The 42,270-nt window shown below is 35.2% G+C and carries 43 protein-coding genes; 35 read left to right on the plus strand and 8 right to left on the minus strand.

Annotation, left to right across the window (positions count from 1 at the left end; genetic code table 11):
• Window positions 1–135: 135 nt before the first annotated feature.
• A complete protein-coding gene (locus tag BCR26_RS10415; RefSeq protein ID WP_069698927.1) occupies window positions 136–510 on the minus strand; it encodes a MerR family transcriptional regulator in 375 nt (124 codons plus the stop codon).
• 105 nt (window positions 511–615) lie between these two features.
• On the opposite strand from BCR26_RS10415, the gene BCR26_RS10420 reads away from it, so the two are divergent.
• The 5 genes from BCR26_RS10420 (at window position 616) to holA (ending at window position 6,301) form a co-directional block, all read left to right on the plus strand.
• The gene (locus tag BCR26_RS10420) at window positions 616–1,383 is read left to right on the plus strand and encodes an SDR family NAD(P)-dependent oxidoreductase (RefSeq protein WP_069698928.1); all 768 of its coding nucleotides are present in this window, start codon (window positions 616–618) and stop codon (window positions 1,381–1,383) included.
• 222 nt (window positions 1,384–1,605) lie between these two features.
• Window positions 1,606–2,268: a helix-hairpin-helix domain-containing protein gene (locus BCR26_RS10425; RefSeq protein WP_069698929.1), complete on the plus strand. Its 663-nt coding sequence runs from the start codon at window positions 1,606–1,608 to the stop codon at window positions 2,266–2,268.
• A 137-nt stretch (window positions 2,269–2,405) separates the two neighbouring features.
• The gene (locus BCR26_RS10430; protein WP_069698930.1) at window positions 2,406–2,915 is read left to right on the plus strand and encodes a ComE operon protein 2; all 510 of its coding nucleotides are present in this window, start codon (window positions 2,406–2,408) and stop codon (window positions 2,913–2,915) included.
• A complete protein-coding gene (locus BCR26_RS10435; protein WP_069698931.1) occupies window positions 2,893–5,220 on the plus strand; it encodes a DNA internalization-related competence protein ComEC/Rec2 in 2,328 nt (775 codons plus the stop codon). Before BCR26_RS10430 ends, BCR26_RS10435 begins: the two co-directional genes overlap by 23 nt.
• Window positions 5,221–5,269: 49 nt before the next feature.
• On the plus strand, window positions 5,270–6,301 hold the full coding sequence (gene holA, locus BCR26_RS10440; RefSeq protein WP_069698932.1) for a DNA polymerase III subunit delta: 1,032 nt from the start codon (window positions 5,270–5,272) through the stop codon (window positions 6,299–6,301).
• Between the two features lie 249 nt (window positions 6,302–6,550).
• Here the strand turns inward: holA and rpsT are convergent, their stop codons facing one another.
• On the minus strand, window positions 6,551–6,805 hold the full coding sequence (gene rpsT / locus BCR26_RS10445; protein ID WP_069698933.1) for a 30S ribosomal protein S20: 255 nt from the start codon (window positions 6,803–6,805) through the stop codon (window positions 6,551–6,553).
• 365 nt (window positions 6,806–7,170) lie between these two features.
• Between rpsT and BCR26_RS10450 the strand changes: the two genes are divergently transcribed.
• The 3 genes from BCR26_RS10450 (at window position 7,171) to BCR26_RS10460 (ending at window position 9,512) form a co-directional block, all read left to right on the plus strand.
• The gene (locus BCR26_RS10450; RefSeq protein ID WP_139124932.1) at window positions 7,171–8,148 is read left to right on the plus strand and encodes an inorganic phosphate transporter; all 978 of its coding nucleotides are present in this window, start codon (window positions 7,171–7,173) and stop codon (window positions 8,146–8,148) included.
• Between the two features lie 12 nt (window positions 8,149–8,160).
• Window positions 8,161–8,784 carry a DUF47 domain-containing protein gene (locus BCR26_RS10455; RefSeq protein WP_069698935.1) on the plus strand — a complete coding sequence of 208 codons (624 nt, stop codon included), beginning with the start codon at window positions 8,161–8,163 and terminating at the stop codon, window positions 8,782–8,784.
• Between the two features lie 83 nt (window positions 8,785–8,867).
• Window positions 8,868–9,512 carry an HD domain-containing protein gene (locus BCR26_RS10460; protein ID WP_069698936.1) on the plus strand — a complete coding sequence of 215 codons (645 nt, stop codon included), beginning with the start codon at window positions 8,868–8,870 and terminating at the stop codon, window positions 9,510–9,512.
• Window positions 9,513–9,565: 53 nt separating this feature from the next.
• Here BCR26_RS10460 and BCR26_RS10465 read toward each other — a convergent pair whose 3' ends face one another.
• A complete protein-coding gene (locus BCR26_RS10465) occupies window positions 9,566–10,396 on the minus strand; it encodes an undecaprenyl-diphosphate phosphatase (RefSeq protein ID WP_069698937.1) in 831 nt (276 codons plus the stop codon).
• A 185-nt stretch (window positions 10,397–10,581) separates the two neighbouring features.
• Here BCR26_RS10465 and BCR26_RS10470 point away from each other — a divergent pair, with 185 nt between their 5' ends.
• From BCR26_RS10470 to BCR26_RS10490, 5 genes are all read left to right on the plus strand, one after another.
• Window positions 10,582–11,082, plus strand: coding sequence for a PTS sugar transporter subunit IIA (locus tag BCR26_RS10470; RefSeq protein WP_069698938.1), 501 nt, complete (start codon window positions 10,582–10,584; stop codon window positions 11,080–11,082).
• A gap of 154 nt (window positions 11,083–11,236) precedes the next feature.
• On the plus strand, window positions 11,237–12,301 hold the full coding sequence (locus tag BCR26_RS10475) for a DUF871 domain-containing protein (RefSeq protein WP_069698939.1): 1,065 nt from the start codon (window positions 11,237–11,239) through the stop codon (window positions 12,299–12,301).
• A 1-nt stretch (window position 12,302) separates the two neighbouring features.
• Window positions 12,303–13,190, plus strand: coding sequence for an N-acetylmuramic acid 6-phosphate etherase (murQ, locus tag BCR26_RS10480; RefSeq protein ID WP_069698940.1), 888 nt, complete (start codon window positions 12,303–12,305; stop codon window positions 13,188–13,190).
• Window positions 13,191–13,215: 25 nt separating this feature from the next.
• Window positions 13,216–14,688 carry a PTS transporter subunit EIIC gene (locus tag BCR26_RS10485; RefSeq protein WP_069698941.1) on the plus strand — a complete coding sequence of 491 codons (1,473 nt, stop codon included), beginning with the start codon at window positions 13,216–13,218 and terminating at the stop codon, window positions 14,686–14,688.
• 149 nt (window positions 14,689–14,837) lie between these two features.
• Window positions 14,838–15,698: a MurR/RpiR family transcriptional regulator gene (locus BCR26_RS10490; RefSeq protein ID WP_069698942.1), complete on the plus strand. Its 861-nt coding sequence runs from the start codon at window positions 14,838–14,840 to the stop codon at window positions 15,696–15,698.
• Window positions 15,699–15,887: 189 nt separating this feature from the next.
• Here the strand turns inward: BCR26_RS10490 and BCR26_RS10495 are convergent, their stop codons facing one another.
• Both BCR26_RS10495 and BCR26_RS10500 read right to left on the minus strand, forming a co-directional pair.
• Window positions 15,888–16,580 (minus strand): histidine phosphatase family protein, encoded by a 693-nt coding sequence (locus BCR26_RS10495; RefSeq protein WP_069698943.1) that lies wholly within the window; start codon window positions 16,578–16,580, stop codon window positions 15,888–15,890.
• Between the two features lie 50 nt (window positions 16,581–16,630).
• Window positions 16,631–17,257: an MBL fold metallo-hydrolase gene (locus tag BCR26_RS10500; RefSeq protein ID WP_069698944.1), complete on the minus strand. Its 627-nt coding sequence runs from the start codon at window positions 17,255–17,257 to the stop codon at window positions 16,631–16,633.
• 302 nt (window positions 17,258–17,559) lie between these two features.
• Here BCR26_RS10500 and guaD point away from each other — a divergent pair, with 302 nt between their 5' ends.
• From guaD to BCR26_RS10525, 5 genes are all read left to right on the plus strand, one after another.
• Window positions 17,560–18,942: a guanine deaminase gene (guaD, locus tag BCR26_RS10505; protein WP_069698945.1), complete on the plus strand. Its 1,383-nt coding sequence runs from the start codon at window positions 17,560–17,562 to the stop codon at window positions 18,940–18,942.
• A gap of 1 nt (window position 18,943) precedes the next feature.
• On the plus strand, window positions 18,944–20,308 hold the full coding sequence (locus BCR26_RS10510) for a uracil-xanthine permease family protein (protein WP_069698946.1): 1,365 nt from the start codon (window positions 18,944–18,946) through the stop codon (window positions 20,306–20,308).
• 165 nt (window positions 20,309–20,473) lie between these two features.
• Window positions 20,474–21,451 (plus strand): GMP reductase, encoded by a 978-nt coding sequence (gene guaC, locus BCR26_RS10515; protein ID WP_069698947.1) that lies wholly within the window; start codon window positions 20,474–20,476, stop codon window positions 21,449–21,451.
• A 148-nt stretch (window positions 21,452–21,599) separates the two neighbouring features.
• Entirely contained in the window at window positions 21,600–21,932 is a 333-nt protein-coding gene (locus tag BCR26_RS10520) for a PadR family transcriptional regulator (protein ID WP_069698948.1), read from the plus strand.
• Entirely contained in the window at window positions 21,929–22,921 is a 993-nt protein-coding gene (locus BCR26_RS10525; protein ID WP_069698949.1) for a permease prefix domain 1-containing protein, read from the plus strand. The genes BCR26_RS10520 and BCR26_RS10525 overlap by 4 nt, the downstream gene beginning before the upstream one ends.
• An 85-nt stretch (window positions 22,922–23,006) precedes the next feature.
• Here BCR26_RS10525 and BCR26_RS10530 read toward each other — a convergent pair whose 3' ends face one another.
• Window positions 23,007–23,549: an ECF transporter S component gene (locus BCR26_RS10530; RefSeq protein ID WP_069698950.1), complete on the minus strand. Its 543-nt coding sequence runs from the start codon at window positions 23,547–23,549 to the stop codon at window positions 23,007–23,009.
• 12 nt (window positions 23,550–23,561) lie between these two features.
• Complete coding sequence (gene thiD / locus BCR26_RS10535) at window positions 23,562–24,386, minus strand: bifunctional hydroxymethylpyrimidine kinase/phosphomethylpyrimidine kinase (protein ID WP_069698951.1); 825 nt, start codon at window positions 24,384–24,386, stop codon at window positions 23,562–23,564.
• A gap of 162 nt (window positions 24,387–24,548) precedes the next feature.
• Between thiD and BCR26_RS10540 the strand changes: the two genes are divergently transcribed.
• The 7 genes from BCR26_RS10540 to thrB all read left to right on the plus strand — a co-directional run bounded on the left by BCR26_RS10540 (window position 24,549) and on the right by thrB (window position 32,869).
• Window positions 24,549–25,976, plus strand: coding sequence for an aminotransferase-like domain-containing protein (locus tag BCR26_RS10540; protein WP_069698952.1), 1,428 nt, complete (start codon window positions 24,549–24,551; stop codon window positions 25,974–25,976).
• A gap of 47 nt (window positions 25,977–26,023) precedes the next feature.
• Entirely contained in the window at window positions 26,024–26,749 is a 726-nt protein-coding gene (locus tag BCR26_RS10545) for a nitroreductase family protein (protein ID WP_069698953.1), read from the plus strand.
• 553 nt (window positions 26,750–27,302) lie between these two features.
• Window positions 27,303–29,027 (plus strand): phospho-sugar mutase, encoded by a 1,725-nt coding sequence (locus BCR26_RS10550; protein ID WP_069698954.1) that lies wholly within the window; start codon window positions 27,303–27,305, stop codon window positions 29,025–29,027.
• A 216-nt stretch (window positions 29,028–29,243) separates the two neighbouring features.
• Window positions 29,244–29,531: an ArsR/SmtB family transcription factor gene (locus tag BCR26_RS10555; protein WP_069698955.1), complete on the plus strand. Its 288-nt coding sequence runs from the start codon at window positions 29,244–29,246 to the stop codon at window positions 29,529–29,531.
• Window positions 29,532–29,656: 125 nt separating this feature from the next.
• A complete protein-coding gene (locus BCR26_RS10560) occupies window positions 29,657–30,949 on the plus strand; it encodes a homoserine dehydrogenase (protein WP_069698956.1) in 1,293 nt (430 codons plus the stop codon).
• 1 nt (window position 30,950) lies between these two features.
• Window positions 30,951–32,009, plus strand: coding sequence for a threonine synthase (gene thrC, locus BCR26_RS10565; protein ID WP_069698957.1), 1,059 nt, complete (start codon window positions 30,951–30,953; stop codon window positions 32,007–32,009).
• Window positions 32,006–32,869, plus strand: a complete 864-nt coding sequence (gene thrB / locus BCR26_RS10570; RefSeq protein ID WP_069698958.1) for a homoserine kinase — start codon at window positions 32,006–32,008, stop codon at window positions 32,867–32,869. The genes thrC and thrB overlap by 4 nt, the downstream gene beginning before the upstream one ends.
• 70 nt (window positions 32,870–32,939) lie before the next feature.
• On the opposite strand, the gene BCR26_RS10575 is transcribed toward thrB, so the two are convergent.
• Window positions 32,940–33,791 (minus strand): pyruvate, water dikinase regulatory protein, encoded by an 852-nt coding sequence (locus tag BCR26_RS10575; protein ID WP_069698959.1) that lies wholly within the window; start codon window positions 33,789–33,791, stop codon window positions 32,940–32,942.
• Between the two features lie 96 nt (window positions 33,792–33,887).
• Here BCR26_RS10575 and BCR26_RS10580 point away from each other — a divergent pair, with 96 nt between their 5' ends.
• From BCR26_RS10580 to BCR26_RS10625, 10 genes are all read left to right on the plus strand, one after another.
• Window positions 33,888–34,310: a Fur family transcriptional regulator gene (locus BCR26_RS10580; protein WP_069698960.1), complete on the plus strand. Its 423-nt coding sequence runs from the start codon at window positions 33,888–33,890 to the stop codon at window positions 34,308–34,310.
• 163 nt (window positions 34,311–34,473) lie between these two features.
• On the plus strand, window positions 34,474–34,650 hold the full coding sequence (rpsU, locus tag BCR26_RS10585; RefSeq protein ID WP_002356740.1) for a 30S ribosomal protein S21: 177 nt from the start codon (window positions 34,474–34,476) through the stop codon (window positions 34,648–34,650).
• Window positions 34,651–34,675: 25 nt separating this feature from the next.
• Complete coding sequence (locus BCR26_RS10590; protein WP_069698961.1) at window positions 34,676–35,125, plus strand: GatB/YqeY domain-containing protein; 450 nt, start codon at window positions 34,676–34,678, stop codon at window positions 35,123–35,125.
• 230 nt (window positions 35,126–35,355) lie between these two features.
• Window positions 35,356–36,330 (plus strand): PhoH family protein, encoded by a 975-nt coding sequence (locus BCR26_RS10595; RefSeq protein ID WP_069698962.1) that lies wholly within the window; start codon window positions 35,356–35,358, stop codon window positions 36,328–36,330.
• A 35-nt stretch (window positions 36,331–36,365) separates the two neighbouring features.
• A complete protein-coding gene (locus tag BCR26_RS10600; protein WP_379962731.1) occupies window positions 36,366–38,558 on the plus strand; it encodes an HD family phosphohydrolase in 2,193 nt (730 codons plus the stop codon).
• Window positions 38,558–39,034: an rRNA maturation RNase YbeY gene (gene ybeY, locus BCR26_RS10605; RefSeq protein ID WP_069698964.1), complete on the plus strand. Its 477-nt coding sequence runs from the start codon at window positions 38,558–38,560 to the stop codon at window positions 39,032–39,034. Before BCR26_RS10600 ends, ybeY begins: the two co-directional genes overlap by 1 nt.
• Window positions 39,018–39,419 carry a diacylglycerol kinase family protein gene (locus BCR26_RS10610; protein WP_209591841.1) on the plus strand — a complete coding sequence of 134 codons (402 nt, stop codon included), beginning with the start codon at window positions 39,018–39,020 and terminating at the stop codon, window positions 39,417–39,419. Before ybeY ends, BCR26_RS10610 begins: the two co-directional genes overlap by 17 nt.
• Before the next feature lie 12 nt (window positions 39,420–39,431).
• Window positions 39,432–40,334 (plus strand): GTPase Era, encoded by a 903-nt coding sequence (gene era, locus BCR26_RS10615; RefSeq protein ID WP_069698966.1) that lies wholly within the window; start codon window positions 39,432–39,434, stop codon window positions 40,332–40,334.
• Window positions 40,335–40,431: 97 nt separating this feature from the next.
• Entirely contained in the window at window positions 40,432–41,226 is a 795-nt protein-coding gene (gene recO / locus BCR26_RS10620; RefSeq protein ID WP_069698967.1) for a DNA repair protein RecO, read from the plus strand.
• A complete protein-coding gene (locus BCR26_RS10625) occupies window positions 41,219–41,944 on the plus strand; it encodes an AAA family ATPase (RefSeq protein ID WP_069698968.1) in 726 nt (241 codons plus the stop codon). Before recO ends, BCR26_RS10625 begins: the two co-directional genes overlap by 8 nt.
• Window positions 41,945–42,270: the final 326 nt, after the last annotated feature.

Consider the following 42,270-nt stretch of genomic DNA (forward strand, 5'->3'; position numbering starts at 1 on the left):
AAAGCTCTTTCAAAAGAAAAAACAGAGACGATTTTGATAATAATAGTCAAAATCGTCTCTGTTTTCTATAAATAGTAGTTTATTGTCCCACTCTCTTAGTTTATCAGGACTTACATACCAAATTTTAATATAAATTTATTCAGTTGATTTCTGAGCTTGCTCCATTTTTTGATATAAGGTAATTTTATCATCCAGTAGGGAAAGGTTTTCTTTGGCTTTTTCATATTTTTCTACAAGCGTTTTGCGATGTTTCAGAAGTAATTCTTTTCTTTCTGCAATGGTTTCATCACCTATTTCTCTTAAGTAAGCATAGCGTTTTATCTCTTTTAAAGAAATACCGGTGCGTTTCAATTTATTAATAAAGTGTATCCATTCATAATCTTTTTCTGAGTATAAACGATAGTTGAGTTTATCTCTAATAGGTTTCAATAGCCCTTCTTTTTCATAATATCTTAATGTGTGCTCACTAATCTGCGTATTTTTGGAAAATTCACTAATTGTCTCTGCCACGATGCTATCTTTCTCCTTTATTTTTATTTCACTTCCCTTAGAGTCTCCTCTAAGGGATATACTCCTATTGTATCACTAAACAATTTTGATAGGAGGAATGTATTCATGAAATACACAGTAATTACAGGTGCTAGTTCAGGCATTGGCTTAGAAACGGCAAGAGCTTTTGCAAAGAAAGGGAAAAATTTAATTCTAGTTGCAAGGCGCAAACAAAAGTTGCAGTTATTAAAAGCAGAGCTACTAAAAGAATATCCTACAGTACAGATTGTTTTAATCATCAAAGATTTGTCGGATAGAGAAGAGGTTTTAGCTTTTTACGAAGAGACAAAAGCCTATCAAGTGGAAACGTGGATTAATAATGCTGGTCTTGGTTATTATGGCTCTGTTGCAGACCAAAGTATGGAAAAAATTTACCAATTGATTCAATTAAATATTGAAGCTTTAACCGTTTTATCTACTTGTTATGTTGCTGATTACGAAATGATTGAAGGGGCTCAGCTAATCAATGTTTCTTCAGCAGGTGGCTATAAAAATGTCCAAAATGCTGTCACTTATTGTGCGAGTAAGTTTTATGTCAGTGCCTTTACCGAGGGTCTTGCTTTGGAGTTGAAAGCTAAACAGGCAAGTTTGCAGGCAAAAATTTTAGCCCCAGCTGCAACTGAAACGGAATTTGCTCAAGTGGCAAATAACTCAGCGTCTTATGATTATCAAAAAAGCTTTAAACAATTTCACACCAGTCAAGAAATGGCAGAATTTCTTTTGGAACTATATTATAGTAATCAGGTCGTTGGTTTGGTTGACAGAGACAGTTTTGAGTTTACGCTATCAGGACCAATGTTTGATTATTATCCGGAGCCTATAAAAAATATGTAATTTTTGAATGATACGATTCTGGGGATCTAACGAAAGAAAATTTGCTTCTTTCAATTTTTGAAGGTAAATTTTTGATATCGCCATCATCTACGAGGACTAAATAGCATACTTGAATGAATAATTTTAGAATTGTTTGAAAATAGAGTTTTATTAAAAAAGACTGTCTCTTTTTAACGAAGTGACAGTTTTTTTGCGTATTTTACCATTGAGGGAGGGAAATAGATGTTACTAAATGGCTTAGTAAGAAAATACAAGTACTACATTTTGGGAGGAATTGTAGGGATTCTTATTCTTATGGTCACCATTATTTGGCTATTAAGACCGTCAGAAAAAAATGAAGCAGAGTTTTCTTTTCAAGAAGAATCTACAACTGTTACTAATGAAAGTTCCAAACAAATTGAGAGTACTAAGCAAATAAAAAAAGAGCAGAACTTGGATATATTTGTGGATGTAAAAGGAGCAGTAAAAAATCCTGGCATGTATGAAGTACAAGGAGCAATGCGAGTTTGGGATGTTGTTGGACTAGCTGGGGGAGTCAAAGAAAATGCAGATACAAAACAAGTGAATTTTTCTCAACGAATTTCTGATCAGATGGTAATTTATATTCCAGTCCACGGTGAAGTTCTTCCTGAAATACTTAAAGAAGTGAGTAATGAAAATAATCAAGATAAAGAAAATAATTCAACAATGAATAAAATAGACTTGAATAAAGCGAGCGAAACGGAGTTGCAAGCCTTAACGGGCGTTGGTGGAAAGAAAGCGCAAGAAATCATTCGTTATCGAGAACAAAAAGGTGGTTTTAAATCAGTAGAAGATTTAAAAAATATTTCAGGTATCGGAGAGAAGACCTTTGAAAAATTAAAAGATCAAATTACAGTTTCTTAATATATAAAGAAATTTCTTGTCTAGCTTCTTGACTAGACTTTTTCTATAACTTACTATTTGTATATCCTATAAAATAATTAAGCAAAATATTCTAAAAGTGACAAATTGAAATAAACATAGATTGAGTGGTGTGTTAAATGGTTTTTGAAAGAATTCCTTGGGATCAATATTTTATGGCTCAGAGTGTGTTATTATCTTTGAGAAGTACTTGTACTAGATTAGAAGTGGGGGCAACAATTGTTCGTGATAAGCGGATTATTGCTGGAGGCTATAATGGTTCTGTTAGTGGAGATGTCCATTGCATGGATGATGGTTGCTATGTCGTTGATAATCATTGCGTTCGTACGATTCATGCAGAAATGAATGCTATCTTGCAATGTGCAAAATTTGGTATCCCAACAGAAAATGCAGAGATTTATGTGACCCATTTTCCTTGTTTGCAGTGTACGAAAATGATTTTGCAAGCAGGAATTAAAAAGATTCACTATCTAAAGGATTATCGCAATGATCCTTACGCGTTAGACCTGATTCAACAAGTTGGTGCTAGTGTAGAACAAGTAACGCTTTCCAAAAAATATTTTGCTGAATTACAATTAGGGGAAGAGGAGTTTGCTTCTTTAGAAGATGCAGATCCAACAAATAAATAATTACTGGATTTTCCCAGTTCTTTTGGTTATAGGAACGGTCTTTGCAAGTAAACAGTTTAGCCTATGGACTATTATTTTTGTGGGGTATTTAGTTGTTAGAATATTCTGTACAAGAAACAAGCATGTAATTTGTGTAAGTTTTTTGTGCAGTTTTTTTGTTTTATGCAATTGCATGTATTTAGAATTGAAAGAAACGAAGTGCAACATTTCCGAACCGTTTGAGTCAACAGGAGTTCTGTTTGTATTACCTGATAAAATTAGAGTCGATGGGGATCAGTTACAGTTGGAAGGAATTTTTACAGGAGCAAAAATAAATGGTTTGAAAGTAATCGCATCTTACAAAATAAGTTCAGAAAAAGAAAAGAGCGTATGGGCAAACATAAAAGTCCCTGTTAAACTCTATTTATCCGGCACATTTGAGAAACCAATCGGGCAGACAAATTTAAATGGATTTGATTATCGTAAGTATCTAAAAGAGAAAGGGATTTACCAAACTATAAAAGTAACTAGTCTGAATAAAATACAAGCAAGTCGCCCTAGTATGTTGCAAATTCCCCAATGGTTAAGCATGTTACGCAAATCGTTGATTTTACATTGTGAGAGAGTGTTTTTTAAAGAAACAGCTCAGTATATTAAAGTATTGCTTCTAGGATACAAAACAAATGAATTTTCGGAATTTAGCGCGATTCTTGCTGAATTAGGAATCCTTCATCTTTTTAGTCTTTCAGGAATGCATGTTGTGTTTTTTATTCTCTTATTTCGGTATTTTCTTTTAAGAATAGGAATAAGCGTTGAAAAAGTATTTTGGCTACAAGTATTTTTTTCATTTATTTATGCGGGATTAACAGGTTATTCAATCAGTGTGATTAGAGCGTTGATGCAAGCCAATATAAATGCAGCTAAAGAAAGATTTAATGTGAAAATCTCTACATTAGATTGCTGGAGTATAAGCTTATTAATTTCTATATTTATTCATCCTTACATTCTGTTTTCGGTAGCTGGGCAGTTAAGTTACATGTTATCATTTTTCATTCTCTATATTCATCCAATTAGTAAACAAGTAAAAAGTAGTTTAGGAAGATCATTTGTTTTTTCCTTACTACTAAATATTTGTACGATCCCAATTATAGGTATTTCTTTTTTTGAATGGCAATTTGCCGGTATTTATTTCACATTTTTATTATTACCTTATTTTGAGAAAGTATTGTTGCCCTTGCTGAGTATTAGTTTTTTTGTGTCTTTTTTTAGTCAATTTCGTTATTGGATTCAAGGACTGGAATATTATTTCACCTTGCAAACGACCCTTTTTTATTGGCTAAATAAGTACCTATCATACAAACTGGTCATTGGTAGCTTTTCAAAATTTCTGTTTGTAGGAAGTTTTATTTCAATTTTGTTGTTTGTTTATTATTTAGAGAAAAAATCTAATAAGGCATGGTTTGTTCTTGCGTTGTTGATTTTGATTTTAAATCATAAATATCTTACTTCTAAAGGAATGGTTGCTTTTATTGATGTGGGGCAAGGGGATAGTATTTTTCTGCAGGCACCGTTTCATCAAGAAAATATATTAATTGATACAGGTGGAAAAATGGATTTTGAGAAAGAGAGCTGGGCAAAATCAGCAAGTAAAAGAATAAATGCAGAGTATTCAGTGATTCCATTTTTAAAAAGTCAAGGCGTTCAGTGTTTAGACAAGGTTTTTATTACACATGGACATGCAGATCATTTTGGCGATTTGGTGAAAATTAATGAAAAAATCCCAGTTCGTGCGCTTTATTTTCCCAGCGGAACAGAAAAGAGTCAAGAATTTTCTAAAGCGATAAGGATTTTGCAAAAAACAGGAACAAAGTGCTATGCAATTCTGGCAAACGATAAGTTAGAGAGTTGTTTTGATTTGCAAATTTTGGCACCTAAGAATTCAGGAATTGGAGGAAACGATGATTCTTTAGTTATTCAAACAATAATTGCTAAACGTCGCTTTTTGTTTACAGGCGATTTAGAAAAGCGAGGAGAACAGGAATTGGTGAGAAGATACCCGAATCAAACCATCGATGTTTTGAAAGTCGGACACCACGGAAGTAAAACTTCCACAACCGATTCTTTTGTTCAAAATTTTCAACCGAAGGAAGCAATTATTTCATGTGGAAGAAACAATCGTTTTAAGCATCCAAATGAAGAAACTATACAGGTTTTAGAAAGAAATCAAACGTCTGTTTTTAGAACAGATACGATGGGAATGATTTATTATGAATGGTATGGAATAGGGACGTTACATCAAGCAAAAATTATAAAAGAACAGGACTAGCATTTCTTAGAATGACATGATAGGATGTAAAAGAGAAATGAGGTCGAATATGAATTTACAAGGAATATTAAAAGACATCAGAGAGCAAAAATTTGCTCCAATATATTTACTTTTAGGAACAGAAGATTATCTAATAGAGTTGTTTAAAACGGAAATAATGAGTCAGTTATTGAAGACAGAAGATGACCAGTTAAATTTTTCTTCGTTTGACATGAATGAAGTTCCTTTAGCGGTAGCCCTTGAAGAAGCTGAAACGATTCCTTTTTTTGGAGAGTATCGCTTGGTTTTTATTGAACAACCATACTTTTTGACAGCAGAGCGGAAAAATAATGGCATCGATCATGATATAGATAGCTTGATGAAGTACTTGGGACAACCATCTCCCTCCACAGTGTTGGTGTTTATTGCGGATGTAGAAAAATTGGACGAACGGAAAAAAGTCACAAAAGCGTTGAAAAAAGCAGCGAAATTAGTTGAAGTAAAGCCGATGGGGGAGTCGGAAGTCAAACAGTATGTTGGCCAGACAATTCAAAGCAGTGGCTATGAAATTCGACCTGAAGCATTTGACTTGTTGTTACAATTAACAGATTTAAATTTGTCAAAAGTGATGGGAGAGTTACAAAAGCTATTTCTATATGCTTCAGAAGATAAGATAATTACCTTAAATAGTGTAAAAGAGTTGGTTCCTAAGTCTCTAGAACATAATGTCTTCGATTTGACCAATGATGTATTATCAGGGAATGGTGAAAAAGCAATTCAACTCTATGAAGATTTATTATTGCAGGGAGAAGAGACTATTAAGCTGAATGCCATTTTACTTAATCAAATTCGTTTGTTTTTGCAAACGAAGATTTTAGCAAAATTAGGTTATCAACAGGCAAATATTGCTGAGACATTAAAAATCCATCCTTATCGTGTGAAATTAGCCTTACAGCAGGTCAGGAGATTCGATTTAAGCCGTCTTGAAGAAATTTACGATGAACTAGTCGAAAATGATTTTAAAATCAAAACAGGACAAATAGATAAGGAATTATTGTTTGAGTTATTTATTCTTAAGTTATCGGCTCAAGCTAAAAAATAGAAGATAAACAGAGTATGAGGATGAAACAAAACTAAAAATCAGTTTTGTTTCATCCTCTAAACAGGTCAAAAGTCTGAGGCTTCGGAAATTTCCCGAAAATCACTCAATACATAACGCGTATGGTGCCCTTTTCAGTCCAATTCCTCGCCCCAAAACGACGTCTGTCTCCACCTCATTTTCTTGAAGTGAGAACCTACTTTTTTGGCAAAAAAAAGAAGTTAGCTACAAAAGCCAACTTCTAGGAAAAACTTATTTTGCTACTTTTTTGCTTAAACGAACTTTATCGCGGTTTGCTTTGTTTTTATGGATTAAACCTTTAGTTTCAGCCATATCAACAGCTTTAACAGCATCTTTATATAATGCATCTACATTGTCAGCACCAGCAGCAACAGCGTCTTCAAATTTCTTGATTGCTGTACGCATAGCGTTTGTTTGAGATGAATTTTTTGCATTAGCGTTCGCATTAGTGCGGACACGTTTGATTGCAGATTCAATATTTGGCATTTATTTCACCTCCGATAAAATAGGGTCTTACAATGGAATATCCATATGTAATTCAACAGTAATCATTATACCTAATCCATTGAGTCATTGCAATAAAAGATGACAAGTTTTTTTCCTTAACAGGAATAAAAGTGGAAATGAGTTAAGTTTACTGTAGTTTTTTAGATGTAAGTTTTCAGCAAAGGAGCTTATTTAAAAGCAGATTGTTATCAGGGAAAAAGAAAGTTTTAAGTTAAAAAAAATTTCGGTTTTAAAAATATCGAAAAGAGGATACTTTTCTTTTAAAATATGCTATCATACAAGGGAAAAATGAAAATGGTGGTGTCGATGTGAATATTTCTTTGATTGTAACTGTGACGCTTGTGATGGGGGTTATTTTTGTCAATGGCTGGACTGATGCGCCGAATGCAATTGCAACCGCTGTCTCGACGAGAGTGCTGAAGCCAAATGTAGCAATTTGGATGGCTGTTGTAATGAACTTTTTAGGTGCATTAGTAATGACTTACTTCAATGCGCAAGTAGCAGAAACTATTAGTAATATTGTAAGCTTTGAAGCACAGGGGAATGCGTCACAAGTTGCTTTAGCAGCTTCTTTGTTTTCAATTGTAGTTTGGGCAGTAGCAGCCTGGTATTTTGGAATTCCTACTAGTGAGAGTCATGCTTTGATTGCTGGATTAACAGGATCTGCAATGGCTTTAGGTGGTTTAGGAGCTGTTAATGGTGGTGAATGGACAAAAGTAATTATTGGTCTTGTTGTATCAACCGTTATGGGATTTGGTGGAGGTTATCTTATCACTAAATTGATTGTGTTAATTTTTTCTAATGTTGCTAGAAAGACAGCAAATAAAGTATTTACCTATGGGCAAGCTTTTGGCGCAGCAGCGAATGCTTTTCTTCATGGTGCCCAAGATGGACAAAAATTTATGGGAGTCTTCATGTTAGGGCTTTTTTATAACAATATGGCCGAAAAGACTGGTTCAGGATTTGAAATTCCACTATGGGTGATGGCTCTTTGTTCCATTACGATGGGGATAGGTACTTCTGTTGGAGGAATGAGAATAATAAAATCTGTAGGAATGGATATGGTAAAATTAGAGCGCTACCAAGGATTTGCTGCTGATTTAAGTGCGGCGATTTGCTTGTTTTTGGCGTCAATTTTTGGAATTCCAGTATCAACAACTCATACGAAAACAACGGCAATTATGGGAGTTGGTGCTTCTAAACGTATATCTAGTGTGGACTGGAAAATAGTAAAAGATATGCTGATAGCTTGGATACTAACATTTCCAGGCTGTGGTTTGATTGCTTTTTTTATGGCAAAATTATTCGTAGCAATATTTTAAGGAGAGAGAGACATGGCGCGTAAAAAACAATTTGATTATTTTGGTGAGTTAGAGCATTTAGCAAAAAATGCTTATAAAGCGGCACTTATTTTGGAAGAAATCGTTTTAGACTATTCACTTGAAGGGTTAGAAAAAGAGAAAGAAAAGATCCATCTTTTAGAAAAAGAAGGAGATCAGATTGTCTCAAAAATTTTGAGAGAACTATACGTATCCTTTATTACTCCGATTGATCGAGAAGATATTGTTGAAATTACAGATCGCTTGGATGATGTTTTAGATAGTATTAACAGCACCTCTTATTCACTAAGTTGCTTAGTAGTTGAAGAATTAAGAGAGAATACAATTTTATTTGCAAAGTACGCTGTAGAGGCCGTAGATGGTGTCCTTACTGCAACAAAAGAATTTGCTAAATTTAAAAATTCAAAAACCTTGATTTCGATGATTGAAGAAGTGAATGCGATTGAGGCCAAAGCTGATGAGCTATACAGTGAATCCCTTAGACATCTTTTTGCCAATGAAAAGGATCCTGTAGAGATTGTTAGGTGGAAAGACATTTATACAAAATTTGAGGGAATCTTAAATGCTAGTGAAGCGGCAGCAGATTTAATAGCTGGTTTAGTCATTAAAAATAGTTAAATATGGCAGAGCTCCTGCTATTCAAAGACTTCAAATGAAACAGTTGACTAAGGGGCTTTTTTTGATAAAAAGGTGGGGTTAGCTTGGAGGAAAAGCTAGAAAAAATTAAGGTTTATACTAGAAAAGTGTTGGCTAATGACAAAACAGGACATGGCTTGGATCATATTGAACGAGTCGTAAGGATGGCAGAAAAAATAGCTGAATCAGAAAATTGTAATCAATTTATTGTTATAGCAGCTGCCTATTTACACGATACTGTCGATGATAAAGTAGTTAAGGATGAAACGGAAGCTTTCAAACAATTGGTAGATTTTCTTGAAGAAATAAAGCTGGAACCAGTTGAAATAGAGCACATTATTCATATCATTAAAAATATGTCCTTTAGTAAAAGCTTATCAGGCACACAGGAAGAACTATCCCTTGAAGGCAAAATTGTGCAAGATGCAGATCGACTAGATTCGATGGGAGCAATAGGAATCGCTCGGACATTGTATTATGGTGGAGCGAAAGGCAGAAAATTATATGATCCTAAAATAGCTCCGAGAAAGCTGACATCCAAAGAAGAGTATCGTACAGGAGACGAAACAACAATAAATCATTTCTATGAAAAAATACTAACGTTAAATAACTTATTAAATACAGATTATGCCAAAAGAATTGGTAAGAAACGGCAACAATTTTTAGAGAATTATTTAACAGAGTTCTTGGAAGAAATGGATGCAAAATAGAGAAAAAAAGCGTCAAAGAAGCAAAGCACTTGCCTACTTCTTTGACGTTTTTTTTATGAGAATAACCAGTAGCCGATTAAGAATACTCCGAGAACGATACGATACCAACCAAAGGCTGTAAAGTCATTTCTTCGGATGTAATTTAATAAGAATTTAATAACAATTACTGATACAAGAAAAGCAACAATAGAACCCACTAGCAAAATAAAAATTTCTGAGAAACCAAAGCTGTTTCCTTTTGCTAAGAACTTCACTATTTTTAGAAAGCTAGCGCCAAACATTACAGGAATTCCCAAGAAAAAAGAAAATTCAGTAGCTACAAAACGAGAAGCACCTATTAAAATAGCGCCAAGAATAGTTGCACCAGAACGTGATGTGCCAGGAACCAATGAAAGAACTTGGAAGAATCCAACAACAGCAGCTGCTTTATAAGTAAAGTGGTTCAAATTTGTACATTTAGGCTGTTTTCCACGATTTCTTTTTTCGATAACAATAAATGCAATCCCATAGACAATCAGCATAATAGAGACTGTTAAAAAGTTATGAAATTTAGCTTCAAACCAGTCGTCCAGAAGAAATCCGATAATTGCAGCAGGAACACACGCCACAAGTACTTTTGACCAAAGTATCCAGGTATCTTTTTTCTGTATTTCTGATTTTTGGGGAGAAAAAGGGTTGAGCTTATGGAAAAATAACACAACCACGGCCATAATAGCCCCCAACTGAATCACAACATTAAACATTTCCATAAAATCTTTACTAAGATTCATCTTAATAAATTCATCAACTAAAATTAAATGACCAGTACTACTAATAGGAAGCCACTCTGTGATACCTTCAATAATACCTAGAATAATTGCTTTCCAAAGATTAGATAAAAGCATAGTTTCATTCCTTTCCAATAAACAATAATCAGTAAACCATTTCATTATACCTTATAAGTATACCAAAAAACCAATGGGATTATTAGTTTTGTTTTAAAAAATCAGAATATCAATAGTTAGTCATTGTTTTTTTTGAAATATTTTTTTATACTAATACTATTCATTTAATTGGAGGGAAATAAATAATGTTTGGATTTTTGAAAAAGAAAAAGAATGAGTCAGTTGAGTCTAATAATGAAATATATGCTATCGCAACTGGAAATTTAATTCCAATTGATAAAGTTAGCGACCCTGTTTTTTCTCAGAAGATGATGGGGGATGGCTATGCTGTAATTCCTGAATCAGGGGAGATTTTTTCACCAGTTAAAGGAAAAGTGCTAAGTGTATTTCAAACTAAGCATGCGGTAGGACTAAGAATGGCTAATGGCTTGGAAGTACTATTGCATATGGGGATAGATACAGTAGAATTAAAAGGGTCTCCTTTTGATGTGAAAGTTTCAGAAGGAAATACCGTTGATAGTACAACACTTATTGCAAAAGTAAACTTAGAAGAAATTAAAGCGGCAGGTAAATCAGCAGACATGGTTGTTGTACTGACCAATATGGATGCTGTGAAATCCTTTGAGCTAGAGAAAAATGGTGCCGTAACAGCAGGAGAAGCAGTCGGGACTGCAACAGCAGAATAGCATTAAGGAAAGATCTTTTGGTTTATACCAAAAGGTTTTTTATTTGCAATTAACCGAAAATAAATTTCGGTTTTTCGGTTTTATCTATTTTTAAGTTGAAATATTATTTCAGTTAAGCTATAATGAAAACGTATTAGAGGGGAGCGAGACTGGAATGTATGGGTTATCCGTATTTTTAGGAGAAGAGTTATCAAATGAAACAAAGATGTATATTCAAAAAATGAAAAAAATTGGATTTAACGGTATTTTTAGCTCATTACATATTCCCGAAGAGGACGCCACTCTTTATTTGGACAGATTAAAAGCGCTAGGAAAAATTGCCAGAGAAGAAAAAATGAAATTAATGGTGGATATTTCTGGTGAAGCACTAGAAAGAGCGGGATTATCATTTAGTCGATTGAAGGAAATGACTGATATCGGTGTGACAGGATTGAGAATGGATTATGAAATAAGTAATGAGCAGATTGCAAATGCTTCCCATACAATTGACATTGGTTTAAATGCCAGTACTGTAACAGAAATAGATATTCAAGAATTGAAGAAATATGATGCTGATTTTTCTCGTTTTGAAGTCTGGCACAATTATTATCCCAGGCCAGAAACAGGATTATCTGACCGCTTTCTTAAAGAGAAAAATACTTGGCTTAAAAAAGTGGGATTCCAAGTTTATGCGTTTGTATCAGGCAATGAGGTATTAAGAGGGCCACTTTTTGAAAAGTTGCCCACACTAGAGAGACACCGCTATATAAATCCTTTTACAGCTGCAGTTGAATTAATGAATCATTTTATGGTAGATGCCGTCTATATTGGTGATCCTACAATTAATTTAAGAACGATGAATCAGTTTGAGTTCTTTAATACAGAAAAAAGTTTTCCAATTGAAGTGGAAGATATTGGTAGCAAATACTATAACCATATTTTAGGTGAGCATGTAAATCGTCAAGATGATGCAAGAGATGTGATTAGAAGCGCTAACGCAAGATTCTTGAAAGTTCCTCAAATAGAACCTGAGATATTAGAGGATCGAGAAAAAGGTGATATTACCATAGATAATGAAAAATATGGGAGATATATGGGAGAGATTCAAATAATCAGAAAAAAATTACCAAAAAATGAAAAGATAAATACCGTAGCTAAAGTTACCGCAGAGGATGCTGCGATGATTGATTTAATTAAAGCTGGAACAAAATTTACATTATTAAAGAGAGGAACTTTATAAAATGAATTTAGAAAATTTGACAACTGAACGAAGAAATAAAAATACAATGGGCTTAGATGAAATGAGTGTTTCTGAAGCCTTGATAAAAATGAACCAAGAAGATCAACAAGTTGCAATTGCTGTAGAGAAAGAATTGGAGACTATTCATCCTGTAATTGAAGCAACCATTGCAAGTTTTAACAAAGGCGGCCGATTGATTTATATGGGCGCAGGCACTAGTGGACGTTTAGGAGTACTTGATGCCGCAGAATGTGTGCCAACATTTGGTGTAGAACCTGAAATGGTTCAAGGGTTGATTGCTGGTGGTCAAGAGGCGATGACAATTGCAGTTGAAGGGGCAGAAGATTCAAAAGAATTCGGGAAACAAGATCTAATGGGCATCCATTTAACGGATAAAGATATTGTCATTGGAATTGCAGCAAGTGGGAGAACACCTTATGTAATTGGCGGTTTAGAATATGCCTCTGCAATTGGAGCAGCTACAGCTACGATTTCTTGTAATAAAAAAGCTGAAATTAGTCATTATGCCCAAATGCCTATTGAAGTGGATGCAGGACCAGAGTTTTTAACAGGATCGACTCGTTTAAAATCAGGAACAGCGCAGAAGTTAATTTTAAATATGATTTCAACGATTGGGATGATTGGTATCGGAAAAGTATATAACAATTTGATGGTCGATGTAAAACCTACGAATGAAAAACTAGTTGAACGCTCAAAACGAATTATTATGGAAGCAACGTCTTGTGATTATGAAACAGCAGCGGATTATTTTGAGAAAGCAGATCAAAATGTAAAGTTAGCGATTGTTATGATTTTAACGAATGCAACAAAAGAAGAAGCGGAGCAAAAATTAATTGACGGGAATCATTTTATAAAAAACACACTATAAATATTAATTTGGAGGAGATGAAAAAATGGCAGATGAGAAGATTAAACGGATTGCTAGGGAAATTTATAAAGAGGTTGGCGGAGAAGAAAACGTTGATAAATTAATTCATTGTATGACTCGTGTAAGAATGGATATTCGTGACTATAGTAAAGTAAATTTAGAAGGATTAAAGAAAATAGAGGGTGTAATGGGTGTTGTTGAAGATGACACCTTACAGGTTATTGTTGGCCCTGGAACAGTCAATAAAGTAGCGCAAGAAATGGTAGACATGGTTGGCATAAAGCTAGGAGATCCGTTCCCTAATGCAAATAATACTACAGAAAAAAATGAAACATTATCGGGAAGAGAAAAAGTTGAAGAAAAAGCGGCTCAGATGAAAGCTGCTCAAAAAGAAAAGGCAAATAATGCAACACCGACTAAAAAAGTCTTAAAGTCTATTGCCAATATTTTTGTTCCAATGATTCCTGCCTTTGTTGGTGCGGGTCTAATTGGTGGGATTGCAGCAATTATTCAAAACATGATTCAAGCAGGCGATTTATCTACTTCATTTATACAATATCAAAATGTGTTTAGTGTGATTAAAAACGGGATTTTTGCTTATTTAACAATCTATACAGGAATTAATGCAGCAAAAGAATTTGGAGCTACCCCATCTTTAGGTGGTGTTATTGGTGGTACAGTATTATTAAATGGTTTAGCTTTAGATGCTGAAAAACTACCAATCCCAATTAATAATATCTTTACTGGTGCACCGCTAAATGCAGGGCAAGGTGGAATTATTGGTGTAATTTTTGCGGTTTGGTTATTATCATTGGTTGAGAAGCAATTACGTAAAGTAATCCCTGATGCGATTGATATTATTTTCACTCCAACGCTATCATTGCTAATAATTGGGTTATTAACTATTTTCATTATTATGCCAGTAGCAGGATTAATTTCAGATAGTCTAGTAGGAACGATTAATATCATTTTGGAAAAAGGTGGAATCTTAGCTGGATTTACCTTAGGGATTTCATTCCTACCAATGGTTATGTTTGGTTTGCATCAAGTGTTGACACCAATTCATATAGAAATGATCAATCAAACAGGTATGACCTTGTTATTGCCTATTTTAGCGATGGCTGGCGCAGGACAAGTAGGGGCAGCTTTAGCGTTATGGGTTCGTTGTAAAAAGGATACACAATTAGTTGAAATGATTAAAGGTGCATTACCAGTTGGGATATTAGGAATTGGTGAACCGTTAATTTACGGAGTTACGTTACCACTAGGAAGACCTTTTATCACAGCTTGTGTCGGTGGTGGTATTGGGGGTGCCGTAATTGGAGCATTCGGTAACGTTGGAGCAATTGCTATTGGCCCAAGTGGTGCCGCATTGATTCCGCTAATCGCCAATAATCAATGGTTCGCATATGTATTAGGTCTACTTGCTGCTTATGCAGGCGGCTTTGTAGCAACATTCTTCTTCGGTATTCCTAAAGATCTACAAGCAGCCGAATAAAAAGTATTCAGTCATCGGACATGAAAAAAGAAAGGCAAAGAACTTTGTTCTGGGTCTTTCTTTCTTCTATTTTATAGCTATAATATAAGAGTAGGAAAATTGTACATAGTCTTTAATCAAACAACTAAGTGAGAAAAGTGAGGCAATTTATGAATCAAAATATTATTTTATCCATTAAAGATCATCGACAGTATTTACCAAAATCTGAACAAAAAATTGCTGATTACATTTTAGAAAATACAGCTGAAGTGATTAATTTAAATGCCCAAGAGCTGGCTAAAAAAGCAGGCTCAAGTCCAGCAGCAATTATACGGTTCTGCCATTCGATTGAAGTTAATGGATTTACCGATTTGAAATTACTGTTATCAGCGAACTTAGGCCAAACAAGTGTTGCGATGTATACGGAAGTAGAAGACGGAGAAACAACTGCTGCTATCAAAGAGAAGTTACAATTACGGACAATTCACGTATTGGAGAGAACAGGAGAAAGACTTGTTGATGAATCTGTTGATGCTGCTGTGGCAAGCATTGAAAAAAGTGAACTGATTTTTGTGTATGGTGTAGGAGCCTCTTCGTTAGTTGCTCAGGATGTTCATCAAAAATTTTCTCGATTGGGAAGAATGGTTTTTACTTCATTAGATCACCATTTGATTGCTTCTACAATGGGAACCACCCCTTTAACGAGTGTTTTTATTGCGATTTCAAATTCAGGGGAAAATAGAGAAACCAATGCTCTAGTTAAAATTGCTCAGGATAGAAAAATGACAGTGATTGGCATTACTGAGAATGAAGTTTCTACTTTAGGTAAAGCTAGTGATATCCTTTTACTCAGTTCTAAAGGGGAAGAAGCACCATTACGAAGTGCAGCCACCGTCTCATTAACTGCACAATTATTTATTGTTGATGTACTGCTGTTTGCATATGCCACAAAAAATTACGATGATACGTTGAAAAAAATCAAATACTCTAAAGCGGCAGTTGAAGAATTGAAAAGTAATCAGCTGAAATAAATTAAGACGAGGTTGAGACAGAAGTCGCTTTAAGGCGAGAAATTGGACCGAAAAGCGCCCGTACGCTTTATGGATTGAGTGATTTTCGGGAAATTTCCAAAGACCTAGATTTTTGACCACATTTTAATCGGATTTAGAGGATGAAACAAAACTGATTATTAGTTTTGTCTCATCCTCGTCTTGTTAATATTATCCTTGTTTTTTGCCTTCTTCAATAAAGGTTGTGTTATTCACATACTCTATTTTGAATGTACCATTTTTATAAGTTAGCTTTGTTACACTGCCATTTTCCAAATTGATTTGCATTGGATAAGAGGAGTCAATAAGCGAGAGGAGGAAAGAGATAGTCAGTCCATGAGAGACAATCATAACATTTCCGCCACCATTTTTTTCTATTCGATGGGCAATATCTTCAAATCCATTCCAAACCCGTTCACGAATTTTCTCATATGGTTCAGCCCAATCAGCGGTATCGGCTTTCATAATAGCATCCGCTAAATCACGATATGAGATACGGTTATTCATCATGTCATCATAGTTTTTGAAGGCTAAGATTCTTGGAACAACTCCCCATAGTTCACCATCATACCCACCATCTAAAGACCCAAAGCACCACTCACGAATTCTGCTATCTGTCGCATATGGAATATTAGCTCCATTTCTATGCTCTCTCAAAATGATTTTAGCAGTTTGGATTGCTCGACCGCTATCACTTGAATACGCCTCCTTAAAGGGAACATCCTTTAATCCGATTCCTAATTGTTGAATCACCTTTTCCCCTTCATTTGTTAAAGGTGTGTCAGACCAACCTTGCGTGCGACCAATTGTGTTGAACATTGTTTTGCCATGACGAATAATATAAAGTGACGTTGTTTCAGACATTTTATTTCCTCCTAAGCTTCTTTTTATTTAAATCCTCAAAGACTCGTTTATTAATTGAAAAATGGATTTGTTTTTATTTCATGCTCGATTGTGGTCGCGTCACCATGTCCAGGATAGGCTGGAAACTCTTCTGGTAAAGTAAATAGGTAGGTTCTAATACTATGAAGTAATTGTTGCATGTCGCCAGTATGGAGATCCGAACGTCCGATGCTGCCTCGGAAAAGGGCATCACCAGTGACTACAAAGTCATCAAAGACAAAACTAACGCTACCGATAGAATGGCCTGGAGTAGGTACAACAGAAAATTTCATCCCTCCAATTTCATAATCAGTTAACTGGAATTCCATTTCAGCAGGTCTGACAATAATATCAGGCATGTCATTATGTCTACCTAATCCGGAAAGGTTCAAGATTGGGTTAGATAGCCATTCTTGCTCTAGTGGACTCACGTAAACAGGAATATTGTATTGTTTTCTTAGAACTTCAACAGCACCAATATGGTCGTAGTGAGTATGAGTTAAGAGAATAGCTTTAGGAATTCGTTCTGTCTTTTTTATGCGTGCATCGATTTTTTCAGGTTCTGCACCGGGATCAATAATCAAAAGATTTTTTTCGTTATAGATTAAGTAACAGTTTTCTTCAATAGAACCTGTTTTAATTTGTTCGATTTTAAGCATGGGGTTAACCTCCTAAATTTATATCACTATCTATAAGTATACAACAAGATTGGCTAGAATAAAAAGCGCAATAACTATTTCATAGAAAGTTTAACCAAAGCATCCTTAGCCTAAAAATCGAAATTTATCCGTATTTGAATTGAAAAATAGAATTTATCACTCAATTATTATAAACGAGGCAATAAAGTTCGTGTTTTGTTGGTATATGCTATTTTTATTTAAACTTTTTTGAACAAAAAGTAGAATAAAAGCGAAAGATTGTTTATAATGATTGAAGTATAGTCATGAAAGGAGAATAATAAATGTTTGACTTTGTTGTAAAAGGAACCGCATTTTCTAGTGAAAACCCCAAAGAGGTAAAAAGTCTTAAAGATCATTTATTTTGTATTTCGGATAAAGGAATAATTGCAGCTGTTATTTCACCTGAAGAAAAAGAGTATTCTCAAATTATTAAAGAATACCGTGAGCAAAACAAGTTTTATGAGTACTCTGAAAATCAAATTATTTTACCTGGTTTTATTGACCTGCATGTCCATGCTCCTCAGTGGGCTCAAATTGGAACAGCTATGGATATTCCATTGAACGATTGGTTACACACCTATACCTTCCCTTTAGAATCAAAGTTCTCTGATGAAGAATTTGCTAAAACTGTTTATTCTGATTTAGTTTCGCAATTGATTGCAAATGGAACAACAACGGTACTTTATTTCGGAACTATTCATCGTGCTGCTAGTCGGATATTAGCAGAAATTTGTTGCGATAAAGGGCAAAGAGGTTTAGTAGGAAAAGTTGTAATGGATGATAAAGAGCAAAATCCAGACTATTATCGTGATGAATCTACTGCGGAAGCTCTTGCTGAAACAGAAGCCTTTATTCAAGATATTCAAAAATTGGCTGAAAAAGCGCCGCAAGGGATTTACCCAGTGATTACACCGCGTTTTATACCAAGTTGTACGGATGATGCGTTGAAAGGGTTAGGCGAGCTGGCTCAAAAATATGATGTTCATATTCAATCCCATTGTAGCGAAAGCGACTGGGAGCATAATTTTGTTAAAGATCGATTTGGCAAAAATGATGCAATGGCTTTAAATGATTTTGGCTTACTAACGGAGAAATCTGTTATGGCGCATTGTGGTCTTTTAGCGGATGAAGATATGCAATTGTTTGCTAAAAAAGGAACTGCGGTTGCTCATTGTCCGATTTCTAATGTTTATTTTGGTAATACAGTGACACCTATTGCCAAGTTACTTCACGAATATGAAGTAGAAACTGGTTTAGGAACAGATATCTCTGGCGGCTTTTCACCAAGTTTGTTTGATAATGTGAAACAAGCGGTTATTTCTTCTCGTATGTTAGAAGAAGGAGTCGATCAAAATATTGAAAGTGAAAAAAGAGGGGTAGCGAATTCTCGAATCACATTAAATGAAGCGTTTTATTTAGCGACTGCAGGTGGTGGTGAATCATTAAGCTTACCAATCGGGAAATTAGATGTTGGATATGCTTGGGATGCACAGATTATTGATTTGGTAGGTAAAAATACCTTCATTCCTAGATATTCTAAAGAGGAAACTTTAATGAACTTATTCCAAAAAGTTCTCTATTTAGCTCGTCCTGAATATATTCAAGAAGTTTGGATTCAAGGGAAAAAAGTACATGAAATAAATAAACGAATGACTGAGGTGTAAAATGGCATCAAAATTAACTGTAGGACCTAATGACGATCTTTCAATGGGGCAATCTGCTCTTCTAGGAATTCAACATGTGTTGGCAATGGATGTTTACGTCGTTCCATTTATTATTGCTTCGATTATTGGCTTGACAACAAAGGAAGCTTCCTTACTTATTCAATCAACCTTTATTGCTGCAGGGGTTGCGACCATCATTCAGTCGTATTTTTGCATGAAATTACCCGTAGCTCAGGGCCCATCTTTTATTCCTATTGGAGCAATTGCAGGCATTTATTTTGCTAATAGCCAGGATGGCAATGGTTGGGGCACAGTTTTAGGGGCAGGTTTAGTTGGGGCTATTTTAGTTGTTCTTTTAGGGATGACTGGAATTTTTAATCGATTAATCCAAATGTTTGTACCGCAATTAGTTGGAGGAACCATTATATTCATTATTGGCTTATCGTTGATGCCCGTTGCACTTAATGATAATGTTTTCCAAGCTTCAGGGAATTTAAGTCAAAATATTTTGCTAGCGGCTATTTCAGCAGGCTCACTAGTCTTTTTTGCCATTATTGGTGCTAGGTTTCCTAACAAAGGAAGGATATTTAAGATATCTTCTGTTATTTTAGCCCTTATAATTGGCTGTATTTCAGCAAAATTCATGGGGATTTTGGATTTTTCCCAAGTGTCAAATGCACAATTATTTAGTTTGCCGCAGCTTCCGTTCGTGGATTTCAATTTTTCTTTTGATCTATCTTCTATTCTGACGATGGTCATTATTTACATTGTTTTAATGGCTGAAACGACAGGAACTTGGTTCGCAGTAAGTCATGTGGTGGAACAACCATTAACAGATGAAAATATTAATCGTGGCGTGATTGGAGAAGGGATTGGCTGTCTAGTTTCTGCATTGTTTGGAGCAACGCCGGTTACAGGTTATTCTACAAACGCAGGCATTATCTCTATTACAGGGGTTGCCAGTAAAAAAGTTTTCGTTGCTGCTGGAGCGTGGTTTATCGTTTTCGGTTTTTCTAGCAAACTATCAACTTTAATTTCATCGATCCCAGCACCAGTAATCGGTGGTGTTTTCGTCATTGTTTGCGGCATCATTTCTATTAGCGGGTTGAAGGTTTTAAAAGAGGTAGAAATTGGTGAAAAAGAAATGTATGTCATTGCTATTCCAATGATTATGACGCTTGCGTTGACATTGATCCCAAAAGAGTTTATTCAAGCTTTACCAGAATTTTTACAATATTTCTTAAGTTCCTCAGTTGCTACAGCATCGATTGCAGCTATCTTTTTAAACAAAATGATTCCTTCTGACAAGCAAGAAATCAAGGTAGAATCAGTAACAGTTTCAGATGCCAGTGAAGTGCTAGGGTAAGGACTGTTTTACTTGGGAATTTTTTGTGGATTTTCGTTAATTTACTTTGACTTTCTGGAAAATATAGTGTAAATTATCATAGGTGATTAAAAAATACGAACGATATTGGCATTAATGTTCGGTTTTTGCGTATTTTTAATATAGGTCACTAGGAGGCAAATTAGTATGAAAGTATTTGATTATGAAGATGTTCAATTAGTTCCCAATAAATGTATTGTGAATAGTCGTTCTGAATGTGATACAAGCGTAAAATTAGGAAAACATGTATTCAAAATGCCTGTAGTTCCTGCAAACATGCAAACAATTGTTGATGAAAACATTGCAGAATTTTTAGCTAAAAATGATTATTTTTACATTATGCACCGTTTTGATGAAAGTGCACGAATTCCTTTTATGGAAAAAATGAATGCTAAAGGACTGATTACTTCAATAAGTGTTGGAGTAAAAGAAGGAGAATATGCATTTGTTGAAGAACTAGCTGAACGAAATCTAGTACCTGATTATGTAACGATTGATATTGCACACGGTCATTCAAATGCCGTTATTAATATGATTCAACATCTAAAAAAACTTCTTCCTGACACTTTTGTGATTGCAGGGAATGTAGGAACACCAGAAGCAGTTAGAGAGTTAGAAAACGCTGGAGCCGATGCAACTAAAGTTGGAATTGGCCCAGGAAAAGTTTGTATAACAAAAATTAAAACTGGTTTTGGGACAGGTGGTTGGCAATTAGCAGCGTTGCGTTGGTGTGCGAAAGCAGCTAGAAAACCAATTATTGCAGATGGTGGTATCAGAACTCCAGGAGATGTTGCTAAATCTGTGCGTTTTGGAGCTTCAATGGTAATGATTGGCTCTTTATTTGCAGGGCATGAGGAATCACCTGGTGAAACAAAGGTTGAAAATGGTGTTGTACTGAAAGAATATTTTGGTAGTGCCTCTGAGTTTCAAAAAGGCGAGAAGAAAAACGTTGAAGGAAAGAAAATTTGGGTTCAACATAAAGGTAGCTTAGCGGATACGTTGAGAGAAATGCAGCAAGATTTGCAATCTTCTATTTCGTACGCAGGTGGAAAAGATCTTGAAGCCATTCGTAAAGTTGACTATGTAATCGTAAAAAATTCAATCTTCAATGGGGATACTATTTAAATTATAGAAATAGAGAGAGATGTTTTTTCAAGTAGGGAACTATTTGAAAAAACATTTTTTTATTTTACTTTACCTGTCGTAGTACTTGTGCTATGATAATTACAACGACAGACGTAGTACGATAGATGAAGTACTTGGGGGTGAATCAATGATTGGGAGCGATGCAATCAGAGGCTATAATGATACGTTTATTTTGACAGTATTGTTGGAAGGCGATTCCTATGGCTACGCTATTTCCAAACGAATCCAAGAAATCTCGGAAAGTAATTATTCAATCAAGGAAACAACGCTATATTCGGCTTTTAATCGTTTAGAGAAAAATGGTTACATTGAATCTTTTCCAGGACAAATTACTCATGGAAAAAAGAGAACGTATTATCGATTAACTGAAGCTGGAAAAATTTATTTATCAGAGAAAATAGCTGAATGGTATTTAACGAAGAAGGTTGTTGAATGTTTTATCAAGGAGGAAGCAGAATGAAGACAATTGAGGAATACATCGAAAGTTTATTTTTAGGAGTGCCAATAAATCAAAAAACTATCCAACTGAAGGAGGATCTTTTAGCCAGTTCAGAAGATCGTTATGATGATTTAAAAGCGCAAGGCAAATCTGAAAATGAAGCAATTGGAGCAGTGATTTCTGAATTTGGTAATATTGATGAGTTATTGGAAGAAATGAATCTTAAACAGGGCTATGAAGAAGAAAATGGCTTTGAACTGGATGAAATTGAGGTTGAAGAAGCAACAACCTTTCTAACTGTTCAAAGAAGAGGCGCAATATTGATTGGTTTAGGTGTTATGATAATTATTTTTGGTTTAGGCTTATTTTTTGTTATGGAAGCATTCTACGGAGAAAATTTTGGTACGGGTTTAGGATTATTGGCTTTGTTTTTAGGAGTAGCAATTGGTGTTCCTTGTTTCATTATAGCAGGTACGAGTATGTCTAGTAATAGTAAAAGTTTGGATGATAGATTGATTCCTATTCAAGTAAAAAGTGAAGTGAGAAAATTTAAAGAAAACTTTCAACGCTCTTTTATTTTGTGTATGGTTTTAGGGGTATCGTTCTGTATTTTAGCATTAGCGATTTTTCTATTTATAGCTATTACTTTTGAACAGTACGGAAATAGTGATTATTATAATTTACTAGGCTTAGCAGCGATGATGTCTTTAGCAGGCGTAGGTGTTTTCTTCTTTATTTTTGGTGGAGTTGTTATGGGGAGCTATACAAAGCTGATTGAACAAACTTATTTTATTTCAGATGAAGATGAAATTGGTCCAAGAGCAAAAGCAGAATTAAATAAAAATAGACCTGTATTTTTACAAGTGATTGAACGAGTTTATTGGCCTGTTGTTGTTTGTATTTATCTATTACAATCATTTATTTTAGGGAACTGGGGAACAAGCTGGTTAATTTTTCCGATTGCGGGGATTCTATTTGGAGCCATTGAAAGTATCTTTAACAAGAAATAAAATGAATAGTCGGATAAAGAAGACTGGAAACTTGAGATTGTTAGCGAATCTTAGGTTTCCAGCTTTTCTATTTTTTGTTTGGTACTTATTGTTTATTAAAAGTAACATCCATGGCCTTTTTTAAGGGAAAATAAGCCAAACTAACAATAATAATTGTTCCGATGACATTAATGGCAGTAGCTGGGATTTTAGCAAATGCACCAAAGAAAGCTGCCTGGAAATCCGCACCAGCTGCTAAATTAAACAGCGTATTCTTTGTTTGAGTCATTAGCAATTTAGTAATTCCAGCACAAATTGCAATCACTGTGATTTTCCAAACACTATCCAGATTTCTATGGAAAGCCATTACAGCTATAGTAGCAGCTCCGCCAACAACGAAACTTTCAATCAAGAAGTAAGGGGCTTCGGCAGCAAATCCATTTAATACATCAAAAATTGCAAAGCCAACGCCACCAGCAAGCGCTCCTTTTTTGTATCCTAGAAGCAAAACGGCTAATAAAACAACTGAGTTGCCTAAATGGATGAAATCTCCTGTAGGCATAGGAATTTTAATCATTGTACCCAGAATAGTTAAAGCCGCAAAAAGACCTACAAGGATAACTGATCTAGTGGAATTGTTTTTTGTCATAAATAGAACTCCTTATTTTTCTATAAATCGATCTTCAGCTTGATTGTAAGCACCATGCCAAACATGACCTAAGAAAGGATTAATTTTTTGTCCATTTTTAATTGCCGCAGCAACAAATTCTTTTGCGGTTTTAACGGCTGTAGTTACAGGCATTCCTTTTGCTAAACCAGCAGTTGTTGCAGCAGCAAATGTACAGCCAGCACCATGATTATAGTCAGTAGCGAACAATTCACCCTCAAGTAGTGTGAATTCTTTTCCATCGTAGAATAAGTCAATTGCTTTTTCTATTCCTAGGCGGTGTCCACCTTTGATAACGACATTTTTAGGCCCTAGTTCGATAATTTTTTTGGCGGCCTCTTTCATTTGTGCGACAGAAGTAAGTTCACCTAAACCTGAAAGAATACCTGCTTCTACAAGATTTGGTGTCGTAATAGTTGCTTTAGGCAATAGTAATTGAATCATGGCATCAACATTGTCTGGTTGTAATAGTTCAGTGGTTCCTTTACAAGCCATCACAGGGTCAATGACAATATTTTTCATATCAAATTTATCTATATAATGTTTAGTAATTTCAATTGTTTCAATTGTACCTAACATTCCTGTTTTCATGGCATCTAGTGGTGCACCAGCAAAAATTGTTTTTAATTGTTTCTCAACTAACCCAGATTCAAGTGGGGTCACAAGATGACTCCATCCTTCATCTGGGTTCATCGTTACAATACTGGTGATTGCTGAAAAGCCAAAAGTACCATATTCTTGAAATGTTTTTAAATCAGCTTGAATTCCCGCTCCACCGCTAGAATCTGATCCTGCAACAGTTAATACTTTTTTTATCATCGGTAAATAATTCCTCCTTAAAACAAAATCGATTACACCTATTGTAAAGGAAAGATGATTTGACAAAAACAGCCAATTGGGTTATTTTCAACTCATCCAATTTGATGATATTGTAAATATTTTTGACAGTAGTTAAGAAAAAAATAGGGAGGAGTGGGATTGATGTGGGAATTAAAAAAAGAAAAAGGCGTTCCAGTATATGTAGGAATCATGGAGTTAATCCTAGCTAATATTCAGTCTGGGAAATTAGCACCTGGAGAACGGTTACCAGCAGAGAGAAAATTGGCGGACTATTTCCAAGTAAATCGCTCGACGGTTGTTCATGCATTAGATGAATTAGTTTCACTAGGATGGATTGTTCGCAAGCAAGGAAGCGGAACAATTGTTAACGAAGGGAAATGGGGGATTGCGACTACACCAAGAACCGATTGGCGGAGGTATTTGGAACAAAATGCTTTTAGCAAAACGAGCCCCTTCGTAAAAAAAATTGAAGAGCGATTGAAAACTCATGGGAAAACTAGTTTGGATGTATACACAGGGGAACTGCCCTTAGAGTTAATTCCTAGTTTTGATTTTCCGCCGCTATCTTGGAAACAGTTTTTGGAGGAAGAAGAGCAAGACGATTTAGGGTATTTACCCTTAAGAGAATCTATTAGCAAAGAAATAGCGAAAGAATATGGGTTTAAACTACCTAATGAAAGTTTACTGATTACTTCTGGTGCCCAGCAAGCATTGTTTCTTATTTTACAAGTTTTATTGAAAAACGGAGATAGTGTGGCGATTGAAGATCCTTCTTTTTTATACGCGTTGCCGATTTTTCAAGCAGCAGGCATTCGTTTATACGGTGTTTCAATGGACGATGAAGGAATTTGTTTGGAAGATTTAGAGCGGACCATTCGGCAACAGCGAGTAAAAATGGTCATGGTCAATCCATCATTTCAAAATCCAACTGGGAAAACAATGACTGTAAACAGACGTAAGAAATTAGTTGAGCTATGCCAAAAACACCAAATACCGATTATAGAAGACGATGTTTTTGGACAATTAAGTTTTATTTCTTCAGAAAAAATCCCTCCATTAAAAAAAATTGATCCAGAAAACGTGTTGTACATTGGCTCATTATCAAAAATTTTAGGATCAACAACAAAAATTGGCTGGCTGAGTGCACCCGATTCAGTAACGAAGCAATTAGCTGAGGCAAGAAAAATGATGGATTTTTCATTAAGTATTTTCCCGCAAATGTTGGCAAATATGGCTTTGACAGATGATTCCTACACTTATAAAATTAGAAAACTAAAAGAAGAAGTGGAAAAACGAGCACAGAAAGTTTTTGCTCTCTTAGATAGCTTTACAGAATGGGAGGTTCAACGACCAGAAGGAGGATTTTATTTGTGGGCTAGATGGACAAAAGGGCCATTAAAACCAAAAGAGTGGGATTTTTTTATTCAAGAAGGGCTATTAATAGCACCTAGTTTTCTATTTAGTGAACAAAAAGATAGTATCCGTATTAATTTTTCGAGAATCGATGATGAGATGCTAGAGGCTTTAGGTGAGAAATTAAAAAATATTACAAATAAAATAGCTGGCTAAAGCAAGGTGATATGCTAAAATAAAAGAAAAGGTTGGGGGAGAACTAGATGAATGAAACAATGCGATTATTAACAAATCGTCGAACGTATCGAAATTTCGATCAAAAGTATCAATTATCTGATCTAGATTTGCAACAAATTTTGGATGCAGCTCGCCAAGCACCCAGTTGGATGAATGGACAATTCTATAGTGTTATTGTAATTAAAGATGAAGCGATTAGAAAACAATTGATAGAGTGGAATCCTACAAATCCTCATATTCTAGAAAGCTCTGTTTTTTTACTATTTTTAGGAGATCTCCAACGGACCAAAATGGTAAGTGAAACCTATCAAAAGCCTTATCTTGTTGATGAAACTATTGAATCAATTATTATGGCAACCACAGATGCAGCATTAGCTCTAGAGAATGCAGTTATTGCTGTAGATAGCTTAGGTTTAGGCTCAGTGGTTGTGGGAAGTATTAGAAAGTTTAGTAAAGAAATCAGTGAGTTGTTAGAGCTGCCAGATTTTACGTTGCCTTTATTTGGTTTAAGTATTGGAAAGCCAATCGTAGAAATGCGGGTAAAACCTAGATTGCCAGAAGCGACGATTGTTCATTATGATAAATATCAACCTTATTCTTATGAATTGATTGAAGCTTATGATAAAACAATGGAGCATTTTGCTGAAGCCAGAGAAACGAAATTGTGGAGTCAGAAATTTGCTGATTATTTTGCCACCAAGCCTATCATGGTTGTCGATCAGGTAGCTCGTTTGAAAAAAATAGTAAAATGAAACTGTACTAAATCACATTAAAAAAATACCATTAGTGTTGTATACACTAGATTAGGCTCCACTACCAGCAGTTATTGTCAGTGAAAAACCGTGGAACCGCACTGAGACCAAAGTTCAGATCTCAGAGCTTCCAAGCTTCAAACTTGGGCTAACTAAATGGCAAGCCCAAGTAATTCACATTGGATTCTGTTCACGGTTACTGTCACCACCTGCTAGTAGTTCCGCTTTTTTTGAAAACTGATTAAACTAGAGAAAGAAACGTTGTTTAGTATCTTTTGTTTATGCAACACTAGTGAACAAATCCTTTATATATAACTAAAATGAAGGCGAGGTGGCTTGTTATTGTTACACAATAAACAGTGTCTGGAATGAAATTGGCACGTTTTTTGCCGAATTGCTTCCGGCTAGCTGCCTGCCCTTTTGGCTTTAAGTATCACTCAATTCTAATTTGGCCGCGATGCTAGTAATTTTTCGCACTTCATTACTTCCTTATAAGGTATCAGAATGATATACTTAAAGGAGTTAAAAAAACAATTGAAAAAGAGGTGTTTACATGTCTTGGGAACAAGTCTATAAACAGTGGGTACAGGAAGATAGCTTACCAGAGGAATTAAAAAAAGAATTAGTAGAGTTGAAAAATAATTCTGAAAAATGTGAGGATGCGTTTTATGCTCCTTTAGAGTTTGGAACAGCAGGAATGCGTGGCATTTTAGGTGCTGGAATTAATAGAATGAATATCTACACCGTAAGACAAGCTACAGAAGGGCTGGCTCGTTTTATGGAAACACAAGATTCAGAAACAAAACATCGTGGGGTAGCGATTGCTTATGATTCACGACACAAGTCTCCAGAATTTGCTATGGAAGCAGCAAAAACGTTAGCACAGCATGGAATTCCAGCTTATGTTTTCGAAAGCCTACGTCCAACACCAGAACTTTCTTTTGCTGTACGTTATTTAAATGCTTTTGCTGGGATTATGATTACAGCTTCTCATAATCCAGCAGCATATAATGGCTATAAGGTATATGGAGAAGACGGGGGTCAAATGCCACCAGCAGACGCAGATGCTTTAACAAGCTATGTCCGAGAAATTGAAAATCCATTGAAAATTGAAGTGTTAGCAGATGAAGAGGCTAAATCAAGTGAACTGATTACAATCATTGGTGAAAAACTGGATAATGCTTACTTAAAAGAAATTAAAGCCGTAACAATCAATCAAGAGTTAGTAAACGAAATGGGAAAAGAGCTAAAATTAGTTTATACTCCTCTCCATGGAACGGGTAAAATGCTAGGGGAAAAAGCATTAAAACAAGCTGGCTTTGAAAAATTCCTTTTAGTTCCTGAACAATCGATTGCTGATCCTGACTTTACAACGGTGAAATCTCCTAATCCAGAAGAACACTCTGCTTTTGAATATGCGATTCGCTTAGGGGAAAAAGAAGGCGCGGATTTATTGATTGCAACAGATCCTGATGCAGATCGTCTAGGAGCAGCTGTTCGCTTGCCAGATGGTTCTTATCAAGTTTTAACGGGTAATCAGTTAGGGGCAATCATGATTCAATATATTTTGGAAGCTCATAAACAAGGTGGCACTTTACCAGCGAATGCTGTCGTATTAAAATCAATTGTATCAAGCGAACTTGCTACAGCAATTGCAAGTAAATATAATACTAAGATGGTTGATGTACTAACAGGCTTTAAATTCATTGCCGAGAAAATCCAACAATACCAAGAAGATCACTCCCAAACCTTTATGTTTGGTTTTGAAGAAAGCTATGGATATTTGGTGAAATCTTTTGTTCGTGATAAAGATGCCATTCAAGCACTTGTGCTGTTAGCAGAAGTTGCTGCTTATTACAAAAAACAAGGAAAAACATTGTACGATGGGCTTCAAGATATCTTTAAGGAATATGGCTTTTTTGAAGAAAAAACAATTTCAATTACATTAAGTGGGATTGAAGGCAGTGAAAAAATCAAAGCTCTAATGAAAAAATTCCGTGATGAATCGCTAACGTCATTTGCGGGTATAGACGTTAGTCAAACAGAAGATTTTAAAGCTTTAACGAGAACAATGGCAGACGGAACAGTTGAATCACTAACAACACCACCAGCTGATGTTCTAAAATACTTCTTAACTGATGGTAGCTGGATTGCGATTCGTCCATCGGGTACTGAACCAAAAATGAAATTTTATTTGGCTACAAAAGCTAGTTCTCAAGAGGACGCAAATCAAAAAATTTCAGCTTTTGAAAAAGCAATAAGTGCTTTAACAGACTAAATTAGAGAAACAGTATAATAAAACTAAAGTGGAATAGAACTGAGTAGCTTATTTTTTAAAAGGAATTCTCTTAAAAAAGTTTATTGCTAGAGAATGACTCCAAGATGGCCGTTCATTCTATTCCCTTTTGCATTGAAGCAGCAAGTTTTACATACCTAAAAATGAAAAATTTTGGTATAATTCAAACATAGAGAAAATACAGAGGGAGCGACTGTAATGAAAAACCAAGAAGAAATCCAAATGGTCAGTCAACTATACAAAGTGCTCAGCGATCCAACGAGGCTGCGTATCTTACTGTTGTTAAAAAATGGTGAGTTAAATGTTACAGCAATTGGTGAAAAATTAGAGATGGAACAGTCGGCAGTTTCCCACCAACTGAGATTACTACGTGATAGTCGAGTGGTAAAAGCTCGCCGAGAGGGAAAAGGAATTTTTTACTCGCTAGACGACCATCATGTTATCGATATCTTAAATCAAACATTCGAACATGTGAAACATCATTAGACTTCCTTTTCTTTTATTTAGAGAAAAGGGTAGTTTTTTTTACAGCATTTAGGTATACTAAAGGCAAAACTTTATTAAAAACAAATGAAATGTTTTTTAATATTTGGAATTTTGGAGGAATAGGAATGAAGGACAAGTTAAAAATTGGCTTACTTGGTTTGGGAACTGTTGGTTCAGGTGTACCGACTATTTTAAAAGAACATCAAGAAAAAATTGCTCAAGTAACAGGAATGGAGATTGTGATTGCTAAAGCATTGGTTCGTGATGAAGATGAGAAAAAACGTCAAGCTGAGAAATTTGACATTCAGCTAACGACAGACATAGATGAAATCATTAACGATGATGAGATAAAAATCATTGTTGAGTTGATTGGAAAAGTAGAGCCAGCTAGAACGTTCATTACCAAAGCGTTAGAAAATGGTAAACATATCGTTACTGCGAACAAAGACTTATTAGCACAACATGGCAGTGAATTAGTTGCCCTTGCTCAAAAAAATCATTGTGATTTGTATTACGAAGCAAGTGTTGCAGGAGGTATTCCGATTCTTAGAACCATTGCAAACAGTTTAGCTGCTGATAATATTCAAAAAGTGTTGGGAATAGTCAACGGCACGACAAATTATATGCTGACACAAATGGTCACTGCCAAGAAATCTTATGAACAAGCCCTTAAAGAAGCTCAAGAATTAGGTTTTGCTGAGTCTAATCCAACCAATGATGTTGATGGCATTGACGCAGCTTATAAGATGGTTATTTTAAGTCAGTTTGCTTTTGGCATGAATATTAGTTTGGATCAAGTAGATACTCATGGTATAAGAGGGTTGTCTTTAGATGATGTAGAAATGGCTGCCCACTTAGGCTATGAAGTGAAACTAATTGGTTCTTCTGAATACAATAATGGCAGTATCGCTGTTGAAGTTGGTCCTATGTTAGTGGCGAAAACCCATCCAATTGCTTCTGTTAGGAATGAATTTAATGCAGTTTTTCTTGAAAGTTCAGGTGTGGGAGAATCCATGTACTACGGACCAGGAGCGGGTGCAAAACCAACAGCAACTAGTGTTGTTAGTGATCTTATCACTATTGCTAAAAATATTCGCTTAGGAACAACTGGACATATGTTTAACTCTTATTCCCATGATACTGAAATTACAGAAGATAAAAATATTAATGGAAAATACTATTTTTCTATTGAGGTACCAGATAAACATGGTCAAATTTTAAGATTAACACAAATCATGACAGAAGCCGACGTTAGTTTTGAACAACTAGTACAACAAAAATCAGACGGAACAAGAGCTAGAATTGTAGCGATTACTCATACAATTACGAAAGAACAAATGAAAAGGGTAGCTTCTGAAATTAAAAAAGCAGATGGATTTAAATTATTAACGATATTTAAAGTACTGGAGGACAAGTAATATGTATGAAGGATTATTGAAGCAATATAAAGAATATTTACCAATTACTGATAAAACACCCATGTTGGGATTAGCGGAAGGAAATACACCCTTGATTCCTTTAACTAGTTTGTCAAAAGAATTGGGAATTAAACTTTATGGAAAATATGAGGGGTTAAACCCTACAGGCTCATTTAAAGATCGTGGGATGGTGATGGCTGTTGCTAAAGCAGTAGAAGACGGTGCAAAAGCAATTGTTTGTGCTTCTACTGGGAATACGAGTGCAGCAGCAGCAGCTTATGCTACGCGTGCAGGAATTAAAGCCTATGTTGTAATTCCTGACGGAAAAATTGCAATGGGCAAATTAGCACAGGCTATTATTTATGGTGCAGATATTATTTCGATTCCAGGGAATTTTGACGAAGCATTGAAAGCTGTCCGAGATATTGCCAAGACAGAGGCAGTGGCTTTAGTAAATTCAGTGAATCCTTATCGTTTAGAAGGACAAAAGACAGCAGCTTTTGAAGTCTGTGAGCAATTGGGGCAGGCGCCAGATGTGTTAGCGATCCCTGTTGGAAATGCTGGAAACATCTCTGCTTACTGGAAAGGTTTTAAGGAGTGGCACGATAAGAAAGGAACTCTTTTACCAAGAATGCATGGTTTTGAAGCAGAGGGAGCAGCAGCGATTGTAAAAGGTGAAGTGATTGATCAACCTGAAACGATAGCGACGGCTATTAGAATTGGTAATCCAGCCAGTTGGTCATTAGCGGAAGCAGCACGAGATGAATCCAACGGTTATATCGATTCTGTAACAGATGAAGAAATTTTGAATGCTTATCGAAAAATAGCTGCGCAAGACGGGATTTTTGTTGAGCCAGGTTCAGCAGCTTCGTTAGCAGGGGTCATTCAACATGTTAAAAGCGGGAAGATTAAGCCGGGAGAAACAGTGGTGGCAGTCTTTACTGGAAATGGATTGAAAGATCCTGATACAGCGATGACAGCAACAGAAGTGAAAATTTCAAAAATGAGTGATTTAGAAGAAATGAGAATGCATTTACGCAATGGAGTAGCTGAACTATGAGAATAAGAATTCCGGCAACCAGTGCAAATCTAGGCCCGGGGTTTGACTCTTGTGGCATAGCTTTATCACAATATTTATCCATTGAAGTACTTGAAGATGCAGATGAATGGATTATTCACCATAATCTTGGTGAAGAGATACCTAAAGATAAATCAAATCTACTAATTCAAACCGCTTTAAGTGTAGCGCCTAATCTAACACCTAAAGCATTAAAAATGACCTCAGATATACCTTTAGCAAGAGGGCTTGGAAGTAGTTCAAGTGTGATTGTTGGTGGAATTGAGTTAGCGAATCGTTTAAATAATTTAAGCTTATCACAAAAAGAAAAAGTTAGAATTGCAACAGAAATAGAAGGACATCCTGATAATGTTGCTCCAGCAATCTGTGGTGATTTTGTTGTAGCTAGTTATGTAGACGGCGAGGTACATGCGGTTAAACATCATTTTCCGATGTGCGATGTGATTGCATTTGTTCCAGATCATCATTTATTGACAACGGAAAGCAGAAGTGTTTTACCAGAGTCAATGCCTTATAAAGAAGCCGTTCAAGCGAGCTCTATTGCGAATGTAATGATTGCAGCCATTTTAAATGGTAATTTGCCATTAGCGGGTGTGATGATGGAAAAAGATAAATGGCATGAAAATTATCGTCAGCAATTAGTGCCTCATTTAAAACAAATTAGAAAAATTGGTCATGAATTAGGAGCTTATGGCGCTTTCCTAAGTGGTGCTGGACCGACAGTTTTAGTATTATCACCAGAAGAAAAAACAAATGAAATTGTTGGACGACTAAACCAATTACCATTGTCGGCAGCAATCCATGTGTTGTCTGTGGATCAAGAGGGGATTCAAGTTTTTTAAATAGATAAGTTAAATAGGAAGTACCAAAAAGAGCTGTGAATTATTGTATTCACAGCTCTTTTTTATCAATTTAATCAGATTCAGTAGTATAGTAGCTATGATCTTCTAAGTGTAAGGCATTTAGAATCATTGAAGCTGTTTCCTCAATGGAAAGCGAAGCAACGTTAATGACTACGCAACCAAGTTTTGTATAAAGGTCATTTGCAAAAGCCAATTCTTTTCGGATTTTTTCTATATCTGAATAAGAAGTGTCTGCAGGTAGTCCATAAGCCCTCATTCTTTCTTTTCTAATACCATTCAAAATATCTGGATCATTTGTTAACCCAACAATTTTTTTAGGATCGGTTTCCCATAATTGTTTCGGTAGGTGTGCTTCTGGAATCAAGGGTAGGTTAGCAACTTTTAAATTTTTATTAGCAAGAAATAGACTTAATGGTGTCTTGGAGGTTCTAGAGACTCCTAACAAGACAATATCTGCTTCAAGAAAACCTCGAGGATCTTTGCCGTCATCATATTTTACAGCAAATTCCATGGCTTCGATTCGTTTGAAATAGTTGTCATTTAAATGATGTAGTGCACCCGCTTCACGACTAGGAGCGACACCAGTTAAACGTTCAATTTCTAAGACAGGTGGGGTCAAGATATCGAAGTTATAAATGTTATTTTCTTCAAAAAAATTGCACGCAATCTTAACTAAATCTTCATTGATAATCGTGTGTAAAACCATTGCTTGTTCACATTTTGCATCTTCTAATGCTTTACGCAGCTTTTCTTCTTCATTTACAAAAGTTCTTCTAACAAGAGAAAACTCCACTGTAGGGTATTGCGCCATTGAAGCAGCGGCTAATTTTGAAGCAGTTTCTCCAGCCGAATCTGATATTACAAAAATTGTAACCATTTTTTTTTCATCTTCAAGTCCCATAAAAATATATCCACTCCTTGCTTTTTTATTCTATTTATTATACCATATTTTTAATGATCTTATTCGTAATGATTTTGATTTAGAAAGGTGAATCCCATGACTCAAACAAAAATAGAACAAGCGCTAGAAGTAATGAAAACCCATGGCTTTAAATATACAAAAAAAAGAGAAGCGATCATTACCTATCTAGTAAAGAAAAATCGTTATGTTTCCGCTAGAGATGTCTATGAGTTTATGAATACTGAATATAAAGGTGTCAGTTACGACACTATTTATCGTAATCTTAACGACTTAGAGACATTAAAGTTATTGGAAACAACAGATTTAAATGGTGAAAAAAAATTTCGTTTTCGTTGTTGTACTAAAGTAGATCATCATCATCATTTTATTTGTACGGTTTGTGGAAAAACAAAGGAAATTCACATGTGCCCAATGGATTTTTTCAAAGAACAGCTCAATGGATGTCAAATTGAAGGCCATAGATTTGAAATTTTAGGTCGTTGCGAAGACTGTTGTTAACAAAAATGACATAAAGTGAAACTTTTTTGTGTTTTTTGACAGACAGTGGTTGACGTAAAAATAAGCATTCGATATAATATAGCAAGGACAGTATTTTATTTGTGATAAAATTGTCATAAATATGAAAAACGGTTACTTTTTAAGCTCGGAGGGAGGGAATTACATGTCAAAAACTGTCGTTCGTAAAAACGAATCTCTTGATGACGCTCTTCGTCGCTTCAAACGTTCCGTTTCAAAAGCGGGAACTTTACAAGAATCACGTAAACGTGAGTTCTATGAGAAACCAAGTGTAAAGCGTAAGAAAAAATCTGAAGCAGCTAGAAAACGTAAAAAATTCTAGTTTTCTATGAACTGGAGCTGATAGTATGTCATTACTGATTACATTGAATGATGATATTAAAACAGCTATGAAAGCAAAAGACAAAGAAACTTTGTCTGTGCTTCGTATGTTGAAAGCAGCCATTCAAAATGAGCAGATTAAAGCTAGCCGTGATTTGAACGGAGAAGAAGAATTGACTGTTTTATCTCGAGAGATGAAACAACGTCGTGACTCTCTAACAGAGTTTGAAAAAGCGGGGCGTGATGATCTTGCTGATAAAGTTAAGATCGAAATGACGATTGTAGAGAAATATTTGCCAAAACAACTTTCTGAAGAAGAAATTCGTCAGATTGTTCAAGGTGCTGTTGATCAAACCGGTGCTACTTCACCAAAAGAATTTGGTAAAGTGATGGGCTTAGTGATGCCGAAAGTTAAAGGCAAAGCTGATGGAAATCAGGTTAATGCGATCGTAAAAGAATTACTACAAGAGAAATAATAGCGAAAAGCCAAAGCTATTTAACAAAAAGTTTAAACATGAATTGTTTGAACGACCCTGACCCTTAAAAGTTGGATTTTAGAATCTAGCTTTTAAGGGTATTTTTAATTATAAAAAAATTTTTACGATTACATGATAGAAAGTAACAGAAATCCACATGCTTTCTTTTTTCTGTTTAGAAATTATGGTATTATTACTAAGAAGTAACTAATAAAGGAGATGGGCTTTTTTTGACAGAAAACCAGTCAAAATCCTTGGAATTGAAATTAAGCGATTCTGATGATGTGAGCATGCTTTTTGGCACTCATGATAAGCATATAAAATTTCTAGAAGATAATACGGCTGTAACAATACATACACGAGGAGAAACCATCCAGTTAATTGGAGAAGAATCTGAAATAGAACTAGTTGCGGCTGTGCTGCGTTCGTTACAAGTATTGATTCAAAGAGGAATTAAGGTTAGTACGCCAGATGTTGTGACAGCATTAAAAATGGCGAAAAATAAAAATTTAGATGCCTTTATTGCTATGTATGAACAAGAGATTCTTAAGGATCATCATGGACGAGCTATACGAGTAAAAAATATTGGGCAAAAAAAATACGTGGAAGCAATCAAGAAACATGATATTATTTTTGGAATTGGCCCTGCTGGAACGGGAAAAACCTTTTTAGCGGTGGTTATGGCAATTGCTGCGTTGAAAAAAGGAGAAGTTCAGAAAATTATTTTGACAAGGCCAGCAGTAGAAGCAGGGGAAAGCTTAGGTTTTTTACCTGGTGACTTGAAGGAAAAAGTGGACCCTTATTTAAGGCCTGTGTATGATGCTTTATATCAAATTTTTGGAATGGAACATACCAACCGTTTAATGGAACGAGGTGTGATTGAAATTGCACCGTTAGCTTATATGCGTGGAAGAACTTTGGATGATGCATTTGTCATTCTTGACGAAGCTCAAAATACGACGACAGCTCAAATGAAAATGTTTTTAACGCGATTAGGATTTAGCTCAAAGATGATTGTCAATGGAGATGTTAGTCAAATTGATTTACCAAAAGGTGTTCTCAGTGGACTAGTTCATGCTGAAAAAACACTTAAATCCATTAAAAAAATTCATTTTGTTCATTTTGATGCTAACGATGTTGTTCGTCATCCTGTCGTTGCAGAAATAATTAAAGCGTATGAAGAAGAGCAACATCAAAATTCATAAGAGCTTTGGAAAGGAATTACCCCCTTTTGAAATCTATGCTAATAAAAATCCGTGACAAAATGGGTAAGTTTTATATTCCTATTTTGCTCATCGTTTTTTCTCTGATTCTGTTTGGTCTTACTTATGGAAGTGTTCATCAGAAAAAAGTAGAAATTAGAGAAGGACAACTAGCGGATAAAACAATTAGAGCCAATAAAAATATTGAGAATACCTATGAAACAGAACAAAAAAGAAAATTAGCGGCTGAAGCTGTTACACCGGAATATATTTATCAAGAAGATACTGCTGAGATTCAACACAAGAGAATTGATAAACTTTTTAAATTAATTAAAAGCACAAATGAAAAAATAGATAAAGACTATCAGGATAAAAAAGCCAAGGCCAAAAAGGATGAAACGATTCCTGAACCAACGGTAGAGGAACGGATTGCTGCTTTAAAATCTCAATTTGAATCCTTAGATCAAAATGAAGTTGCTTTCTATCAGAGTTTTCCTAATATCTTTTATCAAAATGTTTTTACCTTGAATGCGGAAGAAATAGAAAAAGTTAAAGTTGAAAGTTTACGAATCGTTGATGAAACGATGCAAAATCGTGTGCGAGATACCGAATTAACAAGTGTTCTTCAAAATGCTATTGATAAAATCCAGTATATTGACGTTTCGAATGTTATGCAGCAACAAATTAGCTATGTGGTAAATCAAGGAATTGTTGCGAATGATTTTGCCAATGAGAAGAAAACAGAAGAGCTAAGACAAAATGCTAGAAATGCAATTCCACCTTCAATGATCTATCAAGGTGAGATTATTGTTCGTGAAGGTAGCCAAATTGATGCAAAAGCGATGGAGAAGTTAGAGCTATTAGGACTAACTAACCAAAACACATCTATTTTTCCTGTAGTTTCTTTATCATTAGCTATTGTTTTACAAGTCGCTGTTTTAGTATTTTTTACAACACAAGTGACAGAAGAAGGTAAACGCAGATATTTTATCTTATTCTATACTTCAGCAATGATTGTCAGTTTGATACTAATGAAATTTTTCCAAATCTTTCAAACCGAGCAATTGATGTATATTCCGTTATTTTATCCAGCAGCGTTTGTGCCACTGGTTCTGAATTATTTTGTAAATCGCAGAGCAGGAATTTTAGCCGCGCTTTTTCAAGTGGTCTTTTCTCTCTTCATCTTTTATGATTCAATCGGAACGAATTTTTTGATAATTATTTTGGTTTCTTATCTATTTTCTGGTTTGTTGGCTTCAGTCGTTAAGCGAACAATTAGAATTAGCGAGCAAGGTATGACAGCAATTTTTTGGATTGTTGTATTCCCAGTATTAATGTCTTTTGTTTTGATGATTTACCAAGGAATGAGTTTGTTTGACGGGAAAACTTGGACAGCTTTACTTTGTGCATTAGCAGGCACGTTCTTTTCCTTTTTAGCAACGATGGGCTTGCATCCGTACATTGAATTATTAGTAACAGATGATAGTATGATTGTGCTGAATGAACTAAGTAACCCGAATCACCCGTTATTAAAACGATTGTTAGAAGAAGCACCGGGAACCTATCATCATAGTATGATGGTTGCTAGTCTAAGTGCTAATGCTGTGGCTGAAATTGGTGGGAAATCACTACTAACTCGTGTTGCTTGTTATTATCATGACATAGGAAAACTTAAACATGCTAATTTCTTTGTAGAAAATCTGCCAGCTGGGGCTGAAAATCCACATAATTTTTTACTTCCTGAAGATAGTAAGCAAATTATTTTTGGACATGTTATTGATGGAGCAAAAATTTTAGAAGAATACCACATGCCACAAATGGTTATTGATATTTGTAGACAGCATCATGGAACCACTCTAATGAAATTTTTCTACTATAAAGAAAAAGAACGGAATCCTAATATTTCAGAAGCTGATTTTCGTTATCCAGGGCCTCGTCCTCAAACGAAAGAAGCGGGAATTGTAAGTATTGCAGATACTTGCGAAGCAGCAGTTAGAGCGATGGATCACCCTTCAAATGAAAAAATTAAAGATTTTGTTCATAATGTTATCCAAGATAGAATCGCAGACGGTCAGTTAGACGAATGCGGCTTGACGATGAAAGAAATTAGGAAAGTTGAAAAATCATTAGTTAATGGTTTGTGTAGCACTTTCCATTCAAGAATAAAGTATCCTAAAATGAAATCAGAAGCTGAACAGATGAAAGATGAACAAGAAAAGAGAGAAAAATAATGGATATTACACTCATTGATGAAACTGAAAAGTTAACTACAGAACAAATAGCAGACATGGAAAGGTTATTGCAATTCTCTGCGGACTTTCTAAAGCTAAAAGAAGATACTGAAATGTCGGTTTCTTTTATGGACAACCAAGGGATTCAAGTGATTAATCGTGATTATCGCGGAAAAGATGTTCCGACAGATGTCATTAGCTTTGCCTTAGAAGATGAAGGCGAAGATGAAATCCAGATTATTTTTGATGATGAAGAGGAGCCGTTACCTAGAAACTTAGGGGATATCATGATTTCAATTGAAAGAGCGCAGGAGCAAGCAGTAGAATACGGACATTCTTTTGAACGAGAATTAGGTTTTTTAGCAGTCCATGGTTTCTTACATCTGAATGGATATGACCACATGGAACCTGAAGAAGAAAAAGAAATGTTTGACTTGCAGAAAGAGATCTTAGATGCCTATGGCCTTAAAAGATAAACAAACAGAAAAAAATAAGCACTTTATTAGCTCTTTAGAGTTTGCTCTGCAAGGGATTCGTACCGTTTTTGAAGAAGAACGAAACATGCGGACACATGTTATCATGGGAACTTTAGCCGTGATTGCAGGCTTCATTTTTCAGCTGAGTTGGACTGAATGGCTCTGGTTATTACTTGTTATTTTTTTAGTCTGGCTTGTTGAGATTATCAATACGGTTTTTGAAAATGTTGTAGATATGGTGACGGATTTTCATTTTCATCCAATCGGGAAAAAAATAAAGGACATGGCTGCAGGTGCGGTGTTACTAACTAGCTGTTTTGCTTTGTTAGTAGGATTGATTTTGTTTGTTCCTAAAATATGGCAAATAATGAAAGAATTTTTATAGAGGAGATAGAAAATGACAAACGAACATAAATCCGGTTTTGTTGCAATCGTTGGACGACCAAATGTAGGGAAATCGACTTTACTAAATAGAATAGTTGGACAAAAAATTGCGATTATGAGTGACAAAGCGCAAACAACGAGAAATAAAATCCAAGGAATCTATACCATTCCAGAAGCTCAATTAGTTTTCATTGATACCCCTGGAATCCACAAACCGAAGCATCGCTTGGGTGATTTCATGGTAGAAACAGCATATAGTGCTCTAAGAGAAGTTGATGCAACAATTTTTATGATTAGTGCTGATCAAAAGCGCGGACGTGGTGATGACTTTATCATTGAACGTTTGAAAGAGATGAAAAGCCCTGTTTATCTTGTTATTAACAAGATTGATAAAGTTCATCCAGATGACTTGTTGGGAATCATTGATGACTACTCTAAAGAAATGTCTTTTAAAGAGATTGTTCCTATTTCAGCAACAGAAGGAAATAACGTGGAACGCTTAATGGATATTTTGGTCGAGCAAATGCCAGAAGGGCCACAGTATTTCCCAGAAGATCAGATTACAGATCATCCTGAATATTTTATTGTTTCTGAATTAGTGCGTGAAAAAGTCTTGCTTCTTACTAGAGATGAGATTCCTCATTCAGTGGCAGTTGTTGTAGATTCCATGAAACGAGATCAAAACGATAAGGTCCACATTCAAGCAACAATTATTGTGGAAAGAGATAGCCAAAAAGGTATCATTATCGGTAAAGGTGGCAAAATGTTAAAACAAATAGGAACGAAAGCCCGTTTGGATATTGAGTATCTTTTAGATGATAAAGTTTATTTAGAACTTTGGGTAAAAGTTCAAAAAGATTGGCGTGACAAGAAAATTTATTTACAAGATTATGGGTACCGCAAAGAAGAATATTAGATAGAGAAAGAGCGACTCTGCAAATAGAAGTAGAGTTGTTCTTTTTTCAACATCTGATAAAATAGATGAAAAGTAGTAAGTGAAGGGAGCTAAGAATATGGCGGTTGGTGAGACTAGAGGAATTATTTTATTTACGAAAGATTTCAAAGAAAAAGATAAATTAGTTAAAATTTTTACAGAATCATCCGGTAAGTTGATGTTTTTTATAAAAGGCGCACATAGAAAAAACAATCCGATTTCCTCCTCAATTTTACCTTTCACGGAAGCAATTTATATTGGTGATTTTAGAGAAGAAGGACTTTCTTTTTTAAATGGAAGTAAAGACGTGAAACCATTCCGTTTGATTCAGCAAGATATTTTTATTAATGCCTACGCAACCTACATCTTAAACTTAGTAGATGCTGCCATCGAAGACCGGGTTTATGATCCTCATCTATTTAAATTTGTGCAACAGGCTCTAATGCTGATGGATGAAGGAAAAGATCCGGAAATTATCACTAATATTTTTGAGGTCCAGTTATTGAGTCGTTTCGGTATAGTAATTGACTGGAAAAAATGTGCTGCATGTGGAGAAACTCATGGGAAATTTGACTATTCATCTAAGTACAGTGGAATTTTATGTGAAAAACATTGGTCTTTAGATGAACGACGTTATAATTGGAACCCTATAGCCATTCATTTTGTTCGTTTGTTTGCAACCGTTTCTTACGACAAAGTACAAGAAATAAAAATGAAACAAGAAACGAAAGATGAGATTAGAAAAATTATCGACGAGCTTTATGATGAATATGTTGGAATCCATCTTAAAAGTAAAAAATTTATTGATGAAATGAAGTCTTGGGAGGCTACAATGAAAATTCCTAAACGTTCTGAAAGGAAAGAAGATGAATAATATTCTTTATTTGAAACAAGTCATTTATGAGAATACCCAAATTTCAGAGGAGTTTCCTTTTAATTTACCTACTTTACGTAGTCTAAATGAGCTAGTATTTGATACGCCTGTTACGTTTTTTATTGGAGAAAATGGTATTGGAAAATCAACAATTATCGAAACAATTGCAGCCTTAATGGGATTAAATATGGAAGGGGGTTCAAAGAACAATCTGTTTTCTAGCTATCAAGAAAGCTATCCATTGCTAGAAATGTGCAGACCTGTTCGTTATCCTAATCATCAAAAAGACAGTTATTTTTATCGAGCAGAGTCTTATTTCAACTTGATGACAGATATTGAAGAAAATGTGCCAGAACTATTTGATAAAAGTTTGCATCACTATTCAAGAGGTGAATCATTATCAAAACTAGTCTCAACTCGCTTTTTTGGAAATGGCTTTTATATTTTGGATGAACCAGAGACAGGCTTGTCTTTATCTACACAACTGAGTTTAATGTTGATGATTGAGGGACTAGTACAAAAGAACTCCCAATTTATTATAGCAACCCACTCTCCAATTCTCCTTTTTTTCCCAGATGCAAAAATCTATGAGTTTTCTGATTCTGGTATTTGTGAAACAAAAAGAGAAGAGACCAAAGTGTATCAGGAATGGAAAATGATTTTTGATAGAGAAGAGGCTTTTTTTGATTTATTATTTCAAGAAGAAAAAAATATTTGACATCCTGTCAATCACAGATTATCATAGGTAGTAATGAAATAAGTACGATGAAAAAGAAGAGTAAGAAGTATTGTCTGGTCAGCGAGTTTGGGAAAGTGGAAGCCAAATACAAACAACTTTTGAATGGCGCTTTTGAGTACTATTAAACGAAGCTGCCGACTGTACTGTCGGAAGTAGGGTGGAACCGCGAATTTATCGTCCCTATGTCTATTTTATAGGCATAGGGACTTTTTGTTTGCCCGGCATGGTCAAACTCTAACGGGTTAAAGTCCCGAGTACGTCCAAGTAACGGAAAGTACCTAGTCGAAAACAAGGGTGTCCATGGT

Origin of the sequence: Enterococcus rivorum, from assembly GCF_001742285.1 — a bacterium.
Lineage (GTDB): Bacteria > Bacillota > Bacilli > Lactobacillales > Enterococcaceae > Enterococcus_L > Enterococcus_L rivorum.

What these genes read in the sequence shown, in the direction of transcription:
- BCR26_RS10580 (WP_069698960.1), top strand. Translation starts at nt 33,888, where the DNA reads ATGACTCAAACAAAAATAGAACAAGCGCTAGAAGTAATGAAAACCCAT.
- thrC (WP_069698957.1), top strand. Translation starts at nt 30,951, where the DNA reads ATGTATGAAGGATTATTGAAGCAATATAAAGAATATTTACCAATTACT.
- BCR26_RS10610 (WP_209591841.1), top strand. Translation starts at nt 39,018, where the DNA reads ATGGCCTTAAAAGATAAACAAACAGAAAAAAATAAGCACTTTATTAGC.
- BCR26_RS10470 (WP_069698938.1), top strand. Translation starts at nt 10,582, where the DNA reads ATGTTTGGATTTTTGAAAAAGAAAAAGAATGAGTCAGTTGAGTCTAAT.
- BCR26_RS10540 (WP_069698952.1), top strand. Translation starts at nt 24,549, where the DNA reads ATGTGGGAATTAAAAAAAGAAAAAGGCGTTCCAGTATATGTAGGAATC.
- BCR26_RS10420 (WP_069698928.1), top strand. Translation starts at nt 616, where the DNA reads ATGAAATACACAGTAATTACAGGTGCTAGTTCAGGCATTGGCTTAGAA.
- BCR26_RS10530 (WP_069698950.1), bottom strand. Translation starts at nt 23,549, where the DNA reads ATGACAAAAAACAATTCCACTAGATCAGTTATCCTTGTAGGTCTTTTT.
- guaC (WP_069698947.1), top strand. Translation starts at nt 20,474, where the DNA reads ATGAAAGTATTTGATTATGAAGATGTTCAATTAGTTCCCAATAAATGT.
- BCR26_RS10465 (WP_069698937.1), bottom strand. Translation starts at nt 10,396, where the DNA reads ATGCTTTTATCTAATCTTTGGAAAGCAATTATTCTAGGTATTATTGAA.
- BCR26_RS10510 (WP_069698946.1), top strand. Translation starts at nt 18,944, where the DNA reads ATGGCATCAAAATTAACTGTAGGACCTAATGACGATCTTTCAATGGGG.
- BCR26_RS10545 (WP_069698953.1), top strand. Translation starts at nt 26,024, where the DNA reads ATGAATGAAACAATGCGATTATTAACAAATCGTCGAACGTATCGAAAT.
- BCR26_RS10525 (WP_069698949.1), top strand. Translation starts at nt 21,929, where the DNA reads ATGAAGACAATTGAGGAATACATCGAAAGTTTATTTTTAGGAGTGCCA.
- BCR26_RS10430 (WP_069698930.1), top strand. Translation starts at nt 2,406, where the DNA reads ATGGTTTTTGAAAGAATTCCTTGGGATCAATATTTTATGGCTCAGAGT.
- guaD (WP_069698945.1), top strand. Translation starts at nt 17,560, where the DNA reads ATGTTTGACTTTGTTGTAAAAGGAACCGCATTTTCTAGTGAAAACCCC.
- BCR26_RS10435 (WP_069698931.1), top strand. Translation starts at nt 2,893, where the DNA reads ATGCAGATCCAACAAATAAATAATTACTGGATTTTCCCAGTTCTTTTG.
- BCR26_RS10455 (WP_069698935.1), top strand. Translation starts at nt 8,161, where the DNA reads ATGGCGCGTAAAAAACAATTTGATTATTTTGGTGAGTTAGAGCATTTA.
- BCR26_RS10490 (WP_069698942.1), top strand. Translation starts at nt 14,838, where the DNA reads ATGAATCAAAATATTATTTTATCCATTAAAGATCATCGACAGTATTTA.
- thrB (WP_069698958.1), top strand. Translation starts at nt 32,006, where the DNA reads ATGAGAATAAGAATTCCGGCAACCAGTGCAAATCTAGGCCCGGGGTTT.
- BCR26_RS10550 (WP_069698954.1), top strand. Translation starts at nt 27,303, where the DNA reads ATGTCTTGGGAACAAGTCTATAAACAGTGGGTACAGGAAGATAGCTTA.
- BCR26_RS10560 (WP_069698956.1), top strand. Translation starts at nt 29,657, where the DNA reads ATGAAGGACAAGTTAAAAATTGGCTTACTTGGTTTGGGAACTGTTGGT.
- BCR26_RS10450 (WP_139124932.1), top strand. Translation starts at nt 7,171, where the DNA reads ATGGGGGTTATTTTTGTCAATGGCTGGACTGATGCGCCGAATGCAATT.
- BCR26_RS10575 (WP_069698959.1), bottom strand. Translation starts at nt 33,791, where the DNA reads ATGGGACTTGAAGATGAAAAAAAAATGGTTACAATTTTTGTAATATCA.
- BCR26_RS10520 (WP_069698948.1), top strand. Translation starts at nt 21,600, where the DNA reads ATGATTGGGAGCGATGCAATCAGAGGCTATAATGATACGTTTATTTTG.
- rpsT (WP_069698933.1), bottom strand. Translation starts at nt 6,805, where the DNA reads ATGCCAAATATTGAATCTGCAATCAAACGTGTCCGCACTAATGCGAAC.
- thiD (WP_069698951.1), bottom strand. Translation starts at nt 24,386, where the DNA reads ATGATAAAAAAAGTATTAACTGTTGCAGGATCAGATTCTAGCGGTGGA.
- BCR26_RS10500 (WP_069698944.1), bottom strand. Translation starts at nt 17,257, where the DNA reads ATGCTTAAAATCGAACAAATTAAAACAGGTTCTATTGAAGAAAACTGT.
- era (WP_069698966.1), top strand. Translation starts at nt 39,432, where the DNA reads ATGACAAACGAACATAAATCCGGTTTTGTTGCAATCGTTGGACGACCA.
- ybeY (WP_069698964.1), top strand. Translation starts at nt 38,558, where the DNA reads ATGGATATTACACTCATTGATGAAACTGAAAAGTTAACTACAGAACAA.
- BCR26_RS10485 (WP_069698941.1), top strand. Translation starts at nt 13,216, where the DNA reads ATGGCAGATGAGAAGATTAAACGGATTGCTAGGGAAATTTATAAAGAG.
- BCR26_RS10495 (WP_069698943.1), bottom strand. Translation starts at nt 16,580, where the DNA reads ATGTCTGAAACAACGTCACTTTATATTATTCGTCATGGCAAAACAATG.
- BCR26_RS10600 (WP_379962731.1), top strand. Translation starts at nt 36,366, where the DNA reads ATGCTAATAAAAATCCGTGACAAAATGGGTAAGTTTTATATTCCTATT.
- BCR26_RS10475 (WP_069698939.1), top strand. Translation starts at nt 11,237, where the DNA reads ATGTATGGGTTATCCGTATTTTTAGGAGAAGAGTTATCAAATGAAACA.
- rpsU (WP_002356740.1), top strand. Translation starts at nt 34,474, where the DNA reads ATGTCAAAAACTGTCGTTCGTAAAAACGAATCTCTTGATGACGCTCTT.
- BCR26_RS10425 (WP_069698929.1), top strand. Translation starts at nt 1,606, where the DNA reads ATGTTACTAAATGGCTTAGTAAGAAAATACAAGTACTACATTTTGGGA.
- BCR26_RS10625 (WP_069698968.1), top strand. Translation starts at nt 41,219, where the DNA reads ATGAATAATATTCTTTATTTGAAACAAGTCATTTATGAGAATACCCAA.
- BCR26_RS10555 (WP_069698955.1), top strand. Translation starts at nt 29,244, where the DNA reads ATGAAAAACCAAGAAGAAATCCAAATGGTCAGTCAACTATACAAAGTG.
- holA (WP_069698932.1), top strand. Translation starts at nt 5,270, where the DNA reads ATGAATTTACAAGGAATATTAAAAGACATCAGAGAGCAAAAATTTGCT.
- murQ (WP_069698940.1), top strand. Translation starts at nt 12,303, where the DNA reads ATGAATTTAGAAAATTTGACAACTGAACGAAGAAATAAAAATACAATG.
- recO (WP_069698967.1), top strand. Translation starts at nt 40,432, where the DNA reads ATGGCGGTTGGTGAGACTAGAGGAATTATTTTATTTACGAAAGATTTC.
- BCR26_RS10590 (WP_069698961.1), top strand. Translation starts at nt 34,676, where the DNA reads ATGTCATTACTGATTACATTGAATGATGATATTAAAACAGCTATGAAA.